42 protein-coding genes and 3 pseudogenes (1 of these 45 running past the window's edge) are annotated in these 57,671 nt (G+C 53.6%); 23 read left to right on the top strand and 22 right to left on the bottom strand.

The window, feature by feature from the left end; translation table 11 throughout:
• Positions 1–355: the start of an MFS transporter gene (locus H8S59_RS05645; protein ID WP_187520766.1), read on the bottom strand. Its footprint begins 1,520 nt before the window's first position; only the first 355 of its 1,875 coding nucleotides appear in the window; the start codon lies at positions 353–355; the stop codon falls past the left edge of the window.
• 428 nt (positions 356–783) lie between these two features.
• Between H8S59_RS05645 and H8S59_RS05640 the strand changes: the two genes are divergently transcribed.
• Entirely contained in the window at positions 784–4,257 is a 3,474-nt protein-coding gene (locus tag H8S59_RS05640) for a hybrid sensor histidine kinase/response regulator (protein WP_187520775.1), read from the top strand.
• Positions 4,258–4,357: 100 nt separating this feature from the next.
• Here the strand turns inward: H8S59_RS05640 and H8S59_RS26930 are convergent.
• Positions 4,358–4,471 (bottom strand): annotated as a pseudogene (locus tag H8S59_RS26930) (hypothetical protein); the annotation flags it as partial.
• Positions 4,462–4,647 (bottom strand): annotated as a pseudogene (locus H8S59_RS05635) (thioesterase domain-containing protein); the annotation flags it as partial. The pseudogenes H8S59_RS05635 and H8S59_RS26930, both read right to left, overlap by 10 nt.
• Before the next feature lie 231 nt (positions 4,648–4,878).
• Here H8S59_RS05635 and H8S59_RS05630 point away from each other — a divergent pair.
• On the top strand, positions 4,879–5,424 hold the full coding sequence (locus tag H8S59_RS05630) for an RNA polymerase factor sigma-70 (RefSeq protein ID WP_027900543.1): 546 nt from the start codon (positions 4,879–4,881) through the stop codon (positions 5,422–5,424).
• A 109-nt stretch (positions 5,425–5,533) separates the two neighbouring features.
• On the opposite strand, the pseudogene H8S59_RS05625 reads toward H8S59_RS05630, so the two are convergent.
• A pseudogene (locus H8S59_RS05625) lies at positions 5,534–6,118 on the bottom strand (GNAT family N-acetyltransferase); the annotation flags it as partial.
• Between the two features lie 1,045 nt (positions 6,119–7,163).
• Between H8S59_RS05625 and H8S59_RS05620 the strand changes: the two are divergent.
• Entirely contained in the window at positions 7,164–7,727 is a 564-nt protein-coding gene (locus tag H8S59_RS05620; protein WP_095094784.1) for a TetR/AcrR family transcriptional regulator, read from the top strand.
• Here H8S59_RS05620 and fabF read toward each other — a convergent pair whose 3' ends face one another.
• Positions 7,728–9,008, bottom strand: a complete 1,281-nt coding sequence (gene fabF / locus H8S59_RS05615; protein WP_343073038.1) for a beta-ketoacyl-ACP synthase II — start codon at positions 9,006–9,008, stop codon at positions 7,728–7,730. It abuts the gene before it with no gap.
• A gap of 252 nt (positions 9,009–9,260) precedes the next feature.
• Positions 9,261–9,593: a ComEA family DNA-binding protein gene (locus H8S59_RS05610; RefSeq protein WP_095094788.1), complete on the bottom strand. Its 333-nt coding sequence runs from the start codon at positions 9,591–9,593 to the stop codon at positions 9,261–9,263.
• A 521-nt stretch (positions 9,594–10,114) separates the two neighbouring features.
• Here H8S59_RS05610 and pseB point away from each other — a divergent pair.
• From pseB to pseI, 6 genes are read left to right on the top strand one after another with little or no spacing between them, the layout of a single operon-like run.
• On the top strand, positions 10,115–11,116 hold the full coding sequence (gene pseB / locus H8S59_RS05605; RefSeq protein ID WP_095094790.1) for a UDP-N-acetylglucosamine 4,6-dehydratase (inverting): 1,002 nt from the start codon (positions 10,115–10,117) through the stop codon (positions 11,114–11,116).
• A 2-nt stretch (positions 11,117–11,118) separates the two neighbouring features.
• Positions 11,119–12,279 (top strand): UDP-4-amino-4,6-dideoxy-N-acetyl-beta-L-altrosamine transaminase, encoded by a 1,161-nt coding sequence (gene pseC, locus H8S59_RS05600; RefSeq protein WP_187520763.1) that lies wholly within the window; start codon positions 11,119–11,121, stop codon positions 12,277–12,279.
• Positions 12,276–12,977 carry a pseudaminic acid cytidylyltransferase gene (gene pseF / locus H8S59_RS05595; protein WP_095094793.1) on the top strand — a complete coding sequence of 234 codons (702 nt, stop codon included), beginning with the start codon at positions 12,276–12,278 and terminating at the stop codon, positions 12,975–12,977. The genes pseC and pseF overlap by 4 nt, the downstream gene beginning before the upstream one ends.
• Positions 12,935–14,092 carry a UDP-2,4-diacetamido-2,4,6-trideoxy-beta-L-altropyranose hydrolase gene (gene pseG / locus H8S59_RS05590; RefSeq protein WP_246475088.1) on the top strand — a complete coding sequence of 386 codons (1,158 nt, stop codon included), beginning with the start codon at positions 12,935–12,937 and terminating at the stop codon, positions 14,090–14,092. The genes pseF and pseG overlap by 43 nt, the downstream gene beginning before the upstream one ends.
• A complete protein-coding gene (pseH, locus tag H8S59_RS05585) occupies positions 14,089–14,646 on the top strand; it encodes a UDP-4-amino-4,6-dideoxy-N-acetyl-beta-L-altrosamine N-acetyltransferase (RefSeq protein WP_343073037.1) in 558 nt (185 codons plus the stop codon). Before pseG ends, pseH begins: the two co-directional genes overlap by 4 nt.
• The gene (gene pseI / locus H8S59_RS05580; RefSeq protein WP_187520762.1) at positions 14,643–15,701 is read left to right on the top strand and encodes a pseudaminic acid synthase; all 1,059 of its coding nucleotides are present in this window, start codon (positions 14,643–14,645) and stop codon (positions 15,699–15,701) included. Before pseH ends, pseI begins: the two co-directional genes overlap by 4 nt.
• 92 nt (positions 15,702–15,793) lie before the next feature.
• On the opposite strand, the gene H8S59_RS05575 is transcribed toward pseI, so the two are convergent.
• The 4 genes from H8S59_RS05575 to H8S59_RS05560 form a co-directional block, all read right to left on the bottom strand.
• Positions 15,794–17,788 carry a polysaccharide biosynthesis protein gene (locus tag H8S59_RS05575; RefSeq protein WP_187520771.1) on the bottom strand — a complete coding sequence of 665 codons (1,995 nt, stop codon included), beginning with the start codon at positions 17,786–17,788 and terminating at the stop codon, positions 15,794–15,796.
• 241 nt (positions 17,789–18,029) lie between these two features.
• Positions 18,030–20,030, bottom strand: a complete 2,001-nt coding sequence (locus H8S59_RS05570; RefSeq protein WP_425504558.1) for a polysaccharide biosynthesis protein — start codon at positions 20,028–20,030, stop codon at positions 18,030–18,032.
• 85 nt (positions 20,031–20,115) lie between these two features.
• The gene (locus tag H8S59_RS05565) at positions 20,116–21,144 is read right to left on the bottom strand and encodes an MraY family glycosyltransferase (protein WP_425504559.1); all 1,029 of its coding nucleotides are present in this window, start codon (positions 21,142–21,144) and stop codon (positions 20,116–20,118) included.
• A gap of 53 nt (positions 21,145–21,197) precedes the next feature.
• On the bottom strand, positions 21,198–22,154 hold the full coding sequence (locus H8S59_RS05560; protein ID WP_246475086.1) for an NAD-dependent epimerase/dehydratase family protein: 957 nt from the start codon (positions 22,152–22,154) through the stop codon (positions 21,198–21,200).
• Between the two features lie 352 nt (positions 22,155–22,506).
• On the opposite strand from H8S59_RS05560, the gene H8S59_RS05555 reads away from it, so the two are divergent.
• From H8S59_RS05555 to H8S59_RS05490, 14 genes are all read left to right on the top strand, one after another.
• Positions 22,507–23,331, top strand: a complete 825-nt coding sequence (locus H8S59_RS05555; protein WP_187520759.1) for a 2OG-Fe(II) oxygenase — start codon at positions 22,507–22,509, stop codon at positions 23,329–23,331.
• Between the two features lie 230 nt (positions 23,332–23,561).
• The gene (locus H8S59_RS05550; protein WP_246475084.1) at positions 23,562–24,545 is read left to right on the top strand and encodes a glycosyltransferase family 2 protein; all 984 of its coding nucleotides are present in this window, start codon (positions 23,562–23,564) and stop codon (positions 24,543–24,545) included.
• A 43-nt stretch (positions 24,546–24,588) separates the two neighbouring features.
• Positions 24,589–25,515: a glycosyltransferase gene (locus H8S59_RS05545; protein WP_187520758.1), complete on the top strand. Its 927-nt coding sequence runs from the start codon at positions 24,589–24,591 to the stop codon at positions 25,513–25,515.
• A gap of 675 nt (positions 25,516–26,190) precedes the next feature.
• A complete protein-coding gene (gene rfbC / locus H8S59_RS05540; protein WP_095094809.1) occupies positions 26,191–26,739 on the top strand; it encodes a dTDP-4-dehydrorhamnose 3,5-epimerase in 549 nt (182 codons plus the stop codon).
• Positions 26,736–27,563 carry an ABC transporter permease gene (locus tag H8S59_RS05535; RefSeq protein WP_095094812.1) on the top strand — a complete coding sequence of 276 codons (828 nt, stop codon included), beginning with the start codon at positions 26,736–26,738 and terminating at the stop codon, positions 27,561–27,563. Before rfbC ends, H8S59_RS05535 begins: the two co-directional genes overlap by 4 nt.
• Entirely contained in the window at positions 27,553–28,911 is a 1,359-nt protein-coding gene (locus H8S59_RS05530; RefSeq protein ID WP_187520757.1) for an ABC transporter ATP-binding protein, read from the top strand. Before H8S59_RS05535 ends, H8S59_RS05530 begins: the two co-directional genes overlap by 11 nt.
• Complete coding sequence (locus H8S59_RS05525) at positions 28,904–33,352, top strand: glycosyltransferase (RefSeq protein WP_187520756.1); 4,449 nt, start codon at positions 28,904–28,906, stop codon at positions 33,350–33,352. Before H8S59_RS05530 ends, H8S59_RS05525 begins: the two co-directional genes overlap by 8 nt.
• A 97-nt stretch (positions 33,353–33,449) precedes the next feature.
• Positions 33,450–35,327: a hypothetical protein gene (locus H8S59_RS05520; protein WP_187520755.1), complete on the top strand. Its 1,878-nt coding sequence runs from the start codon at positions 33,450–33,452 to the stop codon at positions 35,325–35,327.
• Between the two features lie 17 nt (positions 35,328–35,344).
• Positions 35,345–36,433: a DegT/DnrJ/EryC1/StrS family aminotransferase gene (locus tag H8S59_RS05515; RefSeq protein ID WP_187520754.1), complete on the top strand. Its 1,089-nt coding sequence runs from the start codon at positions 35,345–35,347 to the stop codon at positions 36,431–36,433.
• A gap of 4 nt (positions 36,434–36,437) precedes the next feature.
• Positions 36,438–37,379 (top strand): glycosyltransferase family 2 protein, encoded by a 942-nt coding sequence (locus H8S59_RS05510; protein WP_095095190.1) that lies wholly within the window; start codon positions 36,438–36,440, stop codon positions 37,377–37,379.
• Complete coding sequence (locus tag H8S59_RS27060; RefSeq protein ID WP_095094820.1) at positions 37,376–38,326, top strand: WxcM-like domain-containing protein; 951 nt, start codon at positions 37,376–37,378, stop codon at positions 38,324–38,326. The genes H8S59_RS05510 and H8S59_RS27060 overlap by 4 nt, the downstream gene beginning before the upstream one ends.
• The gene (locus H8S59_RS05500) at positions 38,323–38,730 is read left to right on the top strand and encodes a GtrA family protein (RefSeq protein WP_371856729.1); all 408 of its coding nucleotides are present in this window, start codon (positions 38,323–38,325) and stop codon (positions 38,728–38,730) included. Before H8S59_RS27060 ends, H8S59_RS05500 begins: the two co-directional genes overlap by 4 nt.
• Before the next feature lie 193 nt (positions 38,731–38,923).
• Positions 38,924–40,225 (top strand): DUF2142 domain-containing protein, encoded by a 1,302-nt coding sequence (locus H8S59_RS05495; RefSeq protein ID WP_187520753.1) that lies wholly within the window; start codon positions 38,924–38,926, stop codon positions 40,223–40,225.
• Positions 40,225–40,803 carry a hypothetical protein gene (locus tag H8S59_RS05490; RefSeq protein ID WP_095094824.1) on the top strand — a complete coding sequence of 193 codons (579 nt, stop codon included), beginning with the start codon at positions 40,225–40,227 and terminating at the stop codon, positions 40,801–40,803. The genes H8S59_RS05495 and H8S59_RS05490 overlap by 1 nt, the downstream gene beginning before the upstream one ends.
• A gap of 864 nt (positions 40,804–41,667) precedes the next feature.
• On the opposite strand, the gene H8S59_RS05485 is transcribed toward H8S59_RS05490, so the two are convergent.
• The 12 genes from H8S59_RS05485 to serC all read right to left on the bottom strand — a co-directional run bounded on the left by H8S59_RS05485 (position 41,668) and on the right by serC (position 57,470).
• Entirely contained in the window at positions 41,668–43,083 is a 1,416-nt protein-coding gene (locus H8S59_RS05485) for a hypothetical protein (protein WP_214658205.1), read from the bottom strand.
• Positions 43,084–43,467: 384 nt separating this feature from the next.
• On the bottom strand, positions 43,468–44,358 hold the full coding sequence (gene rfbA / locus H8S59_RS05480; RefSeq protein ID WP_187520752.1) for a glucose-1-phosphate thymidylyltransferase RfbA: 891 nt from the start codon (positions 44,356–44,358) through the stop codon (positions 43,468–43,470).
• Between the two features lie 200 nt (positions 44,359–44,558).
• A complete protein-coding gene (gene rfbB / locus H8S59_RS05475) occupies positions 44,559–45,635 on the bottom strand; it encodes a dTDP-glucose 4,6-dehydratase (RefSeq protein ID WP_187520751.1) in 1,077 nt (358 codons plus the stop codon).
• Positions 45,636–45,998: 363 nt separating this feature from the next.
• Positions 45,999–47,450: an MBL fold metallo-hydrolase gene (locus H8S59_RS05470; protein WP_187520750.1), complete on the bottom strand. Its 1,452-nt coding sequence runs from the start codon at positions 47,448–47,450 to the stop codon at positions 45,999–46,001.
• 413 nt (positions 47,451–47,863) lie between these two features.
• Positions 47,864–48,106 carry a lipopolysaccharide assembly protein LapA domain-containing protein gene (locus H8S59_RS05465; RefSeq protein WP_095094832.1) on the bottom strand — a complete coding sequence of 81 codons (243 nt, stop codon included), beginning with the start codon at positions 48,104–48,106 and terminating at the stop codon, positions 47,864–47,866.
• A 9-nt stretch (positions 48,107–48,115) separates the two neighbouring features.
• Positions 48,116–48,424, bottom strand: a complete 309-nt coding sequence (gene ihfB, locus H8S59_RS05460; protein WP_087270849.1) for an integration host factor subunit beta — start codon at positions 48,422–48,424, stop codon at positions 48,116–48,118.
• An 805-nt stretch (positions 48,425–49,229) separates the two neighbouring features.
• Complete coding sequence (gene rpsA, locus H8S59_RS05455; RefSeq protein ID WP_027902857.1) at positions 49,230–50,921, bottom strand: 30S ribosomal protein S1; 1,692 nt, start codon at positions 50,919–50,921, stop codon at positions 49,230–49,232.
• 121 nt (positions 50,922–51,042) lie between these two features.
• Complete coding sequence (gene cmk / locus H8S59_RS05450) at positions 51,043–51,732, bottom strand: (d)CMP kinase (RefSeq protein ID WP_027902856.1); 690 nt, start codon at positions 51,730–51,732, stop codon at positions 51,043–51,045.
• Entirely contained in the window at positions 51,729–53,936 is a 2,208-nt protein-coding gene (locus H8S59_RS05445; protein ID WP_187520749.1) for a bifunctional prephenate dehydrogenase/3-phosphoshikimate 1-carboxyvinyltransferase, read from the bottom strand. Before H8S59_RS05445 ends, cmk begins: the two co-directional genes overlap by 4 nt.
• 28 nt (positions 53,937–53,964) lie before the next feature.
• Positions 53,965–55,077, bottom strand: a complete 1,113-nt coding sequence (gene hisC / locus H8S59_RS05440; RefSeq protein ID WP_187520748.1) for a histidinol-phosphate transaminase — start codon at positions 55,075–55,077, stop codon at positions 53,965–53,967.
• Positions 55,078–55,290: 213 nt separating this feature from the next.
• Entirely contained in the window at positions 55,291–56,385 is a 1,095-nt protein-coding gene (gene pheA, locus H8S59_RS05435) for a prephenate dehydratase (protein ID WP_027902853.1), read from the bottom strand.
• Entirely contained in the window at positions 56,385–57,470 is a 1,086-nt protein-coding gene (serC, locus tag H8S59_RS05430; RefSeq protein WP_187520747.1) for a 3-phosphoserine/phosphohydroxythreonine transaminase, read from the bottom strand. Before serC ends, pheA begins: the two co-directional genes overlap by 1 nt.
• Between the last annotated feature and the right edge of the window lie 201 nt (positions 57,471–57,671).

The raw sequence follows: 57,671 nt of genomic DNA, 5'->3' as shown, positions 1-57,671 counted from the left end.
CCATGGCAAACAACGCCACCAGCATCAGCCACAGGTGCCCGAACAGGAACCCCACCGATCCCACCAGCATGATGCCGATCTCGGCCAGCTTGATCACGCGGATCAACTTGTCCTTGGCGTATTTCTCACCAAACTGCCCGGCCAGTGCGGAAAACAGGAAGAACGGCAGGATGAACAGCAAGGCACACAGATTCACCCAGATCGAGCGATCACCGTCGATGTTCAGTTTGTAGAGAATGGCCAGAATCAGCGATTGCTTGAGGATGTTGTCGTTGAATGCCCCGAGGGACTGAGTGATGAAAAACGGCAGAAAACGACGCTTTCCAAGCAAATTGAACTGTGACTGATGGCTCATCGTCCGCGATCCTGAATGGCAACGGGCACATTGAAGACGTTACAGGACGTAATGTCGATAGGATGTTTCGGAATGTTGTGGATTTGGAGGTCAATTCAAGTTGCCACGCAAACAGAGGGAGATTTTATTTTTGCTCGCAAGCTCACGTGGGACCGGCTTTAGCCGGGAAGGCGATATGTCTGACGATAAAAATGTAGAGCCTGTACTGGCCTCTTCCCGGCTGAAGCCGGTTCCACGTCCATAAACAAATTCCGTGTGCGAGGCTTGGTCTGGGCGGCATTCCGACAATTCAGGCGCTGTGGTTGCCCGCGATAAGCGCCACAAGTGCACACATCCACCCACTCTTCTCTTTCACGACTAAAGTCGCTCCTACTCTCCCGAACCTTCATGCGAGACTAGCCAGCTTGTTCCTGAGGCTCTGAATGTCTATGTCGCTGTCCACCGGGCTGATTGCGGCCGTCGCCCTGGCTTATATGGCCGTCATGTTTGCCATCGCCTTTTACGGAGACCGGCGCAGCACTTCGCTGCCGCCCCGGCTGCGGGCGTGGGTGTATAGCCTGTCGCTGGCGGTGTATTGCACCAGTTGGACGTTCTTTGGCGCGGTCGGTCAGGCCGCCGAGCAGTTATGGTCGTTCCTGCCGATCTACCTGGGGCCTGTGGTACTGATGCTGCTGGCACCCTGGGTGCTGCAGAAAATGGTGCTGATCAGCAAACAGGAAAACATCACCTCGATTGCCGACTTCATCGCCGCCCGATACGGCAAGTCGCAGTCCCTGGCAGTAGTCGTTGCGCTGATCTGTCTGGTTGGAGTTTTGCCCTACATCGCCCTGCAACTCAAAGGCATCGTGCTCGGGGTGAACATCCTTATTGGTGCCGTCGCGGACGCCGCCGGAACCCGAGCGCAGGACACAGCGCTGATCGTTTCGCTGGTCCTCGCGCTGTTCACGATTGTCTTCGGCACGCGCAATCTGGACGTTACCGAGCACCACCGCGGCATGGTCATGGCGATTGCCTTCGAGGCGCTGGTCAAGCTGTTTGCTTTCATGGCAGTGGGCGCGTTCGTGACGTATGGCCTCTATGACGGCTTCGACGACCTGTTCAATCAGGCCCTGATCGCGCCAAGGCTTGAGGAATACTGGAAGGAAACCATCAACTGGCCATCGATGGTGGTGCAAACCGGCGTGGCGATGATGGCGATTGTCTGCCTGCCCCGACAGTTTCACGTCACTGTCGTAGAAAACATCGATCCGCAAGACCTGCGGCTGGCCAAGTGGGTGTTCCCGGCCTATCTGGTTCTCGCGGCACTGTTTGTTGTGCCCATCGCTCTCGCCGGGCAAATGCTCCTGCCCGACTCAGTGCTGCCGGACTCGTTCGTGATCAGCCTGCCACTGGCGACCACGCACCCTTCGCTGGCCTTGCTGGCGTTCATCGGCGGCGCCTCGGCGGCCACGGGCATGGTGATTGTGGCGAGTGTCGCGCTGTCGACGATGATCTCCAACGACATGCTGCTGCCGTGGCTGCTGAGCCGCAAAACCGCTGAGCGCCCGTTTGAGGCGTTCCGCCACTGGATGCTGTCGGTGCGCCGGGTCAGCATCGTGGTCATTCTGCTGCTCGCCTACGTTTGCTATCGGCTACTGGGTTCGACTGCCAGTCTGGCAACCATAGGCCAGATCGCCTTTGCCGCCATCACACAGTTATCGCCCGCGATGTTTGGCGCACTGTGGTGGAAGCAGGCCAACCGTCGGGGTGTTTTTGCCGGGTTGGGGGCCGGGATTTTCCTGTGGTTTTATACCCTGGTGCTGCCGATTTCTGCCGAAAGCCTCGGCTGGTCTCTAGACAGCTTTCCACTCCTGGCCTGGCTGCACAGCAATCCACTGGGGCTGCCGATTACGCCGCTGACCCAAGGCGTGGTGCTGTCGCTGGCGGGCAACTTCATTCTGTTTGGCTGGGTGTCGGTGATCTCCAAGACACGGGTTTCCGAGCACTGGCAGGCCGGGCGTTTCATCGGTCAGGACGCCAGCGTCAGCACCGGCAACCGGCCGCTGCTGGCAGTACAGGTCGAGGACTTGTTGAACCTGTCCGCGCGTTTCGTGGGTGAAGAACGCGCCCGACAAAGCTTCATCCGCTTCGCCTATCGACAGGGCAAAGGCTTCAACCCAAACCAGAACGCCAACGGTGACTGGATCGCCCACACTGAGCGCCTGTTGGCCGGTGTGCTGGGTGCGTCATCGACCCGCGCCGTGGTGAAAGCCGCCATCGAAGGCCGCGACATGCAGCTCGAAGACGTGGTGCGCATCGCTGACGAAGCCTCCGAGGTGCTGCAGTTCAACCGCGCCCTGCTTCAAGGGGCCATCGAGAACATCACCCAGGGCATCAGCGTGGTCGATCAATCGCTGAAGCTGGTGGCGTGGAATCACCGGTATCTGGAGCTGTTCAATTATCCCGAGGGGCTGATCAGCATTGGCCGCCCGATTGCCGACATCATTCGCTACAACGCCGAACGCGGTCTGCTTGGCCCCGGCGAGGCGGAAGTTCACGTGGCCCGGCGTCTGCACTGGATGCGTCAGGGGCGCGCCCACACCTCGGAGCGGATGTTCCCCAATGGCCGGGTGATCGAGTTGATCGGCAACCCGATGCCAGGCGGCGGCTTTGTAATGAGCTTCACCGACATTACCGCCTTCCGAGATGCCGAGCATGCACTCAAGGGCGCGAATGAAAGCCTTGAACAACGGGTCGCCGAGCGTACCCATGAGCTGTCGCAACTGAACCTCGCCCTGACCGAAGCCAAGGGCACGGCAGAAGCGGCGAACCAGTCGAAAACCCGTTTTCTGGCAGCGGTCAGCCATGACCTGATGCAACCACTGAACGCCGCCCGCCTGTTTTCTGCGGCGCTGTCCCATCAGGACGACGGTATGTCCGCCGACGCTCAGCAACTGGTGCAGCATCTGGACAGCTCGCTGCGCTCGGCAGAAGACCTGATCAGCGACCTGCTGGACATTTCCCGCCTGGAAAACGGCAAGATCACCCCGGATCGTCAGCCTTTCGCGCTGAACACGTTGTTCGACACGTTGGGCGCAGAGTTCAAGGCGCTGGCTCAGGAACAAGGCCTGGAATTCCGGGTAAGCGGTACCGCGCTGCGGGTCGACAGCGACATCAAGTTGCTGCGCCGCATCTTGCAGAACTTCCTGACCAATGCCTTCCGTTACGGCAAGGGCCCGATATTGTTGGGCGTACGCCGCCGTGGCACCTACCTGAGTCTGGAGGTCTGGGATCGTGGGCCGGGTATTCCGGAAGACAAGCGACGGGTGATTTTCGAAGAGTTCAAACGTCTGGACAGTCACCAGACCCGCGCCGAAAAAGGACTGGGACTGGGCCTGGCGATTGCTGATGGTCTGTGTCGCGTACTGGGCCACACCTTGCAAGTACGTTCATGGCCGGGCAAAGGCAGTGTGTTCAGTGTGTGCGTGCCACTGGCTCAGCATCAGACGGTTCCGGCCAGCATTGTCCCCGATGCGAACCGCACTGCGCTGACCGGGACACAGGTGTTGTGCATTGATAATGAGGACAGCATTTTGATCGGCATGAACAGCTTGCTGACTCGCTGGGGATGTCAGGTCTGGACCGCCCGCAGCCGTGAGGAATGTCAGGCACTGCTGGATGAGGGCGTACGTCCGCAGCTGGCGCTGGTGGATTACCACCTGGACAATGGCGAGACCGGCACCGAGCTGATGGCCTGGTTGCGGACGCGCCTCGGCAAGCCGGTACCGGGCGTGGTGATCAGCGCCGACGGCCGCCCCGAACTGATCGCTCAAGTGCATGCTGCCGGGCTGGATTACCTGCCCAAGCCGGTCAAGCCCGCGGCGTTGCGGGCGCTGTTGAGTCGGCATGTGATGTTGGGATAAACGCGAAGCCCTGTAGGAGCTGCCGAAGGCTGCGATAGCGGTGTGTCATAGGCATCCATTCGCAGCCTTCGGCAGCGCCTACAGAAATGGACAACAGGGTTTAGATCCTTTCCACCGCGGCAGCCAATGCCCTGGCAAACCTTCTTGCGACCTCATCAACTTGCTCGGCGGTAATAATCAGCGGCGGCAGGAAGCGTACGACGCCGCCGGGCCGGCTGTGGCCGACGCGAACAGACACAGCGGCGGGACATCCAGCGCCAGCAACCCATAAGCCAGTTCATAACCGAGCAAACCGCCCAGACTATGACCGAACAACGCATAAGGCTGGCCAGGGCTCTGTCGCAACTGGCGAGCAACCTCACCGGCCAACTGCGCGGCAAGCTGGCGCATAGCCGGGGCTGTCACCCAAGAAAACGGACGGAGGCGAGAAATAATTAGTAACGGCTAAACGGGCTGATCGCCAGACAGGGCAAGCGATGAAGCAAAAAGCTATGAGAAAGGAATACCGATAGATATTTTTCTCATTTGACAATCATTATCATCCAGCCTAATTTGTTGCCCGGTGTGTAGGGGGCTTCCCTACGAAAGCTGCATCTGCCCAACTGCTGCAAGGTGATTTCCATGCCGGAACAACTATCCACAAGTACGTGCGATTCACCGCTACTCCAGGCGTTCGTCGAAAACCGCCTGATTCTGGTCAAGATTGCCGCCCGCATTACCGGCTGCCGATCACGGGCCGAAGACGTCGTACAGGACGCTTTCTTTCGATTGCAGTCCGCGCCGCAGATCACCTCGTCGATCAAGGCCCAGCTCAGTTACCTGTTTCAGATCGTGCGCAATCTGGCGATCGATCATTACCGCAAACAGGCGCTTGAGCAGAAGTACTCGGGCTCCGAGGAAGAAGGACTCAATGTGGTTATCCACGGCGCGTCCCCTGAAACCTCGCACATGAATTTCACCACCCTGGAAACCATTGCCGACGCCCTGACCGAACTGCCTAGCCGCACGCGCTATGCATTCGAGATGTACCGGCTGCACGGCGTCCCGCAGAAGGACATTGCCAAGGAGCTCGGTGTTTCGCCGACGCTGGTGAACTTCATGATCCGCGATGCCTTGGTGCATTGCCGCAAGGTTTCCCTTCAGGAAGCGCGCGCTGTCAGGCGCTAAACACTGAACCTGTAGGAGCTGCCGAAGGCTGCGAAAGCGTCTTCACTGACAACCTTCAATCGCAGCCTTCGGCAACTCCTACAGGTAAGGTGATCGACGCAACCCCGCGTTAAAGCCACTCACACCGCTCAAAAAACCGCTGCCGATCCAGGGTCATCAGCGCTGCCCGCTTATGGGGAAAATCGAATTCCTTTTCCTTCTCAAACCCCTGCCCTTGCATGTAGGCAATCATCTTCCCGTTGTCGGCGCGCGGTTCTGATACCAGTCGCTGGGTGCGCTCATCATCGAGGAAAAGGTAATGCACCAGTGCGGAAAGCCAACTGGCGACTTTATGCGGACCCCGATGGCCTTCTTCGCCAACCAGCATGTGGATCCCGCGGTCGTAATCGCCTGGATTGCAGAACGGGGCGATGCGATCTTCCAGCGCCCAGTAGGCTTCAAAATAGGCAAATGGCTGGTCGTCGAAGCAGCCGATCAAGGTCAGGGTGTGAGGGTCGGCAGCCTGTTTTTCCAGGTACTCCCGGTGCTGCTCCAGCGACCCGCCCTCCTGCCAGAATTGCAGAACGCGGGGGTTGTTTTGCCAGCGATTGAAGCGTTCAAGGTCCAGATCGATGTCCAGGGCGCGCAGTGAAATCGAGGCGCCGAGACGGGCATCAAAACGTCGATAGACTTCGCCAACAGGCTTGGCCGGGCGAATCAACGGCATCGCCGTCGCGGATAATGACTGGGGCATGTTTGGGGCTCACGAATTAGGGCTGATTCAATGAGAAAACGTGCCCCGGGCGGGAAAATTTAATGCAGGGTTTCAATCAAGCACCTCAGGTTGAAACATGAAACGGTAGGAGGCAACTTGTTGGCGAGAAGGACCACGCGGTGTGTCAGTTGAATCGTCTCGCGAACGAGTTCGCTCCTACCGGATAGCGCGGTGTTCACGCCGTTCGGGTAGGAGCCAACTTGTTGGCGAGAAGAGCTACGCGGTGTGTCAGTTGAATTTTCTCGCGAACAAGTTCGCTCCTACCGGGTGGCGCGGTGTTCACGCCGTTCGGGTAGGAGCAACTTGTTGGCGAGAAGGGTTACGCGGTGTATCTGTTGAATCGTCTCGCGAACAAGTTCGCTCCTACCGGCTGGCGCGGTGTTCACGCCGTTCGGGTAGGAGGCAACTTGTTGGCGAGAGGAGCTACGCGGTGTGTCAGTTGAATTTTCTCGCGAACACGTTCGCTCCTACCGGGTGGCGCGGTGTTCATGCCGTTCGGGTAGGAGGCAACTTGTTGGCGAGAAGGGCCACGCGGTGTGTCTGTTGAATCGTCTCGCGAACGAGTTCGCTCCTACCGGGGGGCGCGGTGTTCATGCCGTTCGGGTAGGAGGCAACTTTTTGGCGAGAAGGGCTACGCGGTGTGTCAGGTGAATTTTCTCGCGAACAAGTTCGCTCCTACCGGGTGGCACGGTGTTCACGCCGTTCGGGTAGGAGGCAACTTGTTGGCGAGAAGGACCACGCGGTGTGTCTGTTGAATCGTCTCGCGAACGAGTTCGCTCCTACCGGGTGGCGCGGTGTTCATGCCGCTCGGGTAGGAGGCAACTTGTTGGCGAGAAGGACCACGCGGTGTGTCAGTTGAATTGTCTCGCGAACAAGTTCGCTCCTACCGGTTGGCGCGACCTCTAAGGAAATTTACGATCCGCACGCCCCTCATCCATGTAAAAATGTCGACCAACATATCAAGGCCCAGTGTCAGGAGGATTGCATGCGGTACGCGCACGACCACAAAGCCCAGACTCACGAACGCATTCTTCACGAAGCCTCGGCACGCTTTCGTCGCGACGGTATTGGTGCCACCGGGCTGCAGCCGCTGATGAAAGCATTGGGGCTGACCCATGGCGGCTTCTACGCGCACTTCAAATCCAAGGATGACCTGGTCGAAAACGCGATGCGCTGTGCGGCGGACGAAGCCAACGAACGCACCAGACAAGCCTTCGAACAAGAGAATGGCCTGAGCGCATTTATCGATATGTATTTGTCCGAAGGACATCGCAATGCGCCCGAGAAAGGCTGCCCAATGCCGACCATGGCGTCGGAGCTCGGTCAGCGCGGTCAGCCCAGTCCGATCGCCGATGAACTGATCGAGTCGCGACTCGCCGCCCTGCAACACGCACTCGGCGGGCCGGATGCCGACGCGCAAAGCGTGGTGATGCTGTCCACTCTGGTTGGCGCTTTGATGCTGTCGCGCAGCACACAGGATCCGGCTCTTTCAGCGCGAATCCTGCACACCACCCGTGAATGGTTGAAACAGCAGAACACCGAGTCCTGATCAATCCTGCCAGCGCTTGAACAACACGCTGGCATTGACGCCACCGAAGCCAAAACCGTTCGACAACGCGTATTCGATGGCCATGGTCCGCGCTGCGCCGTGGACAATATCGAGACCGGCTGCGGCTTCATCAGGATTGTCGAAATTGAGGGTCGCCGGAGCGATCTGATCGCGAATCGCCAACGCGGTGAAAATGGCCTCGATCCCACCCGCAGCGCCCAACAAATGCCCGGTCGCCGATTTGGTCGAAGTCACTGCGATGGAGTGTTGATCGCCAAACAGTGCCTTGATGGCCGCCATCTCCCCTTTGTCGCCGACCGGCGTGGAAGTGGCATGAGCATTCAGGTGCTGAATGTGTTCTGGCTGGATCCCCGCCTGGCGAATCGCCGCGCCCATGGCCCGCTGAGCACCACTGCCGTCTTCCGGCCCAGCCGTCAGGTGATAAGCATCGGCACTGGTGCCATAACCCACCAGTTCGACGATGGGTTTCGCGCCCCGGGCAAGGGCATGTTCCAGCGATTCAATCACCAGAATCCCGGCGCCCTCGCCCATCACAAAACCGTCGCGATCACGATCAAAGGGACGCGAAGCACGCTCGGGCGTTTCATTGAAGCCACTGGACAGGGCACGAGCGGCAGCGAACCCCCCCAGGCTAACCCGATCGATTGCCGCCTCCGCCCCGCCGCAAATAGCAATATCCGCTTCACCACAACGGATCATTCGCGCTGCATCGCCAATGGCTTGCACACCCGCGGCACAGGCCGTCACCGGCGCCCCCAGCGGCCCTTTGAAACCATGTTGAATGGAAACATGACCCGCTGCCAGATTGACCAGAAACGAGGGAATCGTGAACGGGGACAAACGCCGCGGTCCACGGCTGTCGGTGGTGCGAACAGCATCGGCAATCGCCCCGAAACCACCAATCCCCGAGCCAATTATCGTCGCCGTTCGCTCCCTGGCCTCTTCGTTATCAGCTACCCAGCCAGCCTGCGCAATCGCCTCCTGGGCGGCAGCGAGGGCAAACAGGATGAAGCGATCCATTTTCTTTTGCTCTTTGGCGGGCACCGCGCTGTCCGCATCGAAACCGGCTTCAGGATCGTCAGCCATGAGTGGTACGCGCCCCCCGACCTTACCCGGCAGATCGGCAACGATTTCTTCACTCAACCGAACAATGCCGGAGCGCCCGGCCAGCAGGCGCTGCCACACGGCTTCGACGCCAGTGCCCAGAGGCGTAACCAGCCCCATCCCGGTCACGACAATTCGTGGACCATTCCTGGTGATCTGTGCCTCAGCGCTCACGACTTGACGCCTTTCGCATGGGTAATGCTCATTTTTGAAATCTCCAGTCCACATTCCGGCTTTATATTAAACATGTAATTCAAAGCATTGTATGTCGACCAGCATTTGATGTGTCAAGAGGCCCAAATCAAGCGCAAGGATGTCGTGTGCCAGGTCTGGCAGCAGGAGGAGATGAAGCGGGGATGACAGGAAGGCCGGTCCTGGACCGGCCTGATCAGAAGGAATTAAAGGCGGTTACTCGACTGCGAGTCTGTCCCGATTCTTGTCCAGAAGGGCTTTGCCAATGCCTTTGACTTCAATCAACTCGTCCACCGAGGTGAACTCACCGTTGGCCTCGCGATAGGCGACGATGGCTTCAGCCTTACCCTTTCCGATGCCTGAGAGTTGCTTCTGCAGGGTTTCCGCTTCAGCGGTATTGATGTTGACCTTGGGTGCCATTTGATCCTGCATGACGACCGCGGCCATGGGGGTATTCTTTTCCGAAGGCGTAACCGGCGCGGCGGTTACAGCAACCGAAGCACTGGTTAAAAACGCGAATAACAACGAGGAAAGAAAAGCTTTACGCATGTGGAACACTCCGTAACATCATGATTGAGTGCGACATTCCTTGAGTCGCCACTCAAACTTAGTTCAGGGTGTTGGGGTGTCAATCGAGGCAAGGGTGACCAGTTATTACACGAGCGAGCTGATAAGGTTTTCATTACACCCGCCACGCTAATCGGGTAACACGAGGCGACAAACTGCCTTTTTCGAACGCAACATAATTCACTGGATAAATGGTTTTTTGCAGGACTGGCCGGGCGGCGTTCCGCTTTAGCCGGGAGGAAGCCAGTACATTCGCCAGGTACCCTTCGCCAGACATAATCTCTTCCCGGCTAAAGCCGGTCTTACGGGTCTATGCCTGCGGGACGCAATGGAGGATTTTTCAAGGCCGAAAGCACAATCACGGTGGGACAAAAGTTGGCGACCATGCAGAGTGCGATATGCTCTACTTCATCGCATTGGCACCCATGACGATCTGATCGCAAATGACTGCGCAATCAAATGTCAGGCCGAACACATCCAAGACTTCTTTTCAGGATAGATAGATGTTCAACGATAAGACCATTCTCATCACCGGTGGCACGGGGTCGTTCGGCAAAAAGTACGTTCAGACTATTTTGAGCCGCTACACGCCTAAGAAGTTGATCATATTTTCTCGCGACGAACTCAAGCAGTACGAAATGCAGCAGACCTTCAATGCTCCGTGCATGCGCTATTTCATTGGTGACGTGCGTGATAAGGAGCGCATGGTGCAAGCGATGCGGGGTGTTGATTTCGTTATTCATGCCGCGGCACTCAAGCAGGTGCCTGCCGCAGAATACAACCCGATGGAATGCATCAAGACCAACATTCATGGTGCTGAAAACGTCATTCATGCAGCGCTGGAGAATAATGTAGAGCGGGTGATTGCGTTATCCACCGACAAGGCTGCCAACCCGATCAATCTTTACGGTGCGACCAAGCTGGCGTCTGACAAACTTTTTGTCGCCGCCAACAATATGTCCGGGGGGCATCGCTGCCAGTTTTCAGTAGTCCGCTACGGCAACGTCGTCGGGTCGCGGGGTTCAGTTGTACCGTTCTTTGAGAAACTCATCGCTTCCGGCGCTGATTCTTTGCCGATTACCGACGCACGCATGACGCGCTTCTGGATCACGTTGCAACAGGGCGTGGATTTTGTGCTGAAGAACTTTGAACGCATGTATGGCGGTGAGATTTTTGTACCCAAGATCCCATCGGTACGCATTACTGACCTCGCTGAAGCCATGGCGCCGGGTATGCCGCAAAAGGTTATCGGAATCCGTCCCGGCGAGAAGCTGCATGAAATCATGTGCCCTTCCGATGACTCGCACCTGACTCTGGAATTCGAAGATCATTACGTGCTGCGCCCGACCATCACATTCTACAGTCGCACTAACGACTTCACAGTTAACCAGTTGGGTGAAACCGGTGTGCCTGTGCAGCAAGGGTTTGAATACAATTCCGGGACAAATCCGCAGTTTCTCGATGTGGCTCAAGTTGCTCAGTTCAACAAGTCCGCCGAGGCCTGAATATGATTCCCTATGGCCGCCAGGACATTACCCAGGCCGATATTGACGCAGTGGTGGGCGTTTTACAGTCCGACTTTCTGACCCAGGGGCCGATGGTCCCGCGGTTTGAGGGCCTGATTGCCAACTACTGCGGCGCCAGACATGCGCTCGCAGTCAACAGCGCGACGTCCGCGCTGCACATTGCCTGTCTTGCGCTGGGGCTTGGGCCCGGCGATCTGTTGTGGACGACACCGGTTACATTCGTCGCTTCTGCCAACTGCGGACTGTATTGCGGTGCGCAGGTTGATTTCGTGGACATCGATCCGCGCACTTACAACCTTGACGTCGTAGCGCTTGAGGATAAGTTGCTGGAAGCTCAACGAACCGGGCAGTTGCCGAAGGTATTGGTTGCGGTACATCTCTGCGGCCAGCCTTGTGACATGGAGCGCATCCATGCACTGTCGCAGCAATTCGGGTTTCGGGTTATCGAAGATGCATCCCATGCCATTGGCGGCAAGTACCAGGGTCTACCCATTGGTAACTGCCAATATAGCGATATCACGGTTTTCAGCTTTCACCCGGTAAAGATCATTACCACCGCAGAAGGCGGGATGGTCACCACCAATGATGCGCAACTGGCCCGGAAGTTGGCATTGCTGCGCAGCCATGGCATTACCCGCGATCCGGAGCAAATGACCCACGACGCCGATGGCCCGTGGTACTACCAACAAATCGATCTCGGCTTCAATTATCGGATGACCGAGTTGCAGGCGGCGTTGGGTGTCAGCCAGATGGACCGGCTTGATGATTACGTTACGCGGCGACACCTGTTGGCAGCACGTTATCAAGAGCTGCTGGCTCACTTGCCGATCACCCTCCCATGGCAGCACCCGGAAGGCTACTCAGGCCTGCACTTGTTCGTCATCCGCTTGCAGCTCGACAAACTGGCGGTGACGCATCGCCAAGTGTTCGAATCCATGCGTGCTCAGGGTATCGGCGTAAACCTGCATTACATTCCGGTGCACACGCAGCCGTACTTCCAGCAAATGGGTTTTGCGCCGGACGCCTTTCCGGAAAGCCAGAAATACTATCGTGAAGCCCTCAGTATTCCGATGTTCCAGACCATGACCCTCGACCACCAGGATGAGGTTGTCGCGGCCCTGAGCAAGGCCCTCATCCCATGAAACTGGCGGTGATCCCTGCTCGCGGTGGCAGCAAGCGTATAACCCGCAAGAACATCAAGATGTTTTGCGGCAAGCCAATCATTGCCTGGTCGATTGAGGCAGCACTTCAGAGTGGCTGCTTTGATCGCGTAGTCGTCTCCACCGACGATGAAGAGATCGCGGAAGTGGCGCGCGAATACGGCGCAACCACGCCGTTCATGCGCCCGGATACCTTGTCGGACGATTACACCGGCACCATCCCGGTGGTGGCCCACGCCGTGCAGTGGCATCTGGATAGCGGGATTGCCGCGACGCATGTGTGCTGCGTCTATGCGACGGCGCCTTTCGTCAGGGCTGAGGATCTGCAGGCAGGTCTGAATGTGCTGGAAGAGACCGGCAGTGATTATGCGTTCTCAGTAACCAGCTACCCCTTCCCTATCCAGCGCGCCATACGCCTTGATGAAGCTGATCGCGTAAGCATGTTCAGCCCGGAACATTTCAATACCCGCTCGCAGGAACTGGAAGAGGCTTTTCACGACGCAGGCCAATTCTATTGGGGCAAGGCGAGTGCCTGGCTGCAGGGCAAAATCATGTTCAGTCGGTATTCGGCAGCCGTAAAGCTGGCGCGGCATCGCGTGCAAGACATCGATACCCTTGATGACTGGGTACGTGCGGAATGGATGTTCAAGGCAATGAATGCTGCGGATGCGGCAAAGTGAAGCCGATGAGGGTCGTTTTCAGGGTCGATGCCTCACTTGAGATGGGCAGCGGTCATGTCATGCGCTGCCTCACATTGGCTCATGCCCTCACGGAAAGAGGCTCTGTCTGTGAGTTTTTGTGCAGAGAGCACCCTGGCAACCTGATTGGGTTTATTCGCAATCAAGGGTTTGCAGTCCTCAGTCTGGGAGCGCCTTGCGCCGACATATCTGCTTATTCCAGCGCTCACTACCTGCAATGGTTGGGGGCCACTCAGGAGAGTGATGCATTAACTTGCGAACGGGCTCTTGGTGATCATCAATATGATTGGATGATCGTAGATCACTACGGGATCGACTATCGCTGGCAAGAACTATTGGGATCTCATTACTCAAGGTTGGCTGTGATCGATGACCTGGCCACTCGCAGCCACTGCTGCGATGTGCTGCTGGACCAGACTTACGGACGCCCCGAGTCTGACTATCAGAGACTAGTGCCTGAGGGATGCGAAATACTGACTGGCAGTGAATACGCCCTGCTTCGCCCTGACTTTTCAAGGCTGCGAGAAATGTCACTCGAGCGGCGTAAAAACAGCGGACTGAAACGTATCCTGATCAGTCTCGGTGGAGTAGACAGCAACAATGTCACGGAGCGGGTTCTGGATGGCTTGTGCGAAAGCCCGCTCCCCAAGGATTCTGAAATCGTTGTCGTGATGGGAACGACTGCGCCGTGGCTGGAAGCTGTTCGCCAGCGGGCAGCAGGCATGCCGTGGAGAACCAGTGTTATTGAGAATGTTTCGGATATGGCAAGTCAGATGTGCGCTGCCGATCTGGCCATAGGCGCTGCTGGATCTACGTCCTGGGAACGATGCTGTCTTGGCTTGCCTACGCTGATGTTGATATTGGCCGATAACCAACGATATGCCGCATCGTTGCTGTCATCTGCGGGTGCGGCTCACGTGCTGTCCTCTGAAGAAGCACTTGGTGATCAATTATCGCAGTGCATCGAGCGTGCGCTCAGTGACCCTGGTTTTCTGAATAATATGACCACCGCCTCTTCAGGGATTACCGACGGTGCAGGAGCAAACAGGGTCAGCAGTATTCTGAAGCGATTGGCGGGTATGGAGATGGCGCAGTGAGCAGCTTGGGGTTGTTAAGAGCTATCCGTGAGGACGAACTTGAGCGCGTGCTGACGTGGCGCAATGCCGAAAGCGTTCGGAGCAATATGTACTCCAGGCATGTTATTTCCCCCTCCGAACACAGGAAGTGGTGGAACTCGCTTCAGGGGCGAACGGACCGACGTTACTTCATGTATGAGTGCTCGGGTATTGCTCTCGGCGTGGTGGGCTTTAGCGATCTTGACAGGGTTGATGCCGTGGGCACATGGGCGTTTTATGCCGATCCGGAATCGCCAAAAGGAACGGGCAGTAAAATGGAGTTTCTGGCATTAGATATGGCCTTTGGCGAACTCGCCCTGCACAAGCTGCGATGCGAAGTGCTGGAATTCAATCATGCCGTGCTCAAGCTGCATCAGAAATTCGGATTCACGATTGAAGAGGTGCCGCCCAAGCAGCATCTGTACGAGGGTGAGCAAGTGGGTATCGTTCAGTTCGGTTTGTTGTCGTCAGAGTGGCAGGAAAAACGTCCGGCCATTCTGGATAAGCTGGTCAAGGTGTTTGGGGAAAGATCATGAGTCCATCGATATCCATAGCAGGCCGTACCATTGGTGTGGAGTCGTCTCCCTATATCATTGCCGAGCTTTCCGCCAATCATAATGGCAAGCTGGAAACCGCACTGAAAATCATTGAAGCAGCCAAGCTGGCTGGCGCTGATGCTGTCAAGTTACAGACCTATACGGCTGATACCATCACCCTTGATAGCGATGCCGATGAATTCAAAATTCACGGTGGATTGTGGGACGGTGAGACTCTGCATGGGCTGTATCTTCGCGCCCAGATGCCTTGGGAGTGGCACGCGCCGCTGTTCGAGCATGCCCGTAAAGTAGGCATCACGCTGTTCAGCTCGCCGTTCGATTCAACGGCTGTGGATTTGCTTGAGGACCTCGGCGCGCCCGCTTACAAGATCGCTTCATTTGAAGCTGTAGATCTGCCGCTGATCAAATACGTCGCCAGCACCGGCAAACCCATGATCATTTCCACCGGAATGGCGGATGAGCAGGAGATTGCCGAAGCCATTGACGCAGCGCGTGCCGGCGGCTGTAAAGAACTCGCGATTCTGCACTGTGTCAGTGGTTATCCAGCGCCTGCGGAAGACTACAACCTGCGTACCCTCCCCGACATGATGAAGCGCTTCGGGCTGGTAACCGGTCTGTCGGACCATACCCTCGATAACACCACCGCCATCACCAGTGTTGCGCTGGGCGCATCCATCATCGAAAAGCACTTCACCCTCGACCGCAGTGGCGGTGGTCCGGACGACAGCTTCTCGCTGGAACCCCATGAGTTGAAGGCATTGTGTCGGGACAGTAAAACGGCCTGGGCCGCGCTAGGTCGTGTGGACTATGGCCGTAAAGCCAGCGAGCAAGGGAACGTGAAGTTTCGACGTTCGTTGTATTTCGTGAAAGATCTCAAGGCCGGCGAGATGATCAGTGCAGATGCTGTGCGCAGCGTGCGGCCGGGCTTTGGGATGGCACCGAAGTATCTGGATCAGGTGATTGGTTCGTTGGCCGCAACGGATATCGCCATGAATACCCCGGTACGAGCCGAGAATGTGAAGCTCAAACAGTGATCGCTTTTGCCGACGCTTCAGACGGGTCTGGTGAGTCGCGGTACAACCGCATGCCGTTATACTGACAAAGTCATGCGCTCGCCGGACTACACTCAAGGATTTCGGTGTCGCTGCTGATAACTCCAATCCACGATTTCGCCGTCAGGAGCGTACCCGTTCACCGTTTCCATGAGTATTTTCCTGACCCGCGCATAGTCATCTTCCGCAACGGCAATGAGCAACTGGTCCAGATAGCCCTTCATTCTTTCCCATGAAAGATAATCTTCATTAGCACTCATGATCATTGGATGCTGCGTGGAGACAACGTTATCGCCAATAAGTAACTCTTCGTAAAGTTTCTCACCGGGGCGCAAACCCGTGAACTCGATGGAAATATCACCGTGGGGATTCTTTTCGGACCGAATGCTCAGGCCGGACAGATGCACCATCTTTTCCGCCAGGTCGACAATTTTGACGGGCTCGCCCATGTCCAGCACAAAGACATCTCCGCCCATGCCCATCGAGCCAGCTTGAATCACCAGTTGCGCAGCTTCAGGAATGGTCATGAAGTACCGGGTGATTTTCGGGTGGGTAACAGTAAGCGGGCCGCCCGACTGAATCTGTTTATGGAATAGCGGGATAACAGATCCGGACGAGCCCAGCACATTGCCAAACCGAACCATGATGAATCGGGTCTTGTTGACCTGACGAATATTTGAGGTATCACCAAACATGACCGGTGAAACCTCTCGACTCAACGCTTGCAGCGTCAGTTCGGCAAGACGCTTTGTTCCCCCCATAACATTGGTAGGACGCACAGCCTTGTCAGTCGAAATCAGCACGAAGTTGGCCACCCCGGCCTGAAGCGCGGCTTGAGCCGTATTAACCGTGCCCAGCACATTGTTGATCACACCCTCGGCAATATTGTGTTCAACCATCGGTACATGTTTATACGCAGCCGCATGGTAAACCGTGGTCACATTCCAGGTTTTCATCGTGTCGTATAGCTTGGATTGGCTGCGCACCGATCCAAGAATCGGCAGCAGCTTTACCGGCAACGTCTTGCTTTGAACAAAGGCCTCTAACTCGGAAAAAATCGTGTAGAGATTAAACTCGCTATGATCGAACAGCAGAAGAGTCGTGGGTTCCAGTAATACGATCTGGCGGCACAGTTCCGAACCAATTGATCCTCCAGCCCCTGTGACCAGAACCGTCTGCCTCTTGATGCAGCGCTCCAGCAGGTGATCCTGAGCAGGCACCGGGTCACGCCCCAGAAGGTCAGCAATATCCACTTCCTGAAGATCATCGACTTTTACTCGCCCCGCCGCCAGATCCATGAACCCTGGAACGCTCCTGACGTGCAGAGGGAAGCCTTCGAGAAATCCTAGAATTTCACGCCGACGCCCACGTGTGGAAGATGGAATGGCGAGCAGGATTTCCTGAGCCCCGGTCATTTCCATCATTCGCTGAATATGTTGAGGCTTGTAAACCTGGAGCCCGGAGATAATTCGATTGGTGATGGACGCGTCATCATCGATGAAGGCTACGGGGCGCATGAGACGTCCCATTCTTAAAGCCGCCACTAACTGATTGCCCGCTGAACCCGCACCGTAGATAGCAACTTTGAGAATGCCATCTTCCCGATTAGCGAACGGTACATGCTGCGACGCTGCAAACCAGTCGCCGAGAAAGTACTGGCGCATGGCAAGACGTAAACCGCCGATCATGACCAGACTCAACCACCAGTAGTTGAACATGATGGACCGTGGAACCAGCGGCTTATGATTGCTGTAGACATAAACCAGGCAGCCGAGAATCAACGCAGAGAGGCTGACCGCTTTGATGATAGCGATGAGGGCATCATTACCGAAGTAACGCATGACAGCCCGGTAAAGGCCCATTCGAATGAAAAGCGGGATGGCGACAATAGGAGCGCTGATGAACAGCCAGGTGTGTGATTGCAGGGGGTTAATCAAATCGTCGGCGCCCAGCCGGACGAAGAACGCCATCCACAGCGCGGCCCACACCAGAACAATATCAGTGGCTACCTGAATGATTCGTTTTTGACGGCGAGGCAGCGCTAACAAGAACGCCCTAAGTTTTTCCATGATTCCTTCAGTCCCCTTGATCAGCATCCTGGGTCATCTACGCAACCTGCAGAACATCAGGCGAGGATGAAGTCATGACGAGTTATCTCAAAAACAATGCAACAACGCCATCGATTATAGAGCCACGCCGTTAAATTTCATGTTGAGACAAGACTACTTGTTCAGCTGTTCGGCAAATGATCCAGGCATAGCCTAAAGCCATGTTTGTCGATAATCCAATACACGCGCCAACGCGTGGCACTTATTGGGGATCAGCACGCGTCTCAAGGTAGTTCCAGTCAACAATGTCTCCCTCTGGGGCGTAACCCACAACCATCTCGCCTAATACGCGCCTTACATCGGGATAGTCATCTCTGGAAACAGCATCCAGCAGCAACTCCAGTTGCTCCTTGAGCTGGCTCCAGGGCAAGAAATCTTCCTGAGCACTCATGATCATGGGGTGGCGTGTCGAGACGACGTTATCGCCGATCAACAACTCTTCATAGAGCTTTTCACCCGGCCGCAATCCGGTGAACTCGATAGCGATATCACCGTGAGGGTTTCGCTCGGATCGAATACTGAGCCCGGACAGATTGATCATTCGCTCGGCGAGTTCAATGATCTTCACCGGGGCGCCCATGTCCAGCACGAAGACGTCCCCGCCCCGCCCCATGGAGCCTGCCTGTATCACCAACTGAGCGGCTTCAGGGATGGTCATGAAATATCGGGTAATTGCCGGGTGCGTCACGGTCAACGGACCACCACTCTTGATCTGTTGATGAAACAGTGGAATGACTGAACCTGACGAGCCAAGCACGTTACCGAAGCGCACCATGGTGAATCGTGTCTTATTGACCTGGGAAACATTGCTGCTGCCACGAAACAGTACAGGCGCAACTTCACGACTGAGTGCCTGCAGGACCATTTCCGCAAGCCGCTTGGTACTGCCCATAACGTTGGTCGGGCGCACAGCCTTGTCAGTAGAGATCAACACAAAGTTGGTGACTCCAGCCTGCAAGGCAGCCTGTGCCGTATGCAACGTGCCCATCACATTGTTGAGTACGCCTTCAGCGATGTTGTGCTCAACCATAGGCACATGTTTATACGCTGCGGCGTGGTAAACCGTGTCCACGCCCCACGTGTGCATGACATCGACCATTTTGCCGAAGTAACGAACCGAGCCGAGAATGGGCAGCACTTCGACGTCCAGCGAGCCCCTTTGAACCTGCTGTTCCAACTCGCCGAGTATCGTGTAAAGGTTGAACTCGCCGTGATCCAGCAGCAGAAGTTTGGTGGGCTTGAGCATCAGGATCTGGCGACACAACTCAGAGCCGATTGAGCCGCCGGCCCCGGTGACCATCACGACTTTGCCAGTGATGCAGTGCTCCAGCAGATCGTCCTGCGCAGGCACCGGATCACGACCGAGCAAATCTGCGATGTCGACTTCCTGAATGTCATCCACCTTTACCCTGCCGCTGGCCAGATCCGCGAGGGCTGGAACACTACGTACGTGAAGCGCATAGCCTTCCAGATACTCGAGAATCTCACGACGCCGCACTCGGGTGGTTGATGGCAAGGCCAAGAGGACCTCTCCAGCGCCTGTAGCGTCGATCATCTGCTGAATGTGCCTGGGTTTATAAACCTGCAACCCCGCAATAGTGCGTTTGGTGATCGTTTCATCGTCGTCGATAAACGCCACGGGACGCATGGAGCGCCCCATGCGCAAGGCCGCGACCAACTGGTTACCCGCCGATCCCGCGCCGTAGATCGCAACTTTAGGCAGAGCATCATTGCGTGAAGCAAAAGGCACATGCTGAACCGCCATGAACCAGTCGCCCATGAAGTACTGACGCATGAACAGGCGTAGACCGCCCACCATGACCAGGCTCAACCACCAGTAATTGAACACGATGGAGCGCGGGACAATTATCTTGTGGTCGCTGTACCAGTACACAAAAAAGCCTACCAGCAACGCCGAAAGGGTTACTGCCTTGCATATGGTAATGAGCGCATCATTGCCGAAAAAGCGCATCACCGCTCTGTACATGCCAAAGCGGATGAAGATGGGAATGGTCAGTAAGGGGGTCGCAATAAAAAGCCACAAATGCGCGGTGAGGGCCGAATAAGCAACCTCAAGCCCGAGCCGCACAAAAAAAGCGAGAGCGAGGGCCGCCCAGATAATGGCGACGTCGGCACCGACTTGCAGCATTCGTTTGTTTTGGCGCGAAAGACCGAGCATTCGCGAGCGCAACGACATTTTCATCCCTCAACCACACCAAATCCATACGCTATTGTACGGACTGTCGTTGGACAGCGCTTAGTTGAAAACGACCTTTGTAGCATTTTTATTACAGACGGTTGGCATCATTGGATTCAAGCCCCCCCGCCCCTAGCACTAAAGCCAGTACCAACAACGGTACATATGCAATGACCAACAGGGTAGCGCCATCAAATCCCCAGACGCCTGTCGCCATGGCCAGCGGCAGCAGCCAGAGCACGTTGATAGCCATCACCCCCAAGGTCACCGGCAGATGCCTACCAAAACGACGTGACGCAAACTGGTAAGCATGGGAGCGATGCGCCTCATACACCTTGTCACCGCGTACGAGTCGGCGAATGAGTGTTGCAGTTGCATCGACAATGAATACGCCCAGCAAAATCAGCCAGCTCCATAACAAGGACGGCTCAGCCCATGCGGCTTGCAGCGAAAGCAGCCCGATGATGACGCCGAGAAAGCCGCTACCGGCATCGCCCATGAAAATACGCGCGGGCGGGAAATTCCAGAACAGAAAGCCTGCCACCGCAGCCGCCAGCAACAGCGGTGAAGCGATCAACGACCCATGACCTGAAAGCACATAGATCAGACAGGCGCCCAGGCACACGCAAATCGCCTCGACACTGGCGATACCGTCGATGCCATCCATGAAGTTATAAAGGTTGAGCATCCAGACCAGATAGAACAACGTCAGGACATGCCCTATCCAACCGAGGTCGAACGTGGCGCCGAACAGGCTGAACGGTGGCAGGCCGCCCAACCAGAAAAGCCCCCAGACAGCAGCACTGAAATGCCCAAGCAACCGCCAGCGCGCCGCAATGTGGCCGTGGTCATCGAGGAAACCCAGAATTGCAACGGCCAGGCCGGCACCGCCCAAGGCCAGCGTCGCATGCCAGGCCCCGGGGCTTTCAATCTGCATAACCAGCAGCGCCAATAGAAAGCTCAGGACAATGGCGACGCCCCCGCCCCGAGGCGTAGGCAAACTATGGGAGCTTCGCGCATTGGGAATGTCCATGAGGCTACGTGCCAATGCGTAACGCCGTAATACCCAGGTAAGCCCCGCCGATAACAAAATGATCGCAGGCACCCACCAGAAACTCAAATCCATCAAGCGGCTACATCCTTCGAAAAACGGCCATTCTATACCGTTCGCACTCAGGAGCGGGACTGCAGCCATTGCCTGGCACTGTCGCGCAATGCATCGGCCGCGCTAATCTCAGGCTGCCACCCCAACAAGTGACGTGCCTTACTGGCGTCTACCTGCAACGACCCGCACAGTTGCTGGCCCAGCCCTTTGCGGCCAAGCAAAGCAAGACCGCTACGCAATGCCGAGACCGGAACAGGAAGAAGCTTTGCGCGATGCCCCATGCCCTGCGCCAGCAACTCAACCAACTGGGTCGTCGAAACATCCTGCCCATCGGCGATCACAAACGTCTCATTGGCAGCCGCCGGATGCGTAAGGCAAAGCTCAAGAAACCCCACCAGATTTTGTAGGGCTATCATGCTCCGGGCATTGCGAATGCGGCCCAGGGGCAGCGGAAACCGCTTGCCAACAAGTCCCAACAGGCGGGCGAAGTTACCGGGCGCATGAGCCGCGTAGACCAGCGGCGGACGAACTATTACCAATTCCATGGATTGCCCTGCCACCAGATCACGCAATGCCAGCTCGGCTTCAAGCTTCGACTGGGCATAAGCCTGCTGCGGGTCCGGAGTGGAAAGCTCAGTGAAAGGCTGACCCAGTGGGGTTTCAGGACCGTTAACACCAATGGAACTGATGAATACAAATCGTCGAACACCCGCGTCCATTGCCTGACGGGCCAAGGCCAAACTGCCTTCGACGTTGACCTTGCGAAATTGCTCAAGCGGGTTCGCTTCTTGCTCGCGCAGAACGTGCGCTCTGCCTGCGGTGTGAATCACCACGTCACAATGGGTTAGCGCGCTAGACCAGTTGGTGTTGCGATCGATACTGGCAACTTGTATCCAGCCTTCAGCGCCGTTATCTGCGCGACGTGATGTACCGCGCACCGCCGCGCCTTTGTTACACAAGTAATCGAACAGAGCTCGGCCAATGAAACCGGTGGCGCCAGTGATGAGGTAAACGGGAGATTTCAAGGTAAGCCCGGTGACTGTGTGAGTATTTGCAACAACAAAAGCACCCGCCTGCGCAGGGGGGAATTGGCTGTCAGTGAAGTACTCAGAATACACAGCGTATCCGTAAAAAACTTCTATCTGTTTGGCCTGCCGGTTAACATTGGCCGCATCACGCCAAAGACAGCGTTGGCACAAGCCGCGGTGATTAGTTAAAGGACCGTTCAAGGCATGCCCCGCAGAGGGAATCGTGGACGCGACGACCATCTAATCCGACTGACGGAGACGGAGACGGAGACGGAGACGGAGACGGAGATGTCGACCTCTTCGAACCTTAGGGTAGTGCCCTGAATTCATGATGCGCATGGGAGTACTGATGGAAGTTGCGGAAATAGCAGAGATCATAGTCAAACGACTGGACAGCCTCAGCGATCAAATTCAGCTGCAATGGGATAATCCTGAAGGCACGCCCACGCGTCATTTTGTTGTTGATGACCTTCTGCCGAAGGAGACGGTGCAAGCTATTTATGCAGCCTTCCCACGCAATACCGAAGCTTTTCTGGATCGCGCGACTTTTCGCGAACAGAAGAAGACGCTGACGGATCTTTCCCAGCTCCCGCCGATTCTCGCGGCAATCACCTACGCAATGCAGCATCCGTCGGTCGTTTCAAAAGTCGCGGAGCTGACCCGATTCGAGCACATCGAGCCTGACCCGAGCCTGTACGCGGGCGGGTTGTCCATGATGTTCAAAGGCGGCTTTCTGAACCCGCACATTGACAACAGCCATGGCGCAGATCGTGACCTGTACCGACGCCTCAACCTTCTCTACTACGTGACCCCAGACTGGGCGATGGAAAACGGTGGGAATTTTGAGCTGTGGGACGAGAACGTGAAAACACCCAAGACCATCGTCTCGGCCTGCAACCGAATGGTGGTCATGGAAACCAACAAAGCGTCCTGGCATTCAGTCAGCGGGGTTGTCACGGACGACGTGCGCTGCTGCGTCTCGAACTACTATTTTTCCAAACAATCGCCAGACCACACTGACTATTTTCACGTCACCTCGTTCAGTGGCAGACCGGAAGAAACAGGACGACGCGTACTGGGCTTCTTCGACAACAGACTGCGCAACTTTGTCGCCAAGACACTGCGTATCGGGCGTAACCGGTCACTTGTGAACAAGCAACCGTTAAAGAAGTGACGGCTAGCGCGTAGGAAAAGGCGACTGTAGGGGTAGGAAAGTGATGAAAATTGATCGAGCTCACCCTTAGTCGGTATCGCAAGGATAATATTGCCAGTGCACCTGTCGGCACCTGATGGGATTAACGCCACCGGCAGCGGTCAAAGCCCCCTATACGCGCACCGCATCGTTGCCTGGAACGGACACGATACCCACAATAGCCTTCATTTATAACGGCAGCATTGGTAACCATGGTAGATCAGTCACCTCCTCACTCAATAAAAGATCATCGCACCGCGCCATCCGATCTACTGAAGCCTCCAATGGTTGGCATATTGCTCTGCACCTACAACGGTGAAACTTACTTGAAGGGGCAAATTGAATCTTTTATTGCCCAAAGCTATGAGCATTGGCAATTGTTCGTGTCGGATGACGGCTCTACAGATGGTACGGGCAAAATTCTGCAGGACTACCAGGCGCTGCTGGGCGAGAACATGTTCGTTTTCAATGGCCCTAAAGAGGGTTTTGCGCAGAACTTCATGTCTTTGATTCGCAATAAAACGATCAATTGCGACTACTACGCCTTCAGCGATCAAGACGATATCTGGCTGCCAGACAAGCTGGAAAGAAGCCTGGCTGCGCTGGCAAATAATGAGCAGAACGCTCCTTCTTTGTACTGCTCTAGAACACAGCACATCGACTCAGAAGGAAATTTGACGAGCGTAAGCCCTTCGTTCATTAAGCCCCCAAGCTTTAGCAATGCGTTGGTGCAAAGCCTTGCTGGCGCAAACACAATGTTAATCAACGAGTCGGCCCGAAAACTACTGGCACGAACAGATTTACAAGCCACCGTTATCGCCCATGACTGGCTCGCCTACTTAATCGTGAGTGGCTGCGGCGGGCTCATAGTTTTCGATCAGGAACCGACCCTGCTTTACCGTCAGCACGGCGCCAATATAATTGGTGCAAACACCGGCATCCAAAATCGTATCCGCCGTGTACGCGACATGCTAGGTGGCATGTCCAAATACTGGAATGAAAAAAACCTGCTTATCCTGAGAGAATACACATCCGAACTGACACCTCACAATCGCCTGCTTCTGGGCTATTTCGAGCAACTGCGGAAAAGTAATCTCTGGACGAGACTGTTCCTGGTTAAAAAGGCGCGTCTTTACAGGCAGACGCTAGCGGGGACCATTAGTCTTTACGTTGCGGTAGCACTGAATCAGCTCTGACAGAGCGATTGAATTCTCATCTTTATTTCGACGCAGAGGCAAGATGCCAGCCCCCCAAATTAAGATAGCAGTGCTGCTCGCAGCGTATAACGGCATGCAGTGGATCGAGGAGCAGATTGCCAGCATTCAGGCCCAAACGGGCGTCAAGGTCCATATCTTCATCAGCGTCGATGCCTCATCGGATGCTACACAGGCTTGGTGTGCCGACTATGCAGCAGCTCATGCGAATGCCTCATTGCTACCACCGGCTGAAGGAAGGGGTGGAGCAAGCCGGAATTTCTTTCATCTCCTTCGTACTGTTGACATAGAAGATTTCGACTTCGTAGCACTTGCAGATCAGGATGATCGGTGGCATCCCGATAAACTTTTGCGCGCGGCTTATTATCTGTCCACATACCCGGTGAATTGTTATTCAGGCAACGTCACCGCTTTTTGGCCGGACGGCAATAGGCAGCTTCTCGATAAAGCGCAGCCGCAAGTCCGTTGGGATCACTACTTTGAAGCAGCAGGGCCTGGTTGCACCTACGTCATGCAAAAGGCATTCGTTCTCCACTTGCAGAGCCAAATTCGTCGCCAGTGGGACGCACTACAAAACGTTACGCTACATGACTGGTACATCTATGCATTTGCGCGTAGCAACGGATATCGCTGGTACATCGACCCCGCCCCCGGGATGGACTACCGGCAACATCAAGATAACCAGGTGGGTGCGAACGTAGGGGTACAGGCGCTGTTCGTGCGGTATCGGATGATTCGTAACGGCTGGTGGTTTGGGCAGGTAAAGCTGATTGAAGCACTGGTTAACGACCAAAAAGAATCGTCGACCAGACCCCATTGGCGAGCGCTCAATCGTATTGATTTGATGGCACTGGGGCTGGGCCCAAGTCAATGCCGACGACGTCTACGCGACCGATGCCTGTTCAGAATACTGTGCATCATCACCGCGATCATAGGTGCGCCAATCAAATGAATGAGCTCCTGCTATCTAGCGCATATGGCGACGAAGTAGCGTTTACACGTGGCCTCTCCATGATCGAAAGGGTGACGGGGCGAAAGAGCTCATGGCGACACCTCGGCCCCATGCCCTTAAACGCCTTAACCAAGGTGACGCCGTGCCGCGGGCATACATGGCTCATTCACCGGAATTCGATCAAATTCACCACTTCTTAGGCCTCGCCAGCATATGCCACGCTTTCGAAACATCCCCTGCAGGCATCCCTATCCAAGCTTTATCAGGTATTTCAAAACGACCGAAATCCACCTTTTGTGATAAGGTTGGCCGCTAATTTTTCGGTGGTCGAAATGCTCCTCCAGCGCGCTGCTTGTCAGCTCTCGCCGCTCCCAATACCTGGTGCTGGTCGTAATTGAATAACAAGAGTCCTGAATGAACGCGATACCCAGCCAGGCTTACTCGTCACAAACCAACTGCGGTGCTCCGTCAAAACCATCGACAGGGAACCCATTGAACATGACGTACCTGCCAACAACCAGGGCATGGGCGATAAGCCTTGACACCGCGACCATAGCGAAGCGTCGAGCTGCAGCCTTTGACGAATAATCTGAAAAATCGTCTGTCACCCCTGTGCTCCCTACCGCGTGGATTCGCGCCAACCACTCTGAATTTTTTCGTGGAGACAATGCGTTAATGAATGCGACACCTCTTGCGATACCTGAAGTCATTCTCTTCGAACCAAAGATTTTTGGCGATGACCGAGGGTTCTTCTACGAAAGCTTCAATCAGAAAGTATTTGAAGAAGCGGTGGGACGACCAATCAACTTCGTCCAGGACAACCACTCGAGCTCAATGCGTGGGGTGCTGCGAGGACTGCATTACCAGATCAAGCAGCCGCAGGGGAAACTCGTTCGGGTTTCCCAAGGTGAAGTCCTTGATGTCGCTGTAGACCTCAGAAAAAAATCACCTACCTTTGGCAAATGGGTCGCGGCGAAGCTCAGCGCGGCCAATCGACACCAGCTTTGGGTACCAGAGGGGTTTGCACACGGTTTTCTGGTGTTGTCCGAAAAAGCCGAATTCTTATACAAGACGACCGATTATTATGCCCCACAGTTTGAGCGAAGCCTGGCTTGGAATGATCCGGAATTGGGTATCGACTGGCAGCTTGACGGGCTGCCGACGTTATCGTCCAAGGACCAACTGGCCAGTTTGCTGAGTGACGCGGAGGTATTCGATCAGTGAATCCGCATTTGGCACCTTCTGCTGGCCCTCTGAGCATGGTCCGCAGCCTTTGGCACAATAAACAATTAATTGTTCAGATGACCAAAAGAGAAGTGATCGGCCGTTATCGCGGTTCGGTCATGGGTCTTGCGTGGTCATTTTTCAATCCGGTCCTGATGCTGGCGGTTTACACTTTTGTTTTTTCTGAAATTTTCAAAGCAAGGTGGGTGGGGCAGGACTTGGGGAAAGGTGGTTTCGCGATTCAGTTATTCGTCGGAATGATCGTCCACGGGATTTTCGCCGAGTGCGCAAACAGAGCCCCATCATTAATCATGTCCAACGCGAACTACGTTAAGAAGGTTCTTTTTCCGGTAGAAATCCTCCCTGCTATCTCGCTCGGCTCGGCGATTTTTCACGGGATCATAAGCCTGATTGTACTGCTACTCGCGCAATTGCTTCTTACCCACACGCTGTATTGGTCGGCGATTTTTTTCCCGTTGATAATGGTGCCGATGATTTTGGGAACCCTGGGGATCAGTTGGCTACTTGCGTCGCTGGGTGTCTACCTCCGTGACGTAGGTCAGATAATTGGTGTGCTTACCACGGTCTTGATGTTCCTTTCTCCCGTTCTTTACCCCACGGCAGCGTTGCCGGAAATCTACCGTCCCTGGATACAACTCAATCCACTGACATACATTATTGAGGAAAGCCGCAGCGTGTTGCTTATGGGGAATATGCCTCAGTGGGATCACCTCGGGATTGCCATGATCGTAGGGGTACTGATTGCGACATCAGGCTTCTGGCTTTTCCAAAAAACTCGTAAGGGATTTGCTGATGTCCTCTGATGAAATTGCAATCAGCGTGCAGGACGTCTCCAAGTGTTTTTACACTTACGAGAAGCCCTCGGACCGTCTGAAACAGTCATTTGTCCCTCGGCTACAGCGCCTTGTGGGCGACAGGATATCCACCTATGGGAAGGAGTTCTGGGCACTCAACAACGTCAGCTTCAGTGTCAAAAAAGGCGAGACCGTCGGGATTGTCGGACGCAATGGTTCAGGCAAATCGACGTTGCTGCAAATTATTTGCGGCACACTGATGCCTACGTCAGGGCAAATCGAAACCCAAGGCCGTATCGCCGCCCTGCTCGAACTGGGTTCAGGCTTCAATCCTGAGTTCTCCGGCCGAGAGAATGTCTACCTGAATGGCGCGGTGCTGGGATTGAGCAAAGACGAAATTGACGATCGGTTCGACGCCATCGCAGGATTCGCCGATATAGGTGAGTTTATCGATCAACCCGTCAAATTGTATTCCAGTGGTATGGCCGTTCGGTTAGCGTTTGCAGTACAGGCACAAGTAGACCCCGATATCCTCATTGTCGATGAGGCCTTATCGGTAGGCGATGCCCGGTTTCAAGCCAAATGCTTCGAACGGCTACGCCAACTGAAAGAAAATGGAACCAGTATTTTGCTGGTGACACATGCCAGTGAACAAGTCGTGACTCATTGCAACCGAGCGATCTTGCTGGAGCGCAGTCGTGTCGAGATGATCGGCAGCTCCCGGCCTGTTGTTAACCGTTATCTCGATATTCTGTTCGGCCGTGAAAAGCGGCCTGAAGAATCTGCCGCCCCGGATACAGCCCAATTGCCTGCCAATGTTCAGGAACCAGCTGCTGATGAGCTGCTGGATTTTGGGTCAGAAATGTTCCATACCCGCATCGGATACAACCCCCATGAGTACCGCTGGGGGGACGGCGGCGCTACGTTGCTCGACTACCACTTCGCCGCTGGAGGAAAGGCGTTCCCCAATAGCGTCGAATCTGGGGAGGAAGTGGTGCTCAATGTTGCAGTGCGTTTTAACCGCCTGATTGTCAATCCAATTCTGGGCTTTACCATCAAGACAAAAGAAGGGGTGACCGTTTATGGCACCAACTCCTTCATGCTTGAGTGCGAGGGTATGCAGAGCGTAGGTGGCGCTGGCACATTCGCGCGCGGCAGTCTCAAATTCATCGCTCGCCTCGCGGCTGGCGACTATTTTATATCTCTGGGCATCGCGTCCCGTGAAGGTGAAGAAATTTTGCCCCATGACCGTCGTTATGACTCATTACATCTTGTAGTAGCCCCTACTCCGAAACTGCTTGGCCTGATTGATCTGGCTGTTTCAATGGAAATTGATCAGGTAAATAAAAATGTTTGATCTTGAACAGCAAGGTTATGCCCTTGATGAATCCACGAAGGTCTGGGGTCGCCCCAACTTTGCAGGAATCGCATACAGCGACGGCGATGCATCAGAAGTCAAGTTGGCCAAAATAATTCGTGAAGCCAATGATGTTTCGGTCTTGTCTCAAGAGCTGAGCCAGCACTGCACCGACTGGGCTACGCTTTACCACCTGAGTTCATCACGTGGCAACATCCTGCGCCCGTTCGAGTCTTACCTCGGCGGTAGCACCCTCGAAATCGGCGCCGGTTGTGGCGCAATTTCTCGTTATCTGGGTGAATGCGGTGGACAAGTCCTGAGTTTGGAAGGAAGCCCCAGGCGCGCGAAAATGGCCGCCAGCCGCACTCGAGATCTCGATAACGTTGTAGTGCTCGCCGAACGCTTCGATGATTTCAAAACTGAGCACAAGTTCGATGTCATAACCTTGATCGGCGTCCTTGAGTACGCGAGCATGTTTAGCTCGGCTGAAGACCCGGCACTTGGGATGCTGCAACGGATTCGAAGCCTGCTGAAGCCTGGCGGTCACCTGTTCATCGCCATCGAGAACCAGCTGGGTCTGAAATATTTTGCCGGTGCGCCCGAGGATCATTTGGGCGTCCCCATGTACGGGATTGAAGGCCGCTACATCAAAGGGCAGCCAAAAACGTTCGGCCGTCTGGAAATTGCTGCGCTAATCAAAAAGGCAGGGTTCAGCAGAACTGACTTTCTGTCACCAAGCCCCGACTACAAACTGCCCAACTCGATTACCACCGAGCGCGGACTCGCGTCCAAGTCTTTCGATGCGTCTGCGCTGGCATGGCAGAATGTCAAAAAAGATCCACAACTACCTGCCGAAACTTTCTTCAAGCTTGAACAGGCCTGGCCAGTCGTTATCGATAATGGTCTTGGCATGGACATGGCCAACTCATTTTTGATTTCGGCCGCGCTGGATGATAAACCAGCTTTACCCGCTGAAATATTGGCTTTTCATTACAGTACCGGCAGGAAGCCTGCGTACTGTAAGGAATCCTCGTTCGTCGAAACAGCTTCGGGTATTGAAGTTCAATATAGTCGCATACAACGCGCCTCCGCCGAGAAAGAGACAGGCGAGTTCAGATACATTCTCCCGGAGCGAGCATCTTATATTCGTGGTCACGTATTAAGTGGAGACTTTCTGAAAGTCGCGGCGACGCCTGACTGGACAATCCAGGATTTTGGAGAGTTCCTCAAGCGCTACGTTGATTGCTTGCAAGCATTACTGCTTGAACAGGGTATCGATACGCCGCTAGATAACGTATCCCAAATACTTCCAGGGTATTTTCTCGATGCAGTTCCGCAAAACATCGTCATCCAGGAAGATCAGACGCCGGCACTGATTGATATAGAGTGGGAGATGACCTCGGGATTACCTCTGGGTCACCTGCTCATGAGAGCGCTGCTACTTCTGATCGCTTCGGCAACCCCAGAGGTTACAAGCTCAGTGCCTTACAGCCGTCGTCAATTCATCATCGAAATTTTTGGCAGCGGTGGTCTACAGGTTACGAGCACCGAGCTCGATGGTTACATTGCCACAGAAGCTCAATTCCAAGAGCAAGTGACAGGCAGATCTGCCGAAACATTTCTGAACTGGGCGCCTGATGAGCCTATCAACCAGAAAAAACAGTCCGGTCGCGCTGATATGCAGGCGAAAATTTACTATAGTGATGAGCACGGTAATTTTTCTGAAGAATCTACTGAAGCAATAAAAATTGCTCCTGGAGTTCAGACTATCAGTTTTGACTTCCCGGACTTTGAGCAGGTGCCGAAGCATATCAGGATAGATCCGGTCGATACCCGCATATCTTTTTCCATCAATCATATGCGTTTGTTAAGCAATGGCCAGGTAGTCTGGACATGGAGCGGGCGATTGGATGAGCTGCGTAATACCTCCGGCCTGCTGCAGTTAGCTCGTCCTGATTGCTCCGGTTTTTTGCTGAGCATGGACGACGATCCTAGCTTTCAGCTGCCGGTAGATTTGACGAATCTGCAAACCAATGCGCAGTTTGCACTGGAGCTGGAGATCGTACTTCATACTGACGAGCGTGTAGCTCAGGAACTGAAGCTGGATAGCCAGATTGCCCCCCAAGAAATTATGCATGAGCCTCTGCAACTTCTACTGGGCATCAACAAGAAGCTCAACCACCTTCTCACAGACAAAGAGGCACGACTCAAGGAAGCGGCAGAAGAGATTGAAGCTTGCAGAGAGCATAATGACCAAGCGCTTAAAATGCAGGAAGAGCTGAATCTAAAAGCCACGCAACTGGAGCAGGCTCTTCAGAAAAAAATCATGGAAGACCAGGTGCTAAGCATCAGTGAGACTCACCTAGGCCAGTTGAATGATAAGGAGGTGCACATACAGAACCTTATCAGTGACCACGCCAGGCAATTGGCCGAGAAAGACACGCACATCCATAATCTGAATTTGCAGGCCATCGCGTGGCATTCATCCCTGAGTTTCAAGATAACCCGGCCGCTACGCTCTGCAGCTCGGGCTTTGCGAATGGCGAAACGCGCTACAACATTGCTAAGAAGCATAGTTCAGCGTAATGGTGGCCTAAGTAACGCGCTGAAAAAAGCCCTGAAGACACTTCGGTCTGGTGGGATTTCAGAGCTTAAAGCCAGAATTCTGAATTCACGCATCGGCTACGGTCAGACTGCGACAGCCAACAACCTGGACGAAACGCCAGAAGAAGGCTACGCCGCATGGGTGAGGGCTTTTGACACCCTTACAAATGAAGACAGAGACAAAGCGCGTACTGATATTGCGCAATGGCATAATGCACCACTGATTTCAATTTTGATGCCTGTCTACAACCCACCACTTGAGATGCTCGAAGAAGCAGTCAAGAGTGTGCAGACCCAGCTTTATACCAACTGGCAGTTGTGCATCGCAGACGACGCTTCGACCAACCCGCAAGTGAAGGCTTGTCTTAAACGCCTGAGCAAGACGGACAAACGCATCAACGTTGTGTACCGTGAAAAGAACGGTCATATCTGCAACGCTACCAACTCCACCCTTGATATTGCCAAAGGGGAGTATGTGGCACTTATGGATAACGATGACCTTCTGCCCGAGCATGCCCTCTACTGGATAGCCCGCACAGTCGTGGAAAATCCGGGGGTGGCGCTGATTTACTCCGACGAAGATAAAATCGACGTTCACGGCAACCGGTCCGCGCCTTATTTCAAAACAGACTGGAATATGTACCTCTTCCGCTCTCACAATATGATCAGCCACCTGGGCGCTTATCGCCGTGATCTGGTTGAACAGGTTGGGCGCTTCCGCTTAGGTATGGAGGGTTCTCAGGACTACGACCTCGCACTGCGTTGCGTCGAAAAGGTCAAAGACGAACAAATTGTACATATCCCCCGCGTCCTTTATCACTGGCGCATTCACGCTGGTAGCACTGCCCTGTCACCGGGTGAGAAACCCTACGCGCAGCTGGCAGGCCAAAAGGCACTGGACGAGCATCTGCAACGTATTGGCGTAGCTGGAAATACTGAACTTCTGGACTTCGGCATGTACCGCGTCCACTACGACCTGCCACCGGCCGAACCGCTGGTAAGTCTGATTATTCCGACGCGCAATGCGCACGGGCTGGTCAAGCAATGCATCGACAGCATTGTTCAAAAAACCGCCTATAAGAACTATGAAATTATTCTCGTTGACAATGGTTCGGACGAAGTAGAAAGCCTCAACTATTTCAGTGAATTGGATCAGCAATCTAACATTCGGGTGATTCGTGACGATGGCCCATTCAATTACTCGGCACTGAATAACCGGGCAGTTGCAGTAGCCAACGGCGAACTGATTGGCTTGGTCAACAACGATATCGAGGTAATCAACGCTGAATGGCTCGGTGAAATGGTCTCCCTTGCGCTACAGCCCGGTGCAGGTGCTGTAGGCGCACGTCTATGGTATCCGGATGATACTCTGCAACACGGCGGCATTATTATGGGTCCGCTGACCCTCGCGGGGCACGCTCACAAACACATGCCTCGGGGACACCACGGATATTTCGGTCGTGCCTCTCTCATACAAGGCATGTCTGCCGTGACCGCTGCGTGCCTGGTCGTTCGCAAGGCAGTGTTCCAAGAGGTTGGCGGGCTAAATGAAAACGAGCTGAAAATCGCGTTCAACGACGTGGACCTTTGCCTCAAGATCAAAGGGGCTGGTTACCAGAACATCTGGACGCCCAATGCCGACCTCTATCATCATGAATCCGCGACGAGAGGGGTAGAAGACACTCCGGATAAACGCGAGCGGTTTATGAGTGAGGTGCATTACATGCAGCAAAAGTGGAAGGACATCATTGCATGGGATCCGGTTTATAATCCGAACTTGAGCTTTGAGACAGAGGATTTTGGCATAGCCTCGGTTCCTCGGATCAGCAGGGTTTGAAGCGCCGCTACGGGGGGCAGTGCATACGCAGCCGCCCGTAGTGCACCCTGATGAGTTATAGGACTGAAAATCAGAAATTGCGAAACGGAATTAGTCAGTGAACGATACTATTAGCCATAAAGAAAATAACCGCAGAAGCGTAGTCCTTAGACTCGTAACTATATTTTTAATCGCTATACCGGTTATAAGTCTGGCATTGAACATTGGCTCGTGGCTGAAGTATGGTATGGACATCCCCCTCTACGACGACTGGCGCCAGTACGATCACAACGACATGGGCCGCCTCGCCATTGGTTATCTCTTTACACCTGTAAATGACACCATTTACGCCGTGGGCCTCTTTCTAGACTCACTAAATTTCAGATTATTTAACGGCAACACCGTTGTTTATCAGCTTTTATCACTTACTGCCGTGTTGGGAAGCGTACTAACCCTGCAATGGAAGCTAATTAAAAAAAGTACTGACAACCCAACCATAATTGCCGCATCATTTGCAATAACCATATTTTTTGTGCAGCCAGACACTTACTGGGGATGGTCAAACCTTGCGTACCACCAAGGCTTACCTATTGTATTTTCTCTCGCAATCTTAATGATTACCTTTTCAGAAAACCTGCGATTAAAGCGAGCAATTCCTTTGGTTGTGGCGATGACATTTTTGTCAGGCTTTTCATATATCAGCGGGGCATTCGCTAATCTGACAGTGCTTTTAACCTTTACACTAATGCAATACCTTATATCCACCCCCTTAAAAGTAAGACTTAGGTGGATGATAATAGCCATGCTTCCAGGCACCGCTATAACGACGGCGGCGCAGGCGTGGGTTATCATAGGAATACAGCATGGTACACATCGAGCCGATGCGCCGATGGCTTTCCCATGGCAGATAGATTTCTGGTTATTTTTCCTTGGCAAAATTGCAAGATCATTAATGTTACCTGCGGGACATCTGAAGCTGTCCTTGGTTATCACTGTGCTGGTCGTTTTGTTGACGGGCATCATGGCAGTTCGCGGACTTGTGAAAGTTTACAAGAATGAGACGACCGACCAGGAAAACAAAAATATCGCTATTTTTGTGGCGTTGATTACAACCGTCTTCGTGTACCTTTTGCTGATCTCAGCAGGCCGAACCAATTTACGGCCAGATAACATGAATGAACCATTGGATATTTTCGCAGCGGGATTTCAGCGATTTCATTTCATCTGGGTGACTTTATTATGGCCTTGGCTAGCACTCTCAATCATGAAGGCAATTCCAGATCAGTGGAGCCATAAAGGTACCGCGATTTTTTCTGCGATGATAGCCGCTTTGTTAGTGGGTGCGATCATGTATACACCCTTGATGGCCCACCCTGCGTTTTACCGAGCGACTCTAAACTACAGAACCACCGGTCTAACCTGCATCCTTCCGAAATTTCAAACGGGGGAAGCTATAAATTGTGAAACAATATACTTATCGGATCTCAGAAAGGGCTTGCATAACGGTCTCTCTGCTGGAGCGTCCTTCTCGCGCATCATACCGTTCCTTCCTATTGCTCTTGGCACGGATAACCCGGCTCCCCTCTTCAGGTTAAGCAATCAGTTAGCAAATATTAAACTCGTCAACATGTCCACCATACCAGGAACGGGCACCGAACTTTCCTATCTTTCAGGCAATGATCCAATGATGATTTTACCGCTAACAGGTAATTCCAGCATTGAAAACTGCAGCCACTTGACAGTGGTGGCAAAAATTCGAAGCACGACAGATAGTTTGGCCCAAGTGTTTTTTCTAACAAAAGAATCAAGTGGCTACGCGCAGGAGAACTCGCAAACCGTGGCTATCCATAATCAGGCTACATCACAGTTACTCCAATTTGATTTAAATAGCTCCAGCGGCTTCAAGAACGAAATAAGGTTCGACCCAGTCACTGAGCCTCAGAAATTCACAATAGATGATCTAGAAATTAGATGCCGGGCAGCGACAGCACGTTAATTTTTCAGGAGATGAACATGAACACTACAATTCCACTTTTTTCGGCTGTCAAGGTCAATCATGGTATTGACTTGATGAGCGCAATTGGCAATGTTTTGTCGCGCCACTGGTATGTGATGGGTGAAGAAGTAAACGGCTTTGAAACTGAGTTTGCCGAATACTTGAACGCCAAACACTGCGTGTCAGTGGCCAATGGTTCCGATGCACTTGAGCTTGCGCTCAAAGCCTTGGGCATCGACGAGACGTCCAAAGTAGTGGCCGTAGCCAACGCAGGATTTTATGGGAGCACCGCTATTCATGCCTTGGGTGCGTCTCCCATCTACGTTGATATTGACCCCCAATCACTAACAATGTGTCCTGTAGCGTTGAGCGAAGCTATAAGTCAGAAACCTGATGCAATTATTGTTACTCACTTGTACGGCCAATTGGCGAACATTGAAGAGATTGTCAGAATAAGCACCGCCGCGAACATACCGGTATTAGAAGACTGCGCTCAGTCTCACGGGGCCCGTAAGGACGGAAAACAAGCAGGCAGCTTCGGCACAGTCGCATGCTTTAGTTTCTATCCGACCAAAAATCTGGGAGCCTTAGGCGACGGAGGCGCGATCGTGACTGACGATGAGCAGTTAGCCTCAACCATACGTCAATTGCGCCAGTACGGTTGGTCTTCGAAGTACACCGTGGCAATCCCAGGAGGACGAAATAGCCGTCTGGACGAGATTCAGGCCGCCGTACTTCGGCTTAAGTTGCCACTGCTAGACAAGTGCAACGAGCAACGTCGCTCAATAGCGCAGCGTTACAATAATGCGTTTTCCAAGCTGCCTTTGCAGCTCCCACACTCAGTAGATGTGGACTACGTGGCCCACCTGTATGTGGTGCGCACCGATGATCGCGCAAAATTTTCAGCGTTCCTGAAAGATCAAGGGGTAACTACCGACATACACTACCCCATTTCGGACCATCATCAGCCTGCGTATCCAGTTAGCTTTGATCTGCCTGTTACCGAAAAAGCGTGTGATCAGGTAATATCGCTGCCTTGCTTCCCTGGCCTCACTGATGAGGAAGTGGACCGAGTTATCGCTGCGGTCACAAAGTATTTTTCATAAGGAGATAAGCTTGCTCACCCTCGTCATACCGGTATACAAAAATGAAGGATCAATCCCGGACCTGCTTAAGGCGGTTACGGGGCTGAACACCCAACTCGACGGTGAGCTTGAGGTAGTGTTTGTCGTGGACGGCAGTCCCGACCGGTGTTTTGAGCTGCTGAGCAGCGCCTTACCCACGCAGAGCTTTGTATCAAAGCTCATACTGCTTTCGCGCAATTTTGGCTCGTTCATGGCGATCCGTACTGGCCTTCAACATGGGACCGGTAGCCGTTTCGCTGTGATGGCCGCGGATCTGCAAGAACCTCCGTCGCTCGTCGCAGAGATGGATCGAATCCTGCGCACTGAACCTGTAGACGTAGTCGTTGGCGCTCGTGAAGGCCGCAAAGACCCTTTATTATCGCGAACTGCATCGCGCATTTTCTGGGGCTTTTATCGCCGCTATGTCGTCCCTGAGATTCCTCCTGGGGGCGTCGATATGTTCGGCTGCAATGTCGCGTTCCGGGACACTCTGCTAACGCTGGACGAACGTCATAGTTCATTGATTGCTCAGATCTTCTGGCTGGGTTATCGGCGCAAATGCATCACCTATTCGCGCAATGAGCGCGAACATGGCACATCCGCGTGGACCTTCCGCAAGAAGGTTAATTATTTGATGGACAGTGTCTTCTCATTCACCGACCTCCCGATTCGTCTTCTGATCCGTGTAGGCGGCGTAGGTGCAGGTTTGGCAGCAATGATGGGGATAATTGTGGCCATCGCGAAATTAAACGGAATGATCGAAGTGCCGGGTTATGCAATGATCATGCTGACCACTACCTTCCTGGGGTGTGCAAACCTCATGGGGCTGGGAATCGTAGGGTCGTATGCTTGGCGGACTTACGAGAATACTAAAAATCGCCCATTGGCTATTCCAATGCGCGTAGAGAGTTATGGGGTTAAGCAATGACTGAGTTGGCGCGTGATTTTTTCGTCCATTCCCATGCTCTGTGTGAGAGCAAGAATATTGGCAAGGGAACACGAGTCTGGGCGTTCGCTCATATTTTGCCGTCTGCAAAGCTAGGCGAAGAGTGCAATGTCTGTGATCAGGTCTTCATCGAGAACGACGTGATCATTGGCAATCGTGTAACCATCAAGTGCGGTGTGCAGATCTGGGACGGGATTGAAATCGAAGACGATGTCTTCATCGGTCCGAACGTCACATTCACCAATGATCGCTTTCCGAGAAGCAAGGTATACCCGGAAACCTTCTCAAGAACAGTGATACGCAAAGGCGCTTCGCTTGGCGCTAATTGCACTATCTTGCCCGGGATCACCATTGATACCAACGCGATGGTGGGCGCAGGTGCGGTAGTAACCCGGTCAGTACCCCCTAACGCGATTGTGGTGGGGAACCCCGCAAAAATCATAGGCTACGTTAATGCCAAGCCTGGCACTACCAAACAAGACACTTCCGCGCCAGCTAATCAGTCGTCACAGAACACCTCTGTTTCGGGTGTGACACTGAACTCACTGACGGAAGTCACCGATATACGCGGCAGCTTGTCTGTGGGTGAATTTGACCGCTCAATACCTTTCAAGGCTGAACGATATTTTCTCGTGTATGACGTACCCACTGCGGAAACACGTGGAGAGCATGCTCATCGTGTTTGCCACCAATTTCTCATCGCGGTTAAGGGAACAGTCCACGTAGTCGCAGACGACGGCACCAATCGGGAGGAGTTCATTCTGGATAAACCCAACGTCGGCATCCACCTGCCGCCGATGACTTGGGGCATCCAGTATCGATATTCAAGTGATGCCGTGCTTCTAGTCTTCGCATCCCACTACTACGACTCGTCAGACTATATACGCAACTATGACGAGTTCGTTGCATTGAAAAAATACCAATTGTGAAGATCAGCGGTGCTTTCGGGAAGCTGAGTCAGATCAGCTTCCTCCGTTTTTTGATGTCTGGCGGAGTTAATACCGCCGTAACCTACCTCGTCTACCTTTTAATGCTTCAGATGTTTAGTTATGCCGTAGCGTATAGCATTGCTTATGGCTTCGGTATCCTGCTCGCATTTGTACTGAACCGCTACTTTGTTTTTCAAAGTCACAGAGGTGCGAAAGCAGCTATCCTGTTTCCTTTCATATATCTGATTCAATACCTCGCGAGCCTTATGATTATCTGGCTGTGGGTTGAGAAGCTTGATCTAAATGCAATGCTGGCCCCCTTGGCATCAATTATTCTAACGATCCCAATCACGTACTCCCTTTCAAAGCTGCTATTCTCGCCCAAAAAAGTGGAGCGCATCTGAATAACTCGGAAAAGGAAGTATGTAGCTCGCGGGGGAGTTTGGGGCCTTGCTACTATGTTCTTACGTTCACGAATTCATGAATTCTTGCAACGTATCAGTTCATGCGAAAGAGAGACGCTCCCCCTTGCAGAGATGATAGAGGCTAAAGAATCAGCGGGGCGAGAGCCAGAAACTTAACGAGATGGTACACTAAATGATTGCAACCCCACATAGAACAGACAATGCCATCCTGACGAGTGTGGCAGCTACACAACAGGATGCGCGTTACAAGATAATGCTGGGGGTGAGCTACATATTACTGGTGATTATCTGGTCTTTCACTATTCCATTCAGTGGGGCACCTGATGAGTCCACCCACTTTTATCTTCTGGACTACATTTTCACGCTGCATGAATTCCCAACCACTATAAACACACCACAAGCCTTTTCAGGCGAATTGACACATCACACATGGCGAGCCGGTTCGTTCTGGTATCACGGCTTACCTTTCCCACATGTTGTTGGCGGTTTGATCACAACGACAATTGCTTCATATCTGTTACCTGAGAATCTACTGTATCTTGGTGCGAGAATATTTAACTGGACTTTGGCTGGACTGTTCATCACCGCACTTTACAGAATAGCGCGCGCCCACGAACTCCTGCCGCGCACGTCCGCTCTAATTGCTGTTGTAGTATCGTTAATACCACAAGTTAGCTTTATTTTTTCTTACTTTAATAGTGACGCATATGGCATCACCGTAATAGCTATGAGTTTGGCGGCACTTTTAGATCTAAATAGCAGGCCAACACTCAATAATGCGATACAGCTAGGAGCTTGCGTTGGCCTACTTTTACTTGCCAAGCTATATTTTTTACCGAGCATTGTCTTTATCGTCGCCATTATAATTTCCAGGCTATATTTTAAGGGGATCAATTTAAAATTAATGGCCGCTTTGCTGGCATCAGCCCTAATAGTAGCGGCGCCGATGCTCATATTTACCTATAGCACTTTTGGTGAAATCACTGGAGTATCAGGTCAAGTTGCATTTGTCGAAATGCATCGAAACGATCCGGGCTCAACTGCCGGCACATGCTATCTGATATGCGGTGATAAACTGATCAACTTTCAAACGCTCGCCCCTTGGCTTCGTATGTCCGCGATGAGCTATTTCTCCGTCACGGGATGGATGAATATCTATATTCAGTCATGGCAATATATGATCGCCGAGGTGGTTGGCTGCACGGCAATCGCAACAGCGCTTCTCTCTACTATCTTCAGCTATAAAAAACTTGAAAAGAAAGATTTTTATCTGGAGCATGCATTACCTTTAATAATGATACTAGGCATGATACCTTCGATAGTGATCTTAAGCATTATAGGTTCTCAGCTCGCAATGCCTCAGCCGCAGGGCAGATATCTATTCGTGACTATTCCCTTTATGGCTTACATGCTAGCTCTGACGTGTAGGGCATTTACTATGAAGTCAAAACTATCCGTCTCGGAGCATGCATAATGAATGCTCCAAAAATTGTGAATATTTTTCTAGTGGTTATAACGACATGGTTGCTAACAGCAAACATCATGGCAGTTAGCAAAAACCTTAAAGAAAATAACAATTTTATCGTTACCCCCTTGGTTACCGCTATTGATAACATTACTGAGGGAGCTTTAACTCAAGCTTATACTGCTACTACAGGACTAAGTGTAGCAGTAATCAAAAAAAGCCTACAGATGACCAACGATGGCGGTGCTCTACGTCTCTCGGGAGCTTTAACTCAGGCTCATGGCTATATTGATTCTTTTTCTGCGCAGGGTTCAACCACTATTGTCTCAGGCTGGGGATATGTAGACGAAAAATCTGAACAATCTCAGCAGTATCTGCTAATCGTTAAGTCCGGTGAAGTTATATCGGTAACACGTATTGACGGCCTGCGGTCTGATGTAAAGAAGATACTTGGCTTGCCACGCTCTGAACGCTCCGGGTTTAGCTTAATTCTAGATAACCCTGACAACTTATCCAAATGCGATTACAAGTATTATATACTCTCTGAGAGCATGCAAATTTACCCCTTTGAAGCGGCCTGCAGCTGATTTTGCCCAAGGATCAGCGAGCCACTGGCTATACTTGGCAAGTGTATTATCGGCGGCATCTCAAACTATCCGTAACGGCTTTCGGTTTGAGATGCCGATCTTTTCAGCCGCAGGATATGATCCTTAAGCCAAAGTTGCAAAAACTTTTACCATACAGCAAATAAACGCGGTCGGACAATCACGTTTGAATCGATCAAATGAGATCATCCCCCTTAACTTTAAGCGAACATTGCCTTTATTAATATTTGAATAACCTTCCCTGAATTTCGAGCTTATATCGCTCTCAACACTATTTCCCCCGAATGTCATAGTGGCCGTCACGCCACTTGGATAGCCAACAACAACAGCAGCAGCGCAACTACAATACTTTATCTGAATCGCACATATCTAAGATTATGCCTCATATTCACACGATAAAGTTAATACTTGATGCCTTATTAGCCAATCCGTAACTTTGCATCAAGTCACATAAGTCTTCCAATCCCATAATCGCCGCATGCACCGCGACTTCACTTACACTAACGTTATCTTGATTTATGCTCGACTGCGAGACGTTGATTGAAAACACCCACACGCCAATGTGTAGAGCGATCGGTTGGAAGTGGCTACTCACTTACACCTTTTTGTCTGGCATTAGCTGATAAAATGGCTGGTGGTTGGCGGGCACGTTGCTCTATTAGTAGAACATCCACTTTTAGTATTCGCTAAGCAAAATTTAGTTCTCAGATTTATGCAAGTCAACTTCCATAAATCGTTTGAATGCTAAACGCTTTGGTCTACTGATTATCGGTGTCCCTGCCTTCTATACGAGCCGTCCGAGCCGTTTCCGGCCCTAACATTCAGTCTCGCAACTTTAAATCATTTTCACTCGGGCGAGTTGATGGGTACTATCAAATAGGATTCTGGTCGCTGGTAGATAGGACTTTTGATCGAGTGCTGGACAAATGCATATACAGGAATAACAAACAGCACTACGACTAGCATTTGCAAAATAAATTTTGACCTAACAATATTTTCTAACGAGATGGCACAATAAGCTAAACAATATACAGGAAAGAAAAATCTGGTTTCAATAGCCCCTGGAATTATCGCCACACTGGGAAGCAGAAGGACTATTCCAAATAAAAACTTTCTCACAAAGTTATTATAACCTTTGAATATAAAAGAAATCGCTAGCTGAGAAAGACCAAAAATAACAATAAACAAATACATTAATGATCGCGTAGACTTTTCAGCAGAAGGTCGTTGTGTATAGACTTCCCCATCTCGGGCATCGAGACCTGATGCTATGTGACGGACATAAATCCCAGAAAATACCAATGGATGCTCAATCATCATTTCAAGAAATCGGGAAATCGACAAAGAATCAAAACCGCCATGATTCCGAAGTATCTCTGCCCCAGCCTTATTTGCGTAGAACACAGGAGTACCCCGCACAGCTCCTGGCTCGATGTAGGTCTCGTACCTATCCACTATCATGCCCCAAGCCAACTGATGGACGAAGAGAGAGCCACCACCGAGGTCGGTTTCAACAAATGGGGAAAACGTCTTACTGTATCTGTAGTTTATTGCCATCTGAGGAGCAGACCCCAGCGACACACCTGCAAAAAATATGAACACAGCGATAAGTTTATACAGGGGGCCTCTTATAAAAAACACCAAAACTAACAGCGCTAAAGCGATGACCGAGAAGATATATATAGTTCGAGTGTTGTAAGAAAAATACGAAAGCAGCCCGGCTATCAGAATATATGAGAACGACCTCATGATCGATTGGGAAGCTAATGCCTTTACAACCATTACGGCCGATGCCACCAACATCCCGAATGCGGGAGCATCACTTAGTGGATAGGAGACAAGCCCGGGAAATATCAAAGCTACCAAAATTGGTGGGATTATTCGCCGTAGCGTAGATAAAGTGCCTCCAAAGACCGAATGATACAAATTCGGTAAAGCTATGGAAAATAAGTATCCATACGCGACCGATTGTCCAATCTTTAGCGAAAATAGCCCGACTGATTCGGAAAAATCGAATAGGAAGCGGAACGGCACAAGCACCAAGGGGTAAAAATATCCCCTGATAGTCTGTGGATAGTCAAACTGCAGCAAATCGGCACTCAGAGACCAGTAAAGTCTTGCGTCACCTCTAAAATCGCGAGCATCTAATATCAGTTGAGCACAAAAGAAGATAATAAAAGCAGAGATGAAAGATACCAGCGTAGATTTTTCACCCAATAGTTTTATAACTCTAAATGGATGTGGTGTACCTACAGCTAGCATTGCGGACTACCCATTTTTGCGGTCTCATTATCAACCAAAGGACAAGAAGTGGCTCACATTGACCACTCTTACTGACGGAACCGCTGGAAACTGGCCAGCCATAATGTCAAAACACATGAAATAAAATATTAGCATCGTATGCTATCGGGCTTTTCAGAGCATCTCATTAATAAACGTGAGAGTAAAAGTGAGAGACTGCACGGTTGTTTTTCCAGCAGCGTGATTTAGTCGCTTTGCTATAGAAGCAGGGCTAGAAAATGAGGTCCCAACAAAAACTCCAAGGACTGCGATCCATACCAATGGTACTGGACCGCACGATCAATGAATATGAGTACCATTATGTGCAATCAATCAGAACAACAGCGAGACTATACTCACAGCGCCTTAACGACGATCTTCCTCTAATACCTTCAGAAGATACTGCCCATAACCCGTCTTCTTCAGCTTCTCACCTTGAGCGCGGAGCTGATCAGCGCTGATCCAGCCTGCGTGGAAAGCGATCTCTTCAAGGCATGCTACTTTCAGCCCTTGACGGTGCTCGATGGTATGCACGAAATGACTGGCCTCCAGCAAGGACTCATGGGTACCGGTATCCAGCCAAGCGAAACCACGGCCCAGCATCTGTACCGTCAGGGTTTTCTGTTCAAGGTAAGCACGGTTGACGTCAGTAATTTCAAGCTCCCCACGCTCGGAAGGCTTGATGTTCTTAGCAATATCCACAACGGTGTTGTCGTAGAAATACAAACCGGTCACGGCGTAGCTGGACTTCGGATTGGCAGGCTTTTCTTCGATACTCAGTGCGCGTCCGGTCGAATCAAATTCAACGACACCAAAACGCTCGGGGTCCGCTACGTGGTAGCCGAACACAGTGGCGCCTGTGGTTTGCTCGCTGGCGGCGCGCAGGTTGTCTGAGAAGTGCTGACCATAAAAAATGTTGTCGCCCAGAATCAGGCAGCAAGGATCGCTGCCGATGAATTCTTCACCGATGATAAATGCCTGGGCCAGGCCATCTGGCGTGGGCTGCTCCGCGTACGTGAGCTTAATGCCGTAAAGGCTGCCATCACCCAGCAACTTGCGAAAGCTCGGCAGATCCTCTGGTGTGGATATGATCAGGATTTCGCGCATGCCGGCCAGCATCAGCACTGACAACGGATAAAAAATCATCGGTTTATCGTAGATAGGCAGCATCTGCTTGGATACGCCTAAAGTCAGTGGATGCAGGCGCGTGCCTGAACCGCCAGCGAGGATGATGCCTTTACGGTTGATCGTGGTCATTATCGTAGATTCCCTAAAAATTCGGATCACCCCACGCTGCTGCTCTGGCAACGCTTCCATGACAACTGACCGTGATTCAGAAGTGGATAATTAACTTCTAAAATCAGAGGGCAGAAGGGAGTGCGGTGCTGCTGCCCATCAGGGCGCGGCGTGGAGTATAGGAGCAGTCAAGAAGCCAAACGTTCCGGCGTTGGATAGCATTAAGCCTTTGCGGAACGTTCCGCGTAGTTCTGATCGATCCATAGCTGGTAGCTGCCGCTCTTCACGTGCGCTACCCACTCAGAGTTGCCCAGATACCATTCGACCGTTTTACGGATGCCGGACTCGAATGTCTCCTCGGGAGTCCATCCCAGTTCACGCTGGATCTTGCTGGCGTCAATCGCATAGCGTTGGTCGTGACCAGGACGATCCTGCACGTAGGTAATGAGGCTCGCATGAGGGCGGTAGGCCGAATCAGGGCACAGCTCATCCAACAGCGCACAGAGGGTATGTACGACCTCCAGGTTCTGCTTCTCGTTGTGCCCCCCAATGTTGTAAGTCTCGCCAACAACGCCTTGCGTCACAACCTTGTACAGCGCCCGCGCATGATCTTCGACGTAGAGCCAGTCACGCACCTGATTGCCTTTACCGTACACAGGCAGCGGCTTCCCTTCGAGTGCATTGAGAATGACCAACGGGATCAGTTTCTCCGGGAAATGACATGGCCCGTAGTTGTTCGAACAGTTGGTTATCAATGTCGGCAAACCGTAGGTTCTGCTCCATGCCCGAACCAGGTGATCGGAGCTAGCCTTACTAGCTGAATACGGCGAGCTCGGCTGATAAGGCGTGGTTTCAGTGAACAGGTCTTCAGGCCCTTCAAGATCGCCATAGACTTCATCAGTAGAGATATGATGGAAGCGGAAATCAGCTTTGCGCCCCTCCTCCATGTTCAACCAGTAGTGGCGTGCAGCTTCCAGCAGCGTGTATGTACCGATGATGTTGGTCTGCACGAATTCGGAGGGGCCAGAAATCGAACGATCAACGTGAGATTCCGCTGCGAGGTGCATGATTGCATCAGGCTGGTGCTCATTGAGCACACGCTCCACCTCTACTCGATCACAGATATCTACGCGCTCGAAGGTGTAGCGTGGGTCATTAGCAACTTCCGCCAACGACTCCAGGTTGCCAGCGTAAGTGAGCTTATCAACGTTAATAACGGAATCAGCGGTGTTGGAAATGATATGGCGAATAACGGCTGAGCCTATAAAACCAGCGCCGCCGGTGACTAGAATTTTCACGCGAATTCGTATCCTGAGTGTTCGACAGCCTCGCCCCGTGCGTGCTATCCGATCCATGAAATAACGCTGCCTGATTACACGAACTTTGGCCAGTTCAAAACAGTATCTGTGCCAAATGCCTGAAATGCCCGAGCCGCGTATATAACGCCCGGACAAATCTCTGACGTCGATATGAGGTTTCGCAGCCAACGGCCGCGAGTACGCACGTCGCAGACTCAACGTAAGCGCTCAAAATACGATCAGATCGCTAATTAGGGCGGCAGAATACCTTTCGACTGGCCAGTCAGCAACCTTGAGCAAGGTTCGTAAAGTCAAACATGCATACCTGCGTTACACAGACGGATCGGGGTTGCCCCACCACCACTAGCGTGGAACATGCACTTTGATAGTCTTCTTCATAAGCGAATACTTCCTTTCCAGCACATCACCCAGCGTCTTTTTCGCGTTCGCGTCTCCGTGAACGAGGGTTATTTGCTCAGGCCACTCCTTCATTCCAGTCACAAAGCTGACCAACTCTGACTGATCAGCATGAGCCGAGTAACCACCAACTGTGGTGATGCCGGCCTTTATCTCGAATCGCTCCTTGTCCAGCTCTACATAACCCTCTACCGGTCCGTATTTCTGTATCGCGGCGCCGGGCGTCCCTTTGGCCTGATAACCGACGAATACGACATTGTGACGAGGGTCGCCCAGCATGGCCTTCAGGTAGTTGACGATCCGCCCACCTGAGCACATTCCGCTGCCTGCGATGACGATTGCCGGTCTGCCTGTGCTGGACAGGTAGTTCACGACCATCTGGTGCTTGTCATGACTATCGACTGTGATGAGTTGCTTGAACCCCAAAGGGTTGCGGCCTTCACTCAGGCGCTCTTGAGCTGCGGTATTCCAGTAGCCATTGAAGTCCTGGTAGACCTTGGTAAACCGGCTGGCCAGCGGTGAATCGAGGATGACGGGCAATTGCGGCCAATCAATGGGCAGGCCATCAGCATCAACGGCGTCAAACGCGGGATCGCGGTCTTCGATCAGTGCTTTGCGGCGCAAGATGTCTTCTATCTCAAACAGCAGCTCCTGGGTGCGACCGATGCTGAACGCTGGAATGAGGATCGTGCCGTGATCAGCTAGCGCCTTGTCGATGATCTTTTCCAGGCGCGTCTGACGGCTACCGCGGTCCTCGTGCAGACGATCACCATAGGTGCTTTCAAGAACCAGCAGATCTGCCCGCTCGGGTGACTCAGGGCTGATTAACAGAGGATTGAGACGAGAGCCCAGATCGCCGGAGAATACGATGCGCTTCTGTCGCGACTCCGTAGGGTACTGAACATCGCACTCGATATAAGCAGAGCCAAGTATGTGACCCGCGCGCTGCAGCCTGACCTTCACAACCAGTTCCGGGGTATCGGTCAGTACATGCCAGGTATTGAAGGGCAACGGGATGGTCCGCTTCTGGACAATAGCCAGATACCGCTCAATCTGTTTGCTGTCATGAGCAAACTGATACTTCCAGGCATCCTCAAGGGTGAGCGGCAACATTTTTGCCGAGGGCTCGCTGCAGATTATCGGACCGGTGTAACCCGCGGCCAGCAGATCAGGGATACGCCCAACGTGATCCACATGGACATGAGTCAGCAACAAGGCTTTTATCGTGTCTATGGGGAAATCAATCTTCGCATCCCGCCCCGGCCCGGCGACCTCCGAAGATTCGACACGCAAACCGCAGTCAACCAGCACGCTGTGATGCTCGTCAAAGCTCACCTGATGGCACGAACCCGTAACACTCTGGACGCCGCCATGATGGACAACTTTTGGATAACTCATGAATACCCTCTGACTCAAACGCAGCTAATGCTTGAACTCGAAATACATGCGTTCCGGCGTGTAATGTCGAATCCCAACCGATTAAACGGCCGCATTCTGCCGCGCTGAGAGTCCTTTGCAAGGGCGCAAATGGGTAACGGTTTGGCGTGAAAATATCCCCAGCAGCCTGCAGCGCGAGGCCATTACCTAGCAAATGCAGGCTTTAGAGCTTGGGCGACTGTAATCAGTGGATTTTTCCGACGGCACTAGGTAACGACTCCCACAAAACTTGATGGGGAGGACTACGAGCAGTGTCAGCAGGAATAAACGGAATGAACAAAGCTTCCAGCTGAGTACGACGTTCGTAGATTCAGCGCTGAAGAGCTTTGTTGATGATGATCAAGAGTAGCTACAGGGTTGCAGATAGCCTTGGATCAGATTGAGCGACGGTCCAGTTTCCGCTTTTTACGCAGTACGACGACCCACCCCAGGAGGGGTCCGATCAGCATGCCCGCGAGCAGCGCAATAATGACGGGTACCGCGAGAAACAGCTCAGGCGAAGACCAACCCAAAAAGACCAGTGAGACTTTCTGCTGGTTCTCCAGAATAAAAACGATCGTCGACACGATAAGCGCCAGCGCGACCAGGGCCGCAATTACTCGTGTGAACATCCGCATCTGTTACTCCTATCGGGAGGCCAGGAGGCCCTCTTCTTCGTCTTCGTTTACGCGATCACGCAGCTCTTTACCCGGCTTGAAATGCGGCACGAACTTGCCGTCAAGGCTGACCGACTGACCGGTCTTGGGGTTACGCCCAACTCGTGGAGCACGGTAATGCAGGGAGAAGCTGCCAAAGCCCCGTATCTCAATGCGATCACCTGTCGCCAGGCACTGGGACATTTGCTCAAGCATGGTCTTGATAGCCAACTCTACATCTTTGGATGAGAGCAGCCCTTGATGGGTGACAATTCGTTCGATCAACTCCGACTTCGTCATATTTTTCCCTTCTTTTTCAAGCAGCTAGATAAGCGCTCCGAAGGTTTTAGCATGACCAGATGAATTTGAACAGCCCGAGTATTGACTTATGTGAGTTGGTCACAACTGAGGGGTATTAACCGCCGAGCGCCAGGCCGCGGAATACAAGTGATGCGGCCAGTACAAGGGTCTTGAGGATATTTGCCTTGATGCGTTATTGAGCGAACCAGTACACCCTGAAACGAAGCGCAGTCATTGCGAGCGGCCTTAGACACATATACTGCTCTATTCCACAGGACCGGGTTTAGCCGAGAGCAGTCCATTACATTCAACATGAATGGGTCGTCAGAAATAACGCCTTCCCGGCTAAAGCCGGTCCCACGTCGTTGGTCAGCTTGCGGGGAAACATCGAATTCCCCGCAGGCCTGCGCAATCCCGGATATTGGTGTGAAGTCGTGGGACTGGCTTTAGCCGGGAAGAGGCCGTTGCAGTCAATAAGAATGGATCGTCGGAAATAACGCCTTCCCGGCTAAAGCCGGTCCCACGTCGTTGGTAGGCTTGTGGAAACATGGAATTTCCCGCAGGGCATGCGCAATACTGGGTATTGGTGTGAAGTCGTAGGACTGGCTTTAGCCGGGAAGAGGCCGTTGCAGTCAATAAGAATGGATCGTCGGAAATAACGCTTTCCCGGCTAAAGCCGGTCCCACGTCGTTGGTCAGCTTGTGGGAAACATCGACAGCATCGGTGCTGGAGCTTGTATCCCCTCAAATCGCGCCCACAAAAAAGGGCGACCGAAGTCGCCCTTTTTCTAATGGTTAACCAGAACTTAGTTCTGCTTTTCCATTTGAGCACGCAACAGGTCACCAAGAGTGGTAGGACCAGTGTTTTCTGCGGTCTCAGGCTTGCTACGCAGGCTTTGGATCGCTTCTTTCTCGTCTTCAACGTCTTTCGACTTGATGGACAAGCTGATCACGCGGCTCTTGCGGTCAACGCTGATGATCTTGGCTTCGATCTCTTCGCCTTCTTTCAGAACGTTACGCGCGTCTTCAACGCGGTCACGGCTGATTTCGGAGGCTTTCAGGGAAGCTTCGATGTCGTCGGCCAGGGTGATGATGGCGCCTTTGGCGTCAACTTCTTTAACGATACCGCGAACGATTGCGCCTTTGTCATTGACAGTGACGTACTCGGAGAACGGATCGCTTTCCAGCTGCTTGATACCCAGCGAGATACGCTCACGCTCTGGATCAACAGACAGGATCACGGTGTCGAGCTCGTCGCCCTTCTTGAAGCGACGTACGGCTTCTTCGCCCACTTCGTTCCAGGAGATGTCGGACAGGTGAACCAGGCCGTCGATGCCGCCGTCCAGACCAATGAAGATACCGAAATCGGTGATCGACTTGATGGTGCCGGAGATTTTATCGCCCTTGTTGAACTGGCCAGAGAAATCTTCCCATGGGTTAGATTTGCACTGCTTGATGCCGAGGGAGATACGACGACGCTCTTCGTCGATGTCCAGAACCATAACTTCCACTTCGTCGCCGACTTGTACGACTTTCGAAGGGTGGATGTTTTTGTTGGTCCAGTCCATTTCGGAAACGTGTACCAAGCCTTCCACGCCTTCTTCCAGCTCTGCGAAGCAGCCGTAGTCGGTCAGGTTGGTAACACGCGCAGTTACGCGAGTGCTTTCCGGGTAACGAGCTTTGATAGCAACCCATGGGTCTTCGCCCAGTTGCTTCAGACCCAGGGAAACACGATTGCGCTCGCGATCGTACTTCAGCACTTTTACATCAATCTCATCGCCAACATTGACGATTTCCGATGGATGCTTGATGCGCTTCCAGGCCATGTCGGTGATGTGCAGCAGGCCATCGACGCCACCCAGATCGACGAATGCGCCGTAATCGGTGAGGTTCTTGACGATACCTTTGACTTGTTGACCTTCCTGCAGGGACTCGAGCAGAGCTTCGCGCTCGGCACTGTTCTCGGCTTCCAGCACGCTGCGACGCGAAACAACAACGTTGTTGCGCTTCTGGTCCAGCTTGATGACCTTGAACTCGAGCTCTTTGCCTTCCAGGTGAGTCGTGTCGCGCACTGGGCGGACGTCGACCAAAGAACCAGGCAGGAACGCACGGATGCCGTTAACGTCGACAGTGAAGCCGCCTTTAACCTTACCGTTGATAACGCCCTTGACCACTTCTTCAGCTGCGAAAGCCGCTTCCAGAACAATCCAGCACTCGGCACGCTTGGCTTTTTCGCGGGACAGCTTGGTTTCGCCAAAGCCGTCTTCTACCGCGTCCAGAGCAACGTGAACTTCGTCGCCGATCTTGATGGTCAGATCGCCAGCGTCGTTGTGGAACTGTTCCAGCGGGATCAGGCCTTCAGATTTCAGACCGGCGTGAACCGTCACCCAGCCTGCCTGGTAATCGATATCAACGATGATAGCGGTGATGATCGAACCGGCCTGAAGGTTGAGGGTCTTTAGGCTTTCTTCAAAAAGTTCTGCAAAGCTTTCGCTCATTTTAATTCCTGTTGATCAAGGGCGAAGGATACGCCCATCTGCCACGTTCCAGACAACGTGGGTTACGTTCAAGTAAAAGAAAGCCTGCGGGACTATTTCTGGTCTCCCACATGCTTCTTTGTCACCCGGCAATATCGCGAAGCGCGATTTCACTCAGAATGCGTTCCAGCACCTGCTCGATGGACAATTCGGTGGAATCCAGCTGAATAGCGTCGTGCGCTGGCTTGAGCGGGGCTACCGCTCGCTGGGTGTCACGCTCGTCGCGTGCACTTATCTCATCTAGCAGACTCGACAGACTAACATCATCCCCCTTGGCCTTCAACTGCAAGTAACGTCGACGGGCACGTTCCTCGGCGCTGGCGGTCAGGAAAATCTTCAGCGGAGCGTCCGGAAACACGACGGTTCCCATGTCGCGACCGTCTGCGACAAGGCCTGGCTCCTCCTGAAAAGCACGTTGGCGTTGCAGCAATGCATCACGCACCGCAGGCAATGAAGCCACCTGCGAAGCGCCGCTGCCGACCTGCTCATTGCGAATGGAGTGAGTGACGTCCTCACCTTCCAGAATGATCCGCTGCTCCTGCCCTGCCGTTCCGCTTACGAACTGCACATCCAGATGCGCAGCCAGCAGCTTCAAGGCCTCTTCGTTGGTCAGGTCCACGCCGTGGTTGCGGGCGGCGAACGCCAGCAAGCGATAAAGCGCGCCGGAATCGAGCAGGCTCCAGCCGAGGCGTTTAGCCAGCAGCCCTGCAACTGTGCCCTTCCCGGAACCGCTAGGTCCATCAATGGTAATTACCGGTGCTTGAATTTTCACAACTGCCCCTCTTGCGCTACACGCATGCCGACTTGAGCGCTAAGCGCGAGAAAATTTGGGAACGACGTAGCGACGTTCGCACAATCATGGATCTGAATCGGCGCCTGTGCACGCAGCGCCGCAACACTGAAAGCCATGGCAATACGATGATCGCCCTGGGCATCAACCACACCACCACCTATCTGACCGCCGTCAATGATAATGCCGTCCGGCGTAGGCTCGACACTGACGCCCAGCTTTAACAGACCGTCGGCCATGGCTTGAATACGATCCGACTCCTTGACGCGTAACTCTTGAGCGCCCCGCAACACCGTACGCCCCTGCGCACAGGCGGCGGCCACGAAGATGACCGGGAACTCGTCGATGGCCAGCGGCACCAACGCTTCCGGGATCTCGATACCTTTGAGTGACGCCGAGCGTACCCGCACGTCAGCCACAGGCTCGCCACCCGCCTCGCGCTGATTATCCAGCGTGATGTCCGCCCCCATCAGGCGCAGGATGTCGATGACACCTGTGCGCGTGGGATTGATGCCGACATGTTCGAGCACCAGGTCAGAGCCTTCGGCAATAGACGCAGCCACCATAAAGAATGCAGCAGACGAAATGTCGGCAGGTACTTCAATGCGCGCAGCCTTCAATCCAGAATCAGACGTCACCGAAACCTTCGCCCCATCAACCGATACCGGATGACCGAAGCCACGCAGCATACGCTCGGTGTGGTCCCGGGTCGGAGCAGGCTCGATCACGGTCGTAGTGCCCTGCGCGTAAAGGCCGGCCAGCAACAGCGACGATTTGACCTGTGCGCTGGCAACTGGCATTTCGTAGTTCATGCCGTTGAGCGTTCGCCCACCCTTGATCTTCAAAGGCGGACGTCCCTCGGCGGCGGTTTCAATCACTGCGCCCATTGCCCGCAACGGCTCAGCCACTCGGCCCATCGGGCGTCGGGAAAGCGAAGCATCGCCGGTCAATGTGCTGTCGAAACTCTGCGCAGCCAGCAATCCTGCCAGCAAGCGCATGGACGTGCCGGAGTTGCCCAGATAAATCGGTCCGGGCGCAGATTTGAGCCCGTGCAGCCCGACACCGTGAATCGTCAGGCGACCATGATGCGGGCCTTCGATCACGACGCCCATGTCACGGAACGCTTGCAGCGTCGCCAGCGCGTCCTCACCCTCAAGGAAGCCTTCAACTTCCGTGATGCCCTCGGCCAACGAGCCGAGCATGATGGAGCGATGGGAGATGGATTTGTCGCCCGGCACGCGAATGCGACCTGTAACGCTGCCGCCAGGACTGGCGAGAAATACCAGGTCCTCAGCTTCCACGGGCTCTACGTAGGCACGCTGAGCAAGGATCTTGCCGAAATGCTCACGGGCCATCCGCGCACGAGTGAACACACCTAACAGCTGATGACCATCACCCGCGACCATCGCGTCACGCAGCGCATCCAGATCCGTTCGAAAGGTATCCAGTGTGCGCAGCACAGCCTCACGGTTGGCCAGAAAGATGTCGTGCCACATCACCGGATCGCTGCCCGCAATCCGCGTGAAATCGCGAAAGCCACCGGCCGCGTATCTGAAGATGTCGAGATTTTCGTTACGCTTGGCCAACGAGTCCACCAGACCAAATGCCAATAGATGAGGCAAATGGCTGGTTGCGGCCAGCACCTCATCGTGACGTTCGACCTCCATGTGTTCCACGTCAGCACCCAGTTCGGACCAGAGTCGATCGACCACCGCCAGAGCTTCAGGATCAGTCTCGGGCAATGGGGTAAGGATTACTTTGTGTCGTTTGAACAACTGCGCATTGGAGGCTTCGACACCGCTCTGTTCAGAGCCCGCAATCGGATGGCCCGGCACAAATCGCGCAGGCATTGCGCCGAAAGCCAGACGCGCGGCGTTGACTACGTTGCCTTTGGCACTGCCGACATCCGTCAGCACGGCATCGCCCAGGTCGAAGGTTGCCAGCAGCGCCAGCACTTTTTCCATCGCGAGAATCGGCACAGCGAGCTGAATCACATCAGCATCACGGCACGCCACAGCCAGATCAGCTTCACAGCGATCTACGACACCCAGCTCAACGGCCAGCTTGCGGGACTGGGGATCGAGATCAACGCCAACCACCTCGCCACACAAGCCACTTTCACGAATGCCTTTGGCAAAAGACCCGCCAATCAGGCCAAGCCCGACTACCACCAAGCGCCGAATCATAGGTGGGTTTGGTTTCACTGAGATGACATCAATCACGCGCCAGAACCCTGGCCAATGCCTCAAGGAAACGAGTGTTTTCTTCCAACAAACCGATACTCACACGCAAATGATTGGGCATACCGTAGCCAGCGACGGGGCGAACAATCACCCCCTCGCGCAGCAAACCTTGATAAACCGGACCGCTGTCACGCCCCAGGTCTACCGCAATGAAATTGCCTTTGGAGGGAATCCAGCTCAGACCAAGCAAGCGCAAGCCACCCTCAAGCTGCTCCATGCCGACTTCATTCAGCTGGCGACTTTTAGTCAGGTATTCAACGTCATCCAGCGCCGCACATGCGGCGGCCAAGGCAAGACTGTTGACGTTGAACGGCTGACGAACGCGGTTCAGCACGTCTGCCACAGCCGGAGACGACAAGCCGTAACCCACGCGCAATGACGCGAGACCGTAGGCCTTGGAGAAGGTGCGCGACACCAGCAGGTTCGGGTACTCAGCCAGATAATCGAGGCCATCGGGCAAATCGCCGCCCTGGGCGTATTCGATATAGGCTTCGTCCAGCACTACCAGCACGTGTTCAGGCACAGCGGCAAGAAAGCGGCTCAATGCATCCGGCCCAAACCAGGCCCCGGTCGGGTTGTTCGGATTGGCGATGAACACCACACGGGTGTCGGCATCAATCGCCGCCAGCATTGCAGGCAGATCATGCCCCCACTCTCTGGCGGGCGTGACGCGCGCAGTAGCGCCGATAGCCTGGGTAACAATTGGATAAACCGCAAAAGCGAATTCGCTGAATACCGCGTTCAGGCCGGGTGCCAGGTATGCCCGGGCGACCAACTCAAGAATGTCGTTGGAGCCATTGCCCAGCGTCACTTGATCGATCTGCACACCACAACGTTCTGCAAGGCGCTTTTTCAGCTCGAAGCCATTGCCATCCGGGTAGCGCGTCAGTTCGGCCAACTCTTCGCGAATCGCAGTCAGCGCCTTGGGGCTGGGGCCCAGCGGGTTTTCGTTGCTCGCCAGCTTGATGATCTTTGCGGGATCGATGCCCAACTCACGCGCCAACTCGTTCACAGGCTTACCCGGAACATAAGGCGAAAGTTTTTGCACACCCGGCTGAGCCAGTGCGAGGAAGTCGCCAGTCATGTGTCGCTACCTCCTATCAACAAGATGCAAATTACTGAATTGAACTGCATTTCTGTAGGAGTGAGCTTGCTCGCGATTCGGTATCCTGGTCGACGAATTTGTCGTCTGAACTGACGCTATCGCGAGCAAGCTCACTCCTACAGTTCAAATGTTTGCAATAAGACAGCGCCGTGTCAGGAACGCGAGCCAATAAGTACTTCTGTAGCTGCTCTTTTAAAGAACCGCTTTCGGGTAAGAACCCAGCACCTTGAGCGCCACCGCTTCCTGACTGATCCGCTCCAGCACCGCTTTGACCAGTGGGTCGCGATGGTGGCCAACGAAGTCGATAAAGAACACGTAGGTCCATTTACCGCTGCGCGACGGTCGGGTCTCGATACGCGTCAGGTCCAGTCCGTTCTCATGGAATGGCACCAGCAATTCATGCAGAGCGCCCGGCTTGTTGCTCATGGATACGATGATTGAAGTCTTGTCGTCGCCAGTTGGCGGCACTTCCTGACTGCCGATGATCAGGAACCGGGTTGAGTTGTCCGGACGGTCTTCGATTTTTTCCGCGATGCGCGTCAAACCGTACAGGTTTGCACTCATATCACCGGCAATCGCTGCGGAGTTCCACTCACCTTTCACGCGCTTGGCGGCTTCGGCGTTGCTCGCAACGGCGATCCGCTCGACATTCGGGTAATGCGCATCCAGCCACTTGCGGCACTGAGCCAGCGACTGAGCGTGGGAGTAGATGCGGCTGATGCTTTCAGTCTTGGTGTTTTCACCGATCAACAGATGATGGTGAATACGCAGCTCAACTTCGCCACAGATCACCATGTCATGCTCAAGGAAGCTGTCCAGCGTGTGATTGACCGCGCCTTCGGTGGAGTTTTCCACCGGCACGACGCCAAAGTTCACAGCACCGGCCGCCACTTCACGGAACACTTCATCAATCGCGGCCATCGGCAGACTGATAACTGCATTACCAAAGTGCTTGATGGCTGCAGCCTGAGTGAAAGTCCCTTCAGGACCGAGGTAAGCAACCTTCAGCGGCTGCTCCAGCGCCAGGCACGAAGACATGATTTCGCGAAACAGACGCGCCATCTCTTCGTTGCTCAATGGGCCACGATTGCGTTCCATAACCCGCTTGAGCACTTGGGCTTCACGCTCAGGGCGATAAAACACCGGCACTTCGCCTTCAGCCAGATTGGCCATTTTTACCCGTGCTACTTCCTGGGCACAGCGTGCACGCTCGCTGATCAATTCCAGGACTTTTTCGTCCAGGCTGTCGATGCGGACGCGCAGCGCCTTGAGTTCTTGCTCGGACATTAGCCGTGTTCCTTCTCGAACTCTGCCATGTACGCCACCAGCGCGTTGATCGCGTTGATGTCCACGGCATTATAGATAGAGGCACGCATGCCACCGACCGAACGGTGACCTTTGAGATTGAGCAACCCGCGCGCATCAGCGCCCGCCAGGAATGGCTTGTCCAGACGATCATCAGCAAGGCGGAACGGCACGTTCATCCACGAGCGGTCAGACTTGTTGATCGGGTTGCTGTACAGGCCGCTGGCATCGATGAAGTCGTAAAGCGTGCGCTTTTTGACCTCATTGAGCTTGCCGATAGCTTCAACACCGCCCTGCTCTTTCAGCCACTCGAAGACCAGACCGGACAGGTACCAGGCCAGGGTCGGCGGCGTGTTGTACATCGAGCTGTTATCGGCCGCGACCTTGTAGTTGAGCATGGTCGGGCACAGCGAACGGGCACGACCCAGCAGGTCTTCGCGGATGATCACGACGACGATACCGCTTGGGCCGATGTTTTTCTGGGCGCCCGCGTAGATCATGCCAAAGCGCGAGACGTCCACCGGACGGGACAGGATGTCCGAAGACATGTCCGCCACCAGTGGTACATCACCGGTCTGAGGAATCCAGTCGAATTCCAGACCGCCAATGGTTTCATTCGGGGCGTAATGAACGTAGGCAGCGTCTGCAGACAGCTTCCACTCGTTCTGGCCCGGAATGGCGAAGTAATCGTAAGGCTTGGCGCTGGCAGCCACATTGACGTGACCATAACGCGAAGCTTCTTCAATGGCTTTCTGCGACCAGATACCGGTATCGATATAGTCGGCAGAGCCGTTTTCAGGCAGCAAATTCAGAGGGATCTGGGCAAACTGCTGGCTTGCGCCGCCTTGCAGAAACAACACTTTGTAGTTCGAGGGGATGGTCAGCAGGTCACGCAGATCCTGCTCGGCCTTGTTGGCGATGGACGTGAACTCATCACTGCGATGGCTCATTTCCATGACGGACAGGCCTTTGCCATGCCAGTCCAGAAGTTCCGCCTGGGCACGCAGCAGAACAGCTTCAGGAAGCGCAGCAGGACCTGCGCAGAAGTTAAAGGCTCGCTTGCTCATATCCACTCTCACTACGCTCTGATTTTCTCAGGCTTGGGTCATCTGGAGTCGAAGATGGCAAAGGCCGCGACACAGTTCAGAACCGTTCGCAGCCTTTGGCTACTTCTGTCAAACAACGCAGGGTTGTCTGATGTACGTGATCCTTGTAGGAGCGACCACCTCGTCTTCAATGCCGCGCTGTGGCGCAGCAAACTCGGTTCC

Origin of the sequence: Pseudomonas folii (assembly GCF_014357575.1) — a bacterium.
GTDB lineage: Bacteria > Pseudomonadota > Gammaproteobacteria > Pseudomonadales > Pseudomonadaceae > Aquipseudomonas > Aquipseudomonas folii.
Note: the sequence above shows the minus strand (reverse complement) of the source record. Positions and strands in the feature narration are given on the sequence as shown.

Excerpts from the sequence above, each read along its gene's own strand:
- H8S59_RS05640 (WP_187520775.1), top strand. The coding sequence starts at position 784 with ATGTCGCTGTCCACCGGGCTGATTGCGGCCGTCGCCCTGGCTTATATG.
- H8S59_RS05630 (WP_027900543.1), top strand. The coding sequence starts at position 4,879 with ATGCCGGAACAACTATCCACAAGTACGTGCGATTCACCGCTACTCCAG.
- H8S59_RS05620 (WP_095094784.1), top strand. The coding sequence starts at position 7,164 with ATGCGGTACGCGCACGACCACAAAGCCCAGACTCACGAACGCATTCTT.
- H8S59_RS05610 (WP_095094788.1), bottom strand. The coding sequence starts at position 9,593 with ATGCGTAAAGCTTTTCTTTCCTCGTTGTTATTCGCGTTTTTAACCAGT.
- pseB (WP_095094790.1), top strand. The coding sequence starts at position 10,115 with ATGTTCAACGATAAGACCATTCTCATCACCGGTGGCACGGGGTCGTTC.
- pseC (WP_187520763.1), top strand. The coding sequence starts at position 11,119 with ATGATTCCCTATGGCCGCCAGGACATTACCCAGGCCGATATTGACGCA.
- pseF (WP_095094793.1), top strand. The coding sequence starts at position 12,276 with ATGAAACTGGCGGTGATCCCTGCTCGCGGTGGCAGCAAGCGTATAACC.
- pseG (WP_246475088.1), top strand. The coding sequence starts at position 12,935 with ATGGATGTTCAAGGCAATGAATGCTGCGGATGCGGCAAAGTGAAGCCG.
- pseI (WP_187520762.1), top strand. The coding sequence starts at position 14,643 with ATGAGTCCATCGATATCCATAGCAGGCCGTACCATTGGTGTGGAGTCG.
- H8S59_RS05575 (WP_187520771.1), bottom strand. The coding sequence starts at position 17,788 with ATGGAAAAACTTAGGGCGTTCTTGTTAGCGCTGCCTCGCCGTCAAAAA.
- H8S59_RS05570 (WP_425504558.1), bottom strand. The coding sequence starts at position 20,030 with ATGAAAATGTCGTTGCGCTCGCGAATGCTCGGTCTTTCGCGCCAAAAC.
- H8S59_RS05555 (WP_187520759.1), top strand. The coding sequence starts at position 22,507 with ATGGAAGTTGCGGAAATAGCAGAGATCATAGTCAAACGACTGGACAGC.
- H8S59_RS05550 (WP_246475084.1), top strand. The coding sequence starts at position 23,562 with ATGGTAGATCAGTCACCTCCTCACTCAATAAAAGATCATCGCACCGCG.
- H8S59_RS05545 (WP_187520758.1), top strand. The coding sequence starts at position 24,589 with ATGCCAGCCCCCCAAATTAAGATAGCAGTGCTGCTCGCAGCGTATAAC.
- rfbC (WP_095094809.1), top strand. The coding sequence starts at position 26,191 with ATGAATGCGACACCTCTTGCGATACCTGAAGTCATTCTCTTCGAACCA.
- H8S59_RS05530 (WP_187520757.1), top strand. The coding sequence starts at position 27,553 with ATGTCCTCTGATGAAATTGCAATCAGCGTGCAGGACGTCTCCAAGTGT.
- H8S59_RS05525 (WP_187520756.1), top strand. The coding sequence starts at position 28,904 with ATGTTTGATCTTGAACAGCAAGGTTATGCCCTTGATGAATCCACGAAG.
- H8S59_RS05515 (WP_187520754.1), top strand. The coding sequence starts at position 35,345 with ATGAACACTACAATTCCACTTTTTTCGGCTGTCAAGGTCAATCATGGT.
- H8S59_RS27060 (WP_095094820.1), top strand. The coding sequence starts at position 37,376 with ATGACTGAGTTGGCGCGTGATTTTTTCGTCCATTCCCATGCTCTGTGT.
- H8S59_RS05495 (WP_187520753.1), top strand. The coding sequence starts at position 38,924 with ATGATTGCAACCCCACATAGAACAGACAATGCCATCCTGACGAGTGTG.
- H8S59_RS05490 (WP_095094824.1), top strand. The coding sequence starts at position 40,225 with ATGAATGCTCCAAAAATTGTGAATATTTTTCTAGTGGTTATAACGACA.
- H8S59_RS05485 (WP_214658205.1), bottom strand. The coding sequence starts at position 43,083 with ATGCTAGCTGTAGGTACACCACATCCATTTAGAGTTATAAAACTATTG.
- rfbA (WP_187520752.1), bottom strand. The coding sequence starts at position 44,358 with ATGACCACGATCAACCGTAAAGGCATCATCCTCGCTGGCGGTTCAGGC.
- H8S59_RS05470 (WP_187520750.1), bottom strand. The coding sequence starts at position 47,450 with ATGAGTTATCCAAAAGTTGTCCATCATGGCGGCGTCCAGAGTGTTACG.
- H8S59_RS05465 (WP_095094832.1), bottom strand. The coding sequence starts at position 48,106 with ATGCGGATGTTCACACGAGTAATTGCGGCCCTGGTCGCGCTGGCGCTT.
- ihfB (WP_087270849.1), bottom strand. The coding sequence starts at position 48,424 with ATGACGAAGTCGGAGTTGATCGAACGAATTGTCACCCATCAAGGGCTG.
- rpsA (WP_027902857.1), bottom strand. The coding sequence starts at position 50,921 with ATGAGCGAAAGCTTTGCAGAACTTTTTGAAGAAAGCCTAAAGACCCTC.
- H8S59_RS05445 (WP_187520749.1), bottom strand. The coding sequence starts at position 53,936 with ATGATTCGGCGCTTGGTGGTAGTCGGGCTTGGCCTGATTGGCGGGTCT.
- hisC (WP_187520748.1), bottom strand. The coding sequence starts at position 55,077 with ATGACTGGCGACTTCCTCGCACTGGCTCAGCCGGGTGTGCAAAAACTT.
- pheA (WP_027902853.1), bottom strand. The coding sequence starts at position 56,385 with ATGTCCGAGCAAGAACTCAAGGCGCTGCGCGTCCGCATCGACAGCCTG.
- serC (WP_187520747.1), bottom strand. The coding sequence starts at position 57,470 with ATGAGCAAGCGAGCCTTTAACTTCTGCGCAGGTCCTGCTGCGCTTCCT.